The 57,671-nt window shown below is 45.6% G+C and carries 45 protein-coding genes and 3 pseudogenes (1 of these 48 running past the window's edge); 27 read left to right on the top strand and 21 right to left on the bottom strand.

Features of this window, described 5'->3' with window-relative positions:
• Positions 1-171: 171 nt before the first annotated feature.
• Together RIM23_RS03130 and bicA are read right to left on the bottom strand one after the other, a co-directional pair.
• Positions 172-1,560 (bottom strand): cation:proton antiporter, encoded by a 1,389-nt coding sequence (locus tag RIM23_RS03130; protein ID WP_446364367.1) that lies wholly within the window; start codon positions 1,558-1,560, stop codon positions 172-174.
• Positions 1,561-2,048: 488 nt separating this feature from the next.
• Positions 2,049-3,803: a bicarbonate transporter BicA gene (bicA, locus tag RIM23_RS03135; RefSeq protein ID WP_446364369.1), complete on the bottom strand. Its 1,755-nt coding sequence runs from the start codon at positions 3,801-3,803 to the stop codon at positions 2,049-2,051.
• 394 nt (positions 3,804-4,197) lie between these two features.
• Here bicA and folB point away from each other — a divergent pair, with 394 nt between their 5' ends.
• On the top strand, positions 4,198-4,557 hold the full coding sequence (gene folB / locus RIM23_RS03140; RefSeq protein WP_446364371.1) for a dihydroneopterin aldolase: 360 nt from the start codon (positions 4,198-4,200) through the stop codon (positions 4,555-4,557).
• 36 nt (positions 4,558-4,593) lie between these two features.
• On the opposite strand, the gene RIM23_RS03145 is transcribed toward folB, so the two are convergent.
• The 8 genes from RIM23_RS03145 to RIM23_RS03180 all read right to left on the bottom strand — a co-directional run bounded on the left by RIM23_RS03145 (position 4,594) and on the right by RIM23_RS03180 (position 12,463).
• A complete protein-coding gene (locus RIM23_RS03145) occupies positions 4,594-4,845 on the bottom strand; it encodes a hypothetical protein (protein ID WP_446364373.1) in 252 nt (83 codons plus the stop codon).
• 192 nt (positions 4,846-5,037) lie between these two features.
• Entirely contained in the window at positions 5,038-6,735 is a 1,698-nt protein-coding gene (gene ftsY / locus RIM23_RS03150; RefSeq protein WP_446364375.1) for a signal recognition particle-docking protein FtsY, read from the bottom strand.
• Positions 6,736-6,984: 249 nt separating this feature from the next.
• Entirely contained in the window at positions 6,985-7,629 is a 645-nt protein-coding gene (nusB, locus tag RIM23_RS03155; RefSeq protein WP_446364377.1) for a transcription antitermination factor NusB, read from the bottom strand.
• Positions 7,630-7,698: 69 nt separating this feature from the next.
• Positions 7,699-8,433 (bottom strand): DUF502 domain-containing protein, encoded by a 735-nt coding sequence (locus RIM23_RS03160; RefSeq protein ID WP_446354510.1) that lies wholly within the window; start codon positions 8,431-8,433, stop codon positions 7,699-7,701.
• Positions 8,434-8,888: 455 nt separating this feature from the next.
• Positions 8,889-9,710: a glycosyltransferase family 2 protein gene (locus RIM23_RS03165; protein WP_446364379.1), complete on the bottom strand. Its 822-nt coding sequence runs from the start codon at positions 9,708-9,710 to the stop codon at positions 8,889-8,891.
• 283 nt (positions 9,711-9,993) lie between these two features.
• The gene (gene hpsJ-B / locus RIM23_RS03170; protein WP_446364381.1) at positions 9,994-10,737 is read right to left on the bottom strand and encodes a hormogonium polysaccharide biosynthesis protein HpsJ; all 744 of its coding nucleotides are present in this window, start codon (positions 10,735-10,737) and stop codon (positions 9,994-9,996) included.
• A 70-nt stretch (positions 10,738-10,807) separates the two neighbouring features.
• The gene (locus RIM23_RS03175; protein WP_446364382.1) at positions 10,808-11,914 is read right to left on the bottom strand and encodes an RRXRR domain-containing protein; all 1,107 of its coding nucleotides are present in this window, start codon (positions 11,912-11,914) and stop codon (positions 10,808-10,810) included.
• A gap of 381 nt (positions 11,915-12,295) precedes the next feature.
• Positions 12,296-12,463 (bottom strand): zinc ribbon domain-containing protein, encoded by a 168-nt coding sequence (locus tag RIM23_RS03180; RefSeq protein ID WP_446364384.1) that lies wholly within the window; start codon positions 12,461-12,463, stop codon positions 12,296-12,298.
• A 6-nt stretch (positions 12,464-12,469) separates the two neighbouring features.
• On the opposite strand from RIM23_RS03180, the gene pgl reads away from it, so the two are divergent.
• The 9 genes and pseudogenes from pgl (at position 12,470) to RIM23_RS03225 (ending at position 24,178) form a co-directional block, all read left to right on the top strand.
• Complete coding sequence (gene pgl, locus RIM23_RS03185; RefSeq protein ID WP_446364386.1) at positions 12,470-13,201, top strand: 6-phosphogluconolactonase; 732 nt, start codon at positions 12,470-12,472, stop codon at positions 13,199-13,201.
• A 319-nt stretch (positions 13,202-13,520) separates the two neighbouring features.
• Positions 13,521-14,699, top strand: a complete 1,179-nt coding sequence (locus RIM23_RS03190; protein WP_446364388.1) for an RNA-guided endonuclease InsQ/TnpB family protein — start codon at positions 13,521-13,523, stop codon at positions 14,697-14,699.
• Positions 14,700-14,924: 225 nt separating this feature from the next.
• A complete protein-coding gene (locus RIM23_RS03195; RefSeq protein ID WP_446364390.1) occupies positions 14,925-15,701 on the top strand; it encodes an FHA domain-containing protein in 777 nt (258 codons plus the stop codon).
• Positions 15,702-15,943: 242 nt separating this feature from the next.
• Positions 15,944-16,366: an FHA domain-containing protein gene (locus RIM23_RS03200; protein WP_446364479.1), complete on the top strand. Its 423-nt coding sequence runs from the start codon at positions 15,944-15,946 to the stop codon at positions 16,364-16,366.
• A 209-nt stretch (positions 16,367-16,575) separates the two neighbouring features.
• The gene (locus RIM23_RS03205) at positions 16,576-16,899 is read left to right on the top strand and encodes a hypothetical protein (RefSeq protein WP_446336616.1); all 324 of its coding nucleotides are present in this window, start codon (positions 16,576-16,578) and stop codon (positions 16,897-16,899) included.
• A 195-nt stretch (positions 16,900-17,094) separates the two neighbouring features.
• Complete coding sequence (locus RIM23_RS03210; RefSeq protein ID WP_446364392.1) at positions 17,095-19,164, top strand: dynamin family protein; 2,070 nt, start codon at positions 17,095-17,097, stop codon at positions 19,162-19,164.
• Positions 19,165-19,317: 153 nt separating this feature from the next.
• A pseudogene (locus tag RIM23_RS03215) lies at positions 19,318-21,375 on the top strand (dynamin family protein).
• An 84-nt stretch (positions 21,376-21,459) separates the two neighbouring features.
• Positions 21,460-23,538 carry a dynamin family protein gene (locus RIM23_RS03220; RefSeq protein ID WP_446364394.1) on the top strand — a complete coding sequence of 693 codons (2,079 nt, stop codon included), beginning with the start codon at positions 21,460-21,462 and terminating at the stop codon, positions 23,536-23,538.
• Between the two features lie 262 nt (positions 23,539-23,800).
• On the top strand, positions 23,801-24,178 hold the full coding sequence (locus tag RIM23_RS03225; RefSeq protein ID WP_446352775.1) for a Crp/Fnr family transcriptional regulator: 378 nt from the start codon (positions 23,801-23,803) through the stop codon (positions 24,176-24,178).
• Positions 24,179-24,403: 225 nt separating this feature from the next.
• Here the strand turns inward: RIM23_RS03225 and murD are convergent, their stop codons facing one another.
• Entirely contained in the window at positions 24,404-25,801 is a 1,398-nt protein-coding gene (gene murD, locus RIM23_RS03230) for a UDP-N-acetylmuramoyl-L-alanine--D-glutamate ligase (protein ID WP_446364396.1), read from the bottom strand.
• A gap of 729 nt (positions 25,802-26,530) precedes the next feature.
• Between murD and RIM23_RS03235 the strand changes: the two genes are divergently transcribed.
• Positions 26,531-28,663 (top strand): right-handed parallel beta-helix repeat-containing protein, encoded by a 2,133-nt coding sequence (locus tag RIM23_RS03235; RefSeq protein WP_446364398.1) that lies wholly within the window; start codon positions 26,531-26,533, stop codon positions 28,661-28,663.
• A gap of 278 nt (positions 28,664-28,941) precedes the next feature.
• On the top strand, positions 28,942-29,154 hold the full coding sequence (locus RIM23_RS03240) for a hypothetical protein (protein ID WP_446364400.1): 213 nt from the start codon (positions 28,942-28,944) through the stop codon (positions 29,152-29,154).
• A 161-nt stretch (positions 29,155-29,315) separates the two neighbouring features.
• On the opposite strand, the gene glyS is transcribed toward RIM23_RS03240, so the two are convergent.
• Complete coding sequence (gene glyS, locus RIM23_RS03245; protein ID WP_446364402.1) at positions 29,316-31,463, bottom strand: glycine--tRNA ligase subunit beta; 2,148 nt, start codon at positions 31,461-31,463, stop codon at positions 29,316-29,318.
• Between the two features lie 791 nt (positions 31,464-32,254).
• Between glyS and RIM23_RS03250 the strand changes: the two genes are divergently transcribed.
• The 6 genes from RIM23_RS03250 to gor all read left to right on the top strand — a co-directional run bounded on the left by RIM23_RS03250 (position 32,255) and on the right by gor (position 40,050).
• A complete protein-coding gene (locus RIM23_RS03250; RefSeq protein WP_446364404.1) occupies positions 32,255-33,394 on the top strand; it encodes a DegT/DnrJ/EryC1/StrS family aminotransferase in 1,140 nt (379 codons plus the stop codon).
• Positions 33,395-33,498: 104 nt separating this feature from the next.
• On the top strand, positions 33,499-36,324 hold the full coding sequence (locus tag RIM23_RS03255) for a hypothetical protein (RefSeq protein WP_446364406.1): 2,826 nt from the start codon (positions 33,499-33,501) through the stop codon (positions 36,322-36,324).
• A gap of 93 nt (positions 36,325-36,417) precedes the next feature.
• Positions 36,418-36,972 carry a pantetheine-phosphate adenylyltransferase gene (gene coaD / locus RIM23_RS03260; RefSeq protein ID WP_446334935.1) on the top strand — a complete coding sequence of 185 codons (555 nt, stop codon included), beginning with the start codon at positions 36,418-36,420 and terminating at the stop codon, positions 36,970-36,972.
• The gene (locus RIM23_RS03265; RefSeq protein ID WP_446364408.1) at positions 36,879-37,598 is read left to right on the top strand and encodes an ATP synthase F0 subunit B; all 720 of its coding nucleotides are present in this window, start codon (positions 36,879-36,881) and stop codon (positions 37,596-37,598) included. The genes coaD and RIM23_RS03265 overlap by 94 nt, the downstream gene beginning before the upstream one ends.
• Positions 37,599-37,720: 122 nt before the next feature.
• Positions 37,721-38,374, top strand: a complete 654-nt coding sequence (locus RIM23_RS03270) for a hypothetical protein (RefSeq protein WP_446364410.1) — start codon at positions 37,721-37,723, stop codon at positions 38,372-38,374.
• 308 nt (positions 38,375-38,682) lie between these two features.
• Positions 38,683-40,050, top strand: coding sequence for a glutathione-disulfide reductase (gene gor, locus RIM23_RS03275; RefSeq protein WP_446364412.1), 1,368 nt, complete (start codon positions 38,683-38,685; stop codon positions 40,048-40,050).
• Positions 40,051-40,197: 147 nt separating this feature from the next.
• Here gor and RIM23_RS03280 read toward each other — a convergent pair whose 3' ends face one another.
• Complete coding sequence (locus tag RIM23_RS03280; protein ID WP_446364414.1) at positions 40,198-41,100, bottom strand: pentapeptide repeat-containing protein; 903 nt, start codon at positions 41,098-41,100, stop codon at positions 40,198-40,200.
• A 160-nt stretch (positions 41,101-41,260) separates the two neighbouring features.
• Here RIM23_RS03280 and RIM23_RS03285 point away from each other — a divergent pair, with 160 nt between their 5' ends.
• A complete protein-coding gene (locus RIM23_RS03285; protein WP_446364416.1) occupies positions 41,261-42,064 on the top strand; it encodes a hypothetical protein in 804 nt (267 codons plus the stop codon).
• Between the two features lie 253 nt (positions 42,065-42,317).
• Here the strand turns inward: RIM23_RS03285 and RIM23_RS03290 are convergent, their stop codons facing one another.
• Positions 42,318-42,791, bottom strand: coding sequence for a hypothetical protein (locus RIM23_RS03290; protein WP_446364418.1), 474 nt, complete (start codon positions 42,789-42,791; stop codon positions 42,318-42,320).
• Between the two features lie 436 nt (positions 42,792-43,227).
• On the opposite strand from RIM23_RS03290, the gene RIM23_RS03295 reads away from it, so the two are divergent.
• The 5 genes and pseudogenes from RIM23_RS03295 to RIM23_RS03315 all read left to right on the top strand — a co-directional run bounded on the left by RIM23_RS03295 (position 43,228) and on the right by RIM23_RS03315 (position 46,302).
• Positions 43,228-43,440: a hypothetical protein gene (locus tag RIM23_RS03295; RefSeq protein ID WP_446364420.1), complete on the top strand. Its 213-nt coding sequence runs from the start codon at positions 43,228-43,230 to the stop codon at positions 43,438-43,440.
• A gap of 158 nt (positions 43,441-43,598) precedes the next feature.
• Positions 43,599-44,090, top strand: a complete 492-nt coding sequence (locus RIM23_RS03300) for a type IV pilin-like G/H family protein (RefSeq protein WP_446352721.1) — start codon at positions 43,599-43,601, stop codon at positions 44,088-44,090.
• 143 nt (positions 44,091-44,233) lie between these two features.
• A complete protein-coding gene (locus tag RIM23_RS03305; protein WP_446364422.1) occupies positions 44,234-44,413 on the top strand; it encodes a hypothetical protein in 180 nt (59 codons plus the stop codon).
• 230 nt (positions 44,414-44,643) lie between these two features.
• Positions 44,644-44,883 carry a hypothetical protein gene (locus tag RIM23_RS03310; RefSeq protein WP_446364424.1) on the top strand — a complete coding sequence of 80 codons (240 nt, stop codon included), beginning with the start codon at positions 44,644-44,646 and terminating at the stop codon, positions 44,881-44,883.
• A 63-nt stretch (positions 44,884-44,946) separates the two neighbouring features.
• Positions 44,947-46,302: pseudogene (locus tag RIM23_RS03315) on the top strand (serine/threonine protein kinase).
• A 146-nt stretch (positions 46,303-46,448) separates the two neighbouring features.
• On the opposite strand, the gene RIM23_RS03320 reads toward RIM23_RS03315, so the two are convergent.
• A complete protein-coding gene (locus RIM23_RS03320) occupies positions 46,449-47,951 on the bottom strand; it encodes a glycosyltransferase (RefSeq protein WP_446364426.1) in 1,503 nt (500 codons plus the stop codon).
• Positions 47,952-48,074: 123 nt separating this feature from the next.
• Positions 48,075-48,299 (bottom strand): hypothetical protein, encoded by a 225-nt coding sequence (locus tag RIM23_RS03325; RefSeq protein WP_446338845.1) that lies wholly within the window; start codon positions 48,297-48,299, stop codon positions 48,075-48,077.
• Between the two features lie 358 nt (positions 48,300-48,657).
• Here RIM23_RS03325 and RIM23_RS03330 point away from each other — a divergent pair.
• Both RIM23_RS03330 and RIM23_RS03335 read left to right on the top strand, forming a co-directional pair.
• Positions 48,658-49,059, top strand: a pseudogene (locus RIM23_RS03330) (hypothetical protein); the annotation flags it as partial.
• Positions 49,060-49,307: 248 nt separating this feature from the next.
• Complete coding sequence (locus tag RIM23_RS03335) at positions 49,308-50,090, top strand: hypothetical protein (protein ID WP_446364428.1); 783 nt, start codon at positions 49,308-49,310, stop codon at positions 50,088-50,090.
• Positions 50,091-50,365: 275 nt separating this feature from the next.
• On the opposite strand, the gene RIM23_RS03340 is transcribed toward RIM23_RS03335, so the two are convergent.
• From RIM23_RS03340 to RIM23_RS03355, 4 genes are all read right to left on the bottom strand, one after another.
• The gene (locus RIM23_RS03340; protein ID WP_446364430.1) at positions 50,366-50,884 is read right to left on the bottom strand and encodes a helix-turn-helix transcriptional regulator; all 519 of its coding nucleotides are present in this window, start codon (positions 50,882-50,884) and stop codon (positions 50,366-50,368) included.
• Entirely contained in the window at positions 50,881-51,327 is a 447-nt protein-coding gene (locus tag RIM23_RS03345; protein ID WP_446364431.1) for a DUF6932 family protein, read from the bottom strand. Before RIM23_RS03345 ends, RIM23_RS03340 begins: the two co-directional genes overlap by 4 nt.
• A gap of 239 nt (positions 51,328-51,566) precedes the next feature.
• Positions 51,567-54,308, bottom strand: a complete 2,742-nt coding sequence (locus RIM23_RS03350) for a GAF domain-containing protein (RefSeq protein WP_446364433.1) — start codon at positions 54,306-54,308, stop codon at positions 51,567-51,569.
• 904 nt (positions 54,309-55,212) lie between these two features.
• On the bottom strand, positions 55,213-56,085 hold the full coding sequence (locus RIM23_RS03355) for an S-methyl-5'-thioadenosine phosphorylase (protein WP_446364435.1): 873 nt from the start codon (positions 56,083-56,085) through the stop codon (positions 55,213-55,215).
• Between RIM23_RS03355 and RIM23_RS03360 the strand changes: the two genes are divergently transcribed.
• Positions 56,084-56,305, top strand: coding sequence for a hypothetical protein (locus tag RIM23_RS03360; RefSeq protein ID WP_446364437.1), 222 nt, complete (start codon positions 56,084-56,086; stop codon positions 56,303-56,305). The genes RIM23_RS03355 and RIM23_RS03360 overlap by 2 nt on opposite strands.
• A gap of 48 nt (positions 56,306-56,353) precedes the next feature.
• Here the strand turns inward: RIM23_RS03360 and murJ are convergent, their stop codons facing one another.
• On the bottom strand, positions 56,354-57,671 hold the 3' portion of the coding sequence (murJ, locus tag RIM23_RS03365; protein WP_446364439.1) for a murein biosynthesis integral membrane protein MurJ. 281 nt of this gene lie beyond the right edge of the window; 1,318 of the gene's 1,599 nt are visible here — the last part of the coding sequence; the start codon falls outside the window, past its right edge — the gene reads right to left on this strand; the stop codon is at positions 56,354-56,356.

Consider the following 57,671-nt stretch of genomic DNA (forward strand, 5'->3'; position numbering starts at 1 on the left):
ACTTGTATTTACATTACCACAATAGTAGAACGTTATCCGAATTATTTGACTGGCGAATTTATTCGCTACCTAGACGGTTCGCTCGGTTTCATCTCCCAGCTAAAGAGCGTGGGAGCCTTCACCCATCGCTTGAACGGTAAGGGCACGGCACAGAAGAGCCCCTACGGTTCTCTATCCCAACAAATCTGCCTGTTCCAGAGCTTCTTTAGACTCCTCGATTTCCGCAGACTCCGGTGAACCTTTAAATGCTATTCGCAAAAAAGGTGGCGCCAAGAACGTCGTCAGAATCACCATAATGATAATCGCCGCTTCTAAAGGCTTACTCAGAACCCCACTGGCTGAACCAATTCCAGCAAAAACCAATCCCACTTCACCACGAGGAATCATACCAACCCCAATCGCAAAACGGTTAATTTGAGGTTGTCCAATAAATGTCCAACCTGTAATCAATTTCCCGATAATCGCCACCGCAATTAAGAAGACAGCAATCACTAATCCTTCCCGATTTGCCGGAACCGCAGGATTGAGAACCCCTAAATCCGCTTTCGCCCCCACAGTCACAAAGAAAATGGGTACCAAAATATCGGCAATGGGAACAACCTGCTTATCCAGTTCTTTGCGCTTATCTGTTTCATCCAGAACTAATCCCGCCGCAAATGCCCCTAAAATCGCTTCTAATTGGATCACATTCGCTAAAAACGCCATTAAAAAGGCAAAGGTAAACGCGGGAATAACCAATTTGCCTCGCGTTTGTAACTTATCAGCAATCGTGACAAAGGAGTGGTTGAAAAACTTACCGAGGAAAATAGAACCGAGGAGGAAAACAGTCGCACTAATAATCAGATAGATAACGTTGAAAACGTCAACCTCACCAGTTTTAGCGAGACTAGCAACCACGGCTAAAACGATGATACCCAAAACATCATCAATAACAGCCGCCCCGACAATAATTTGACCTTCTTTTGATTTGAGACGCCCTAATTCCGAGAGAACTTTGGATGTAATCCCAATACTAGTTGCCGTTAACGCAGCACCCGCAAAAATCGCCGGAATCGCGGCAACATGAAAGAAAAACATCAAGCCTGCTGTACCCCCTGCAAACGGGGCGACGACTCCCACCACCGCCACAATTGCCGCTTGGTAACCCACTTCTTTGAGTTCCCGTAAGTCCGATTCTAAGCCAATTTCAAATAAGAGGATGATCACCCCAATTTCGGCTAAAACCGAGACTACTTCACTTTGGGTTTCAAAGACACTGATGACAGCCTCTGGGCTTAAATTACCAATCCATTGCAGCAACTTCATTAGTAGCGAATCAGCCGCAACTGCGCCACTTTCAGGAAAAATTAGCAGATGCAACGCTGAAACACCCACCACAACACCGCCGACTAATTCACCTAAAACCGGCGGTAAATCAACTGCTTTAGATAACTCTCCACCTAGTTTACTGGCAAGATAAATGACGACTAAACTAAGCAACACGCCAGCGAGTACAATTGAACCATTTTCTGGTGCTGTTGCTACGATAGGAATCGGTTGGATCAGGTCTGAAAAACTCATGGTTTCCATCTACTGTTTATCTTCAACTCCGTGAGGTTAATTAATGACTTATCCTTGAGGTTTACTAAATCCATTAACATCTGAATTTAAGCAAATTCATAACTAGAGCGTGCTGAGATACAATGAATACCTATCACACAACCCTAACTTGACTAATCTATTATCAGATCGTCTGGATGGCTTTTTGGCACCGACCTATCCTTATCGGTCTGGACACAGGTTTGTTTTTAGTCAATTAGAAAAAGCAAACCTTATTTTACCGCATTTAACTCTTCCTACAATTATAAGTCTTTGTGACAAAATTAAGAAATTTACCGATTCAATATTTATAATAATTATCCCAATTCTTTCTTATGGTCTAGCTTACATATTACATTTGTGTTCCAAATTTCTATTCACGCCCATAAAAAAATTCCCTCCATTGGAGGGAGGGGGGTTATATATCAACGATATCCTATATAATATATAACTAGCCTTATTTGAATCTTTTAGTTGCTGATGGCAACATCATCGGCTTGAGTGGGATAGGCAGTTGAGGATGTACCATTTGCCGGGGTTTCATATCCCTTGACCGCAGCAACGGCTTGGCGCAACGCTTCGGTCCTATCCATGTGCAAATGATGTGCCGGTAAGAGTGACAGAATCCCCAGTTTTTGCAGGCGTCGTTTGATCTGACCCGTAGCACCAACAATGAAGACTTGACGACCTTTATCAATAGCTTCTTGTATAGCGTTTTCAATCGCCAGCGAAGAGGTAACACCTAAATGAGGGACATCACTTAAGTCAACAATCAGGACATCATGATCTGCCATTGCATTATGCTGGCGGGAGATTGCCTTGGACACCCCAAAAATCATCGGTCCACTCAGATGGAACAATAGGATGCGACCATCGGTTTGATCGATCAGTTCTTTCTCTTCAGCACTCATCTGGATGGCATCATCAGCATCCGTAATCGTCTTAACATCATTGGCTTGGACTTTGGAGAGACGTTCAATGGTTAAGAGATTGGCAACAAACACACCAACGCCAACGGCAACAATTAAGTCAACAAAGACGGTAAGGATGATCACGCCATACATAATCATGGCGGCTTTAATCGAAACCTGATGCGCTCGCTTCAGGAAGCCCCAGTCAATAATATCTATACCTACCTTGAGGGCAATTCCTGCCAGAACTGCCATGGGAATCCAAGCGGTTAGATTGGCGGCTCCTAAAATGACAACGAGCAAAATTAAGGCACGAGTTAAACCCGATACGGCAGTTCTAGCACCGGTTTGGATATTGACCACGGTTCCCATGGTTGCACCAGCACCTGCAATACCGCCAAATAACCCGGACATCAAGTTACCTATACCTTGACCAATTAATTCTTTGTTCGAGTCATGCTGAGTACGAGTTAAACTATCGGCAACAACGGAGGTGAGTAGGGCATCAATACAACCAAGCATCCCCAAAACCAAGGCATCAATGAGCATGGTTTGGAACTGATTCGCACTAAAGGTTGGCACTTGTAATGTAGGCAAACCTGTAGGTATCTCACCAATGCGTCGGATATCATCCATCAGGGGGAACGCATACAGGGCTACTACTGTTCCGACGATTAGCGCTACTAACTGCGCCGGCGGGACAAACTTCCTTATATTAGACGGTACAAGTTGTTGCACTAAAATTGGCATCACGACCAGAATAGCCACCGTCAAGACTGCCAAAGCCGTCTCACCGGGCTTGATACCCTGTAACAGCGTACCTATGTTCTGAACTGTACCCAGGATGCCACCCTTAGGACTTGCCTGTCCCAAAAAGGGTCCGAGTTGCAGGATGACTAGGATAAATCCAATCCCAGACATAAATCCGGACACTACGGTGTAGGGCATTAGGGTAACGTATCGACCCAACCGCAATGCACCGAGAATAATTTGGATTATCCCTGCCATCATGACTACGGTAAATGCCATAGCCATACCCTGTTCTGGGCTATCCGCCGTTACTGTGAGCTTGGCAATAACGGCAGTCATGACCACGGTCATCGGACCTGTGGGTTCGGAAATGAGAGTGGGTGTACCGCCAAACAGGGCAGCAAAAAAGCCAACTAAGACAGCACCCCAAAGACCGGCTGCAGCGCCAGCGCCAGAGGCAACCCCGAAAGCCAGTGCCATGGGAAGTGCGATAATCGCAGCGGTGAGCCCTCCAAATATGTCACCCTGTAGATTCCTAAAATGTATGCGATTAGTGATTTGCATTAGACTCGGAGGAGTGAGAGAACGACAGCTTACTCAGAGAGTGTTAAGCATTTGGAAAATCTTCTCATATTTTCCGGGAAGAGTTTAAGCTTTGTAACACTTGAGAACATTTCTTTAGCTAGATTAACTGAATATGAACAATTCTAAACATTTAAATTTTCAATAGAAAGCATAGAGAGATGGGGATGAGGGGATGGAGAAAAGCATCGGCTCATGCCCAGGAAACCCCGTCTAGGCAGGGTGTAGGATGTAGGGTGACTGGGTGTAGAGAACAAGTGAACCCCTCTCGCCCCGCTCAAAAATGATTAAGATAGGCAAAATGCAGGGGACGAGGAAATGAGTTCATTAGGTTAATTTTACAAAAATTCACTCTATCTATAGACAGATATTATCAATGGATTGTATACAGGTCAATAAAATTCGATCTTACGGCTATACGGGTTATCTGCCAGAAGAGCGGGTACTCGGACAATGGTTTGAAGTGGATCTCACGTTATGGCTGGATTTAGCCGCCGCCGGTGAGAGTGATGACATTGCTGATACTTTGGATTACCGCCAAGCCATCGAAACGGTTAAGCAACTGATCACAACCTCTAAGTTTTCCTTAGTGGAAAAATTAGCCAGCGCGATCGCACAGGCTCTGTTACAGCTAGATAGAGTACAGCGAGTACAAGTGCGGCTGAGTAAACCCGCTGCTCCTATCCCTGATTTTGGTGGCAAAATTACAATCGATATCACTAGACCAGTGGTCTAGAAAAATAAGAGCGCGGGGTGATGCGCCCTCTCAACCTTACGCGATCGCTAAATCCGTCTCAGTCTGCTCCCCAAGGTTACCTCCTTGATCTACCCGCATCCATTCCTGAAACACGTCTTCGATGAATGTTCGTTTCTTCATTCCCGTCTCATTCACCACCTGCACTTCAACTTTGAGAGTGGGTAGATACACACTATCTATGAGTTGATGCCCATAAGCTACAACTTTACCCACGTTCCCCGTTGAACGATGACATGCATAGTCCCCAATATTGAGCAAGATATTCATAATTGCCCACAATAATTCGCTAAATGGACAATGCATACCATAGCAATGGAAGCAAGTTATGGCAATATTTCTTAATTTTTTTCGGCTATTGTTACATCGCTACATATTTTTATCATTTGTCTTATGTCATTCGTCCTTTGTCCTTTGGCGTATCCATTATTAAATAACGAATACAAAACGTTTACATGCTTATCATCCACTTAATAACGCTTCAACAAACTCATAACTTGAGAAGGGACGCAAATCTTCAATCCCTTCCCCAGCACCGATAAATCGAATCGGCAGTCCCAGTTGCTGCACGATCGCCAAAGCCACACCCCCCTTAGCCGTACCATCCAACTTAGTCAACACAACACCACTAAGTTTTGCCGCTTCCGAGAACACCTCGGCTTGACGCAAACCATTTTGACCAAGGGTAGCATCCAATACTAGCAAAGATTCCACCTTCGCTTCCGGTGCTTTTTTATCAATAATCCGGCGAATTTTCGCCAATTCCTCCATCAGATTTTTCTTGTTTTGCAAACGCCCTGCAGTGTCTATCAAAAGCAATTCCGTATTTCGGGCTTGAGCGGCTGTGATTGAATCGAATACCACGGCGGCTGGATCAGTATTCTTGCCCGGATTAGCAATCACCTCTGTGCCACTGCGTTCTCCCCAAATCTTCACCTGTTCCACCGCCGCCGCCCGGAAGGTATCAGCAGCGCCAATTAAACATTTGTAACCCGATTTATTGGCTAAGTGAGACAGTTTGCCAATGGTAGTGGTTTTCCCAGCGCCATTCACCCCAGTCATCAACCAGATATTCAGGGTATCTTTTTCCGGGAAAAAGGTGGAACCGTAAGACTCGTGACAGGGTTTATCCAGTAAATCCCGCAGAATTTGTTTCAAATACGCGATCGCGCCTTCAGGAGGTAAGACTTCCTGGCGCATTCTCGCTTGCAGGGTTTCAATAATGTAATCCGTTGCCTCAATCCCCACATCCGCTTGCAACAGCAACGCCTCGATTTCCATCACGGCGTCTTGGTTCAACGGACCCTGACCGACAATCGCCTTGAGTTGATTGACTAAGCTGCGACGAGTTTTGCCGAGTCCAGAGCGGAGTTGTTTGAGCCAGCTAATTTCCTCGGCGGAAACATCGTCAGGGGTACGCCCTTGAGCCGCTAAGACTTTGGCTGACCACAAAAATTCTTCATCAAAGGCTACACCCGCTTCTGCTTCTAGTGGGGCGGTGGGTTGGGTGACGGGTTCCGGTTCTGGCGTCTCAATCGCCGTTGCTTCGAGCCGTTTGAGTCGTTCTTCCCGTTCAGCTTTCCTTGCCCAAATCGGTACAGTCGCTGATTCTTCTGTAGCCGGAGGTTCTGGCTGTACTGCTGGGGTTTCCGCTGCGGCTACGGTGTCTGAAGCAGTCGGAACCTCGATTTGGTCAGGTTCTGGTTGTTCGGTTTCAGCTTCAGTGACAACTGTGGAATCTAGAGATACCGTTGGTGTTGGGGCTTCTGTGACTTCACCCTCTGGCTGCTCAAAGACTGACTCTACAGGTGCCGTCTCTTCTGGAGCCACTTCCACCGTTTCTGAGTCTGGGGAGGTTTCTTTTGATTCTGTCGTCTCTGTTATTTCAGCTTGAGTAGGTTCAGCTATGTCCGGTTGAACCTCTGGCGCTGGGGTTTGAGCTTCTGAGGGTGCTTGCTGCTGCTTTTGCAGGTTTGTATAAGCTGCTTTTGCCCAACTCAGATAGTCTTCATCAACTGTTGATGAGTGCTCCTGAGTGGTAGACTCACTCTCCGGTTGCTGTGATTCAACCTGGGGAGTTGCGGACTGCTGCTCCTGCGTCTGTTCGTCGGAAGCTGTTTCACTTTTACCAATTTGGCGGCGGAACCAATTAAACACCATTGCACCTAACCAGAAATAGTTTTGAGTTTTGACCCTTCGCTGCGATCGAGGGCATGGTTTTGAGTAGGGGCGGGTTTGACGATTAAACTTTGTTTGTTACCCCAATGTGATTAAACCCGCCCCTACCGACATTTTGAGTTGTTAGTTGGAGTTATGAGTATCCTTAGCAATATTTGACATCTTCCCCCACGTTACGATAGTTTTTTAGCGATCGCGCTCAGGGTAGGGCTGATCGGATTGTACCTAGGGTTAAATGGACTTTTGTAGAATGGGGGAGTCTGGCTCACTCATCAGGATAGTGACGCGACGCAACACGCCATTGACAAATCGATGCCCTTCTTCATCGCTGTAGCGTTTAGCCAGTTCTATGGCTTCGTTAATCGCGACGCGATCGGGAATGCCTAAAAAGGCTATTTCTGCCACCGCTATTCGTAAAATATCCCGGTCAATGCGGGGTAAGCGATTAATCTGCCAATCTTTAAGAGATTGAACTAATATTTCATCAATCTCTACTTGCCTGCGACCGATCGCCTGTAGAATTTCTATGGCATAAGCCCGCACCTCTGCTTGATTAGCCAGCTGAATCATTTCCGGCATTTCTACGGCGACACCGATACGGTTAATCGCTTTCTGAGTCAATTCTATGGCGTCAGCGACCATCGTTTTAGCACTTCGCACATCGATCGCGCGGGTTTCACTCCCCAGGAGGCGATCGCTCCCGCGTTTGAGTTCTGCTGCGGCTGTTTCTAATGCTTCGTGAATTTCATCGGTTAGAGTCCTCACGGCGATTAATACCATCTGACTCAGTTGTTTTTCCTCAAGCTGTTCCGGTTCAGTAGGCATCTGAGAGAGGCTTAAAAGCGCCAGTTCACGAGCAATTCTACGGGGTTGCATGGTTTTGTCCTTTGTTCTTTTGTCCTGTGTCTTTTGTGCTTTGTCCCCTTCTTCCCCTATCCCTAATCCCTAGGAACTTTCTTCCGTGGGTAACATCTGCTGCGGGCGCATATCTGGTAGGGGTTGCTCTCGTGTCGTCTTACCGTATGGCATCTTTAGGGGCATACCTATGGAGGATTCAGCCGGTCCAACAATTCCACCGGAGATTAATACCTTAAAGGCATCTTCGATCGACATTGAGAGATTAATCACTTCATTTTCCGGCACAACAGCATACCATCCTGTGGTCGGGTTTGGGGTAGTGGGAATGAAAATATTCAACATGGTGTCGTTGAGTTTGCTTTGAATTTCACCCGTGGCTGTTCCCGTGACGAAGGCTATCGCCCACATTCCCTGACGCGGATACTCCACCAAAATCACCCGCCGAAATTTGCTGCTGGAATCCTTAAGTAGGGTTTCCAATAACTGTTTGAGCGTTTTATAGACTGAGCCAGCCAGGGGAATTGCCTGTAACACTCGTTCTCCTAAATCCAGCAACCACCGCCCCGCAATATTACGTGCCATTAAGCCAATCAGCAGAATACACAGGAGGGGCACCGTTAGCCCCACCAATAAATTCAAGAGATTGACCAAAATGGGGTGGAGGTTATTATAGGGATTGAGTTGCTTGGGGATACGGGTGAGAAAATTGATCACCCAATTGGCGATGGTAATCGTCAGCCAGATTGTGGTAGCGAGGGGAATCACTACCAGTAGACCGGCGATTAGGTCGTTTTTTAAGTCCTGCTTGAAGCGTTGGATCACAGAGTACTGACTCTCCTTACAATGGATCTTAAACGTCTGTCATTGCTCCCTCAATTACTGGTAGCTGTTGAAACCTTGACCCGATGAACGGCAATCGCCGCCAGCTTTCCCAGCCGTTGATGGGGATGAACTCCTGCTCAACCCCGTTTTGCTGCCCCGGTGAAGCAGTACTCTTGGTCGAGGGTTCTCTCTTTAGTTGTAAAGCTTGTTAAGAATTGTTGCAAGTATTGATATCTCTATTAAGGTTTCCGAATTAAGGTTGCCGAGGGGATTGGGGTGTCATTTCTCACGTTGCGTTTGTTTCCTGGCTGACTCTAGGGTAGTGGAGGATGTCGCATCACTGCGGTTGCCGATGAAATATTCCATTATTTTTAAAGGTGTATCAATACAGAACGTATTAATCCATCTCTACCCGTCGGTCTTCAGAAAGAGAGTTAGGAGTCGAGGGTATCAAGTTAGGGCAGTTGTTGCTGCTTGAGTTCCCAAACCTTGAGGGTAATTAGATATTCGTAAAATGCCTGTAAGGTACACCAGGTAAAGCCAGCGCGTCCATCCAGAAAGCCTCCCAGGAAAAGGTACATATAGAAAAAGCGTAACAATGGACGAAAGGGCAACCGTAGAGACAGATCTTTAAGGGCATGACGCCGTTCCACTTCTGATTGCCCCAGCAATAAAGCCCCCCAGTTGACAGTGCCTTGTTCAAGCTGGCTTAAGGTTTCCCGGGCTTCATCGGTGGAATAGCGGTTATGTTTTTCAATCCAGCGCGTAAATCCCTTACTACAGGTATAGTGCGGGTAGGTTTGTTTCAAGAATCCTGTCGCTCCATTACAGACTTCCCGTTCGCTATGACCATAATCGGTAAACCAGACGTGACCTTTTCGCAGTAAACGGAGTTGGTAACGGGGATACTGAGTACAGTGACGAATCCATTGATTCATGAACATGACTCGTTCGGCAACATAATATCCCACGTAATCGTTGTTCTTTATGGCTTCTAGGCATTCAGCAAATAGGGCTGGGGTCATCCGTTCATCCGCTTCTAGGATGTAAGCCCATTCGTACTTGGTAGGGATGTGTTCCAGCATCCAAGTGCGCTGACGCCCGTGACTTTCAAAAGCATGAGGTACAACTCGCACGGGATAGCGTTGGGCAAGTTCTATGGTGCGATCGCTACTACACGAATCCACCACAATTATGTCATCACACAGCAGCGCTGAGTTAATGCACTCTTGAATATCTCGTTCTTCGTTGTAGGTCAGGATATAAATCGAGAACATGTCAAAGGTTGTAAAAACATGAGTCCCACTAAAAAGCTTCTCTCAAATTGAGAACCCCAATCCGCTTTAATGCCAGTCGTCACCGATGGCACACACAAGCCGAACTGGGGATTACCTGTAGCAGTTGGCAATTGGGTCGAATAGAGGTTATTCGTTATTTCCGAAGGGGTGATTAGGGTGTTTCTCTGTATCTTCTATTGAATCGCAAATCTGTATAAACTGACAATTTGGAGACTGTTATCAAACCTTTCCACCTTTTGCTCCCATAGCAATGACTTACAGATTAACTGCCCAAGTTACGCAATCCCATCCAGCCAATAATGCTGTAGCCAATGGCTAGGAGTAAGCTGCTTAAACCGATACGGATACCTGTTTTCAAAGCCTCAGTTCGGGCGCGTTGCTCAAGTTCTTGTTTACGACCCCGGATTTGAGTCTGAGCTTGCTCAGTTCTTTGAGCGATCGCGTCGGGATCTTGTCTAAGAGCCATCAATTGTTCTCGCAGAGCTTGGAGTCGCGCGAGTTGCTCTCCTTGGGCTTGACCGCTTTCAATGGCTTGGTCTAGTCGTTCGAGCTGTTGTGGATCTTGAAGCAGAGTATCAATCTGCTGAACTTGAGTTTCCAGTTGGGTTTCGGCTTGCTGGGCTTGCTGACCAATCTGTTCGATCGCTTGATTACTTTGGATGCGGACATTGTTGAAGTGCAAGGGGACAAGCAACAGAAATAGTAATCCCAATAGGCTGGAGAGTAAAAATGCCCAGAATCTCAAGTCGCTTATCGACGATTTTCGCTCAGGTAATGAGCCACCACTGTTGTTGCTGATCCAATATCCCGCCACCAAAAAAGCAATTCCCACCATCGGGATAACACCCCGATCAACCAGTTGGGTGGTTAAATTCAGCTGCCATGAACTCTCAAGGGGGCTCACCCCAGGAGAGGGAATAATCAGCACCAGATAATCCAACAGGGACGATAGGATCATGATCAGCCCGACTATCTTAAGTGCCAAACCCGCGAACGAAGAATACATCGTACTACTTTTCATCGCTTTACCTCGTGAGACCCCGACCTCAGCGAAGCAGGTCGGGGAGGAATAGAGGTCAAACCGCGCCGCTCAATGCGGTTAGGTTTGACAATCCAACTGTTGATACCAGTCCGGTATTTCGCTGCAACAATTGGACTTTTTTGGCGGTGAACTGTCCCAACCGTTTCCAGTTGGCGTTACTCACCGAAACTTGGGTTTTGGTGTCACCGGAAACGTAACCGTAGTAGGTGATACCCGCTTTTTCCGCCTTGACATAATCGCCCTTCCTAAACCCGTGGCGGGTGACTGTGCCACCGTAGCCGCGCCGCTTTCCTCCCTTGCTAGGAATCATCAGGTGTAATTGGCGGCGGCAGATTGGGGGACGGATGATTACCGCGAATTGGCATGGTGTTACCGCAATTTCACCTAAGAAGGTGCCGCTTCTACCCTTAACCTGTCGATACCGCATAAACTGGGACGCGGCGAGGCAAATCCCATCAACGGCATGGGCGGTGGGTGACTCCTCAGCTTTGTTCTTGGACTTGGGTAAACCTAGGTATTTTCTTAGGTTTGAGGTGTACCATCCCTCTTGAGCGTGGACGGTATAACCTGCCTGTTTGAGTTGCTCGATCTGCCAATGTTGACCAACCATGGCAGGACTAAACCCTTTGTCACCCATGGCTTTAATCACCTCCACCACCACATCGGTAAATGGATAGATCTTGTTCAGCTCTTGTACTACCCGGAAGGCAAGCTGTTTATTAGCCCGGATGCTAGGGGGTATTTTGTGACCCTTGCGGTTATCGAACCTGCATTCACGGTGGTTGCGTTGGTTAAACGGAACCTTCCGGTTAATCCGTCGCCCCCGTCTCCCCCGTCGCATCATTGCCCGTTGGCTCATCCGTTTGGTTACGTTCTTAAACACCAACTTGAGGTGGGCTAAAAATAAGGTCGCACACCTCGACTGGACAGCAACGCCTGTGAACAGCTTACCCGGATCAATTCCGGTCAAAATGTCCTGAGTTTTTTTGCCTGATGGTTCCTCAACTAACTGGACTTGAAATAAGTTCAGGTCGTTGTGTACTACCTTGGCTTTCCCAGCCTTTAACCACCGTCTAACACGGCTGGCTTTGGCTGGCATCAACGGCTCACCATCTGGTGATAATACTGGTACACGAATCATGGGTATAAGCCTCTCGTGTGTAAGTTATCAGTCCCCTCGACCACCACCAACAAAATGTCCTCTCTTAAAGCGCCTAAACAAGTAGGCTTACAGATAGTCCGGACTGGGGAAGTATCCGGAAGTGTGTATCAGTTGATGGCAAGGGTGGTGCTATTCAACTCTTACGTTGCCAGTCCTGTCCCTGGCAATCCCTAACCAAAGAGCGATAGCTAGGTTAGGGTTGTTGAAGCCTCAGACGACTGTTATGGTTCACTTTCTACTTTACTGGGCAAGCTGGTTTCCATGTACTTTTTTGCTTACCCTAGAAGAGAGTGTACCCGATACAGTATGGAAAAATTAGGCTTCACTTAGGTAGAGGGACTTGTCCATAGTGAAATCCTCCTACGGCAAATCAAGTTCCTTTTTGAACTCGACGCGACAGTTGGGACAAGTTTGAGCGGTTTCCCTGTGATCTACTTCATCACTGTAGACACCTCGTTGTTTTCCTACATATTTGAGGATAGTTCTAAACTGACATGGGTATCGCAGTAACCTTTTGAGGAGGATCACAGATTCATGACAAAAATTGTGGAAGTTTTGCCCGATAAGGCGGCGCTGATTGAGCGATCGCTTGATGTTGTCCTGACCAAGATACAGGAGGCAATCCAACGCTCAGGTCGCTGTACTATGGCTTTAGCGGGGGGAGGTACACCCAAGCCGCTCTATGAAGCCCTAGCCACTCAGAATCTACCCTGGGATAAACTGCATATCTTTTGGGGCGATGAACGCTATGTTCCGGCAGATCACCCGGATAGCAATCAAAAGATGGCACGTCAGGCTTGGTTGGATCACGTCGATATTCCACCCACGAATATTCACCCAATACCCACAGATGGTGAGTCTCCCGAAGCAGACGCCTCCAAGCACGATGCTCAATTGGGGGAGTTCTTTGGCTTAGCAGCAGGTGAGTTTCCCGAATTTGATGTGATTTTATTGGGCATTGGTGACGACGCCCATACGGCGTCCCTGTTTCCTCATACCCAAGCCCTACAGGTTTGCGATCGCCGGGTTACTGTGGGCAATAAAGATGGTCAACCTCGGATTAGTTTTACTGTACCCTTGATTAACCAAGCCCATTGTGTCATGTTTCTCGTGGCGGGGGCGGGAAAGCAGCCCGCGCTGGCTCAAATCTTTGCTGATCAGGCTGACCCCTTGACCTATCCGGCGCGGTTCATTCAGCCTCAAGGTGAATTGTGGTGGCTTTTAGATGAGCTTGCGGGTCAAGAGGTGAAACGCAGACAGAGCTAGCGAGCTGATGTAACAAGTTATTAAGGTAGAACGCTTAATTGTGCTTTGATGAAGGAGCATAATTAAATCGCCAAAAACCTGATCAAACCTCTCTATAATTGATTTGTATAGAGAGGTTTAGCCGTTTATGTGGAAGATTGGCGAGTTTGGGAAAATGATCGGGGTTTGAGTCTCAACCCGGCGACGATGGGAGAGGGAGGGACGTTTAGTAACGCGAGCGCACACTAGGAAATCAGAGGATATATATTGTCGATGGAGAAGAACCTTGTTCAGACTGAGCTATACTTATTCATACAAATAGATACAAGTCGGTTTAGCAATGTACGCCATCAAGCGGGAACTCAAACTGAATAATCGAGAGAAAACCCGAATGCGTGGCTGTGCAGGGTTTAAACGGTTTGTCTATAACTATTGCCTCGACCTGATTACCACTAGCTGGTTATTTGAAGACATAAAAGCTGGCGATTCTAAGCGCCTTGCTGCTATCAAAAAGGTCTTCACAACCCTAAGGATGCAGAAACCGGAGAATGGGTGGATGAAACAATATCCATCCACTATTTATCAGTCTGCATTTATGGACATTAAGGATGCGCTTGCCAGATGGCGTAAAGGTCTAGGTGGGTTTCCCAAGAAGAAATCCAAGAAGAAAGGAGACTCCTTTACTGTTTACAAAACCAGCGGAATTTACCCCAAAAAAGGTGAACCTGCGCTTCCTTTTACGAACAGGGCGGTTATTAATCCGGGTAAGCTAATCAAGCCTCCAGGAATGACAACATTCCGTTTAAAAGAACCAATTGATTTCTTTTGTAGCTGCCAAACTTTCACAGTATCAAGAGCAGCGGACAAATGGTTTATCTCTTTTACAGTTGACGCTGAAAAAATACCCCCAAGAGTCCATCCAGTACATCGGATTGGAGTTGACTTGGGAGTGAAATGTTTAGCAACTGTTTCTGATGGAACCAAGTACGAGATGCCAGTTACCACCAAAACAGCGAAAACCAAGCTCGGTAAGATTCAATGGCGTAATCGGAACAAAGTCCTTGGAAACAAGCGGCAAGGAGTAAGAGCATCTAGCAACGCCAAGAAATATTATGTCAAACTGGCGCGTCGGCATTTTATTATTGTCAATATCCGAAAAGATACGACTCAGAAAATGACAACTGATTTAAGTCGTCGTGCTGACAAAATTCGGATAGAGGATCTCAATGTCTCTGGGATGATGGCTAATCAAAAACTCGCCAACGCCCTTAGTGATAAATGCTTTTATGAAATTCGTCGGCAGTTGATTTACAAGCAAGCCCATTACGGAAGCAAAGTAGAACTTGTTGACCGATGGTTTCCCAGTTCTAAAACTTGTTCTCACTGTGGGCATAAGCAGGACATGAAACTGCATCAACGAGTATTTAATTGCATTAAATGTGGGCATTCTCAAGACCGCGATCAAAATGCATCGATTAATCTTGAAAATGCCCCCGATGATAAAGTACGTTCGGCTTGAGCGGAATTTACGCCTGTGGACTGGAAGGAGCCGTCTCCCCAGGTTGAAGCAGGAACTAGACGGATAAGCTCTGACTAGCAATAGTTAACTTTGATCAAGTTTTAGAGAGCAGCAGCAGCAGCAGTAAGGCTCATGCTTACCCAGAGGTTTTCAGCGGTTTTGCCCTCATCTGTTTGTTAAACCGCTTTTGTTGGTAATTTTGAATGCGTAAATTTTGAATGGCTTATGATTGTTTGCCCTAACTGCAATCACCAAAATCCAGACGGTGCGACTCAATGCGAAGCCTGCTATACTCCCTTACCCGCAACCATGAGTTGTCCCAACTGTGGTACAACAGTTCAAACAGACGCTAGCTTCTGCGGTCAATGTGGGTTTAACCTAAAAGCCAGTGGCTCGACGGGAAGCCCCGCAACATCAGCTCCGATGTCGGCTCCCGATGTCCCCGATTTAGACCCCCCTGACCCTCTAATTGAACCCGAACCTCTCTCAATGAGTTCCCAATCACTCACGCCTGACCCGCCACCTGATCCCGGTATTGAGCTACCAGCTACCCTGGTTAGTCAACCCGGGACGACAACAGAAGAAAAGACAACCTTACCGGAAGAGCAAACAGCCCCACCCCCGCCCCCTGTAGCGACTCCAACTCCGGGTAGTGCTAAAACCCAATTACAGGTGCAGTCGGTTTATCTGCTGCACCTACAAACTCAGAGCAAGATTGAATTACCCTCCCATATCCGTGTGATTCATATCGGTAAACCTAACGATCAGATTCCCCCTGACGTTGATGTGTCGGGTTTTCCTAATTCTGAGATTGTAAGCAGAGTTCATGCGGATATTCGTGTCGAGGGAGATATTTATTATCTTGAAGATGTGGGCAGCGCTAATGGGACTTATGTTAACCATACCCCTTTACCGAGTGGCGATCGTCATCGCTTACGCACAGGCGATCGCATTAGCCTAGGCAAAGGCGATCTGGTCACGTTTTTGTTCCAAGTGTCCTAAGTCCCTTGCCTATTCGCTGAAGCTGAGGGAGGATGTCAACCAGTGGTAGCCTGAAATTAAAAGGTGTGATTATGGCAGTCTTTGTTGGTAAACTACTTGCCGAGCATTCCTTTATCCTGTAAGCAAGAGTAAAAACTGTCTCAGCAGAGAATAGCTCTTGCCCAAATCCAGTTCCTAGATTTATGGGAAGCTCTAGAAGTATTCAGTTGTAAGGACCCACGTTTTTGAATGATGTAACACCGGTGATTACTCTGACCCTGCTGCATCCTCTCCAGTCGGTACCTGTTCAAAGTTGGCCGTTTAAGTCGGAATCAGTGATTCGGATTGGGCGGTCTACGGATAATGATGTCATTTTATACAGCGCCGTCGTTTCACGTCACCATGTCGAACTGCGACGAAATGGTTCAATTTGGCGAATTATCAGCTTGGGTGCTAACGGAACCTATATCGATGGGAAACGCTTTACCCAAATGTCGGTTGTGGATGGGATGATTATTCGTCTGGCGAGTTCCGGGCCAAAAATTCAGATTCATCTGCATGACGACATCACTCATCTGGACTCGTCAACTAATGCCAAAAAGCGCACGTCTTCTGGTAAGGGTTTACTCGATCAATCTAAAGAAACTCTGGTTGATGCTCAACATCAGCCAACCCAACACGAATAATGCAGGGGGAGCGGTGTAGAGACGTAGCATGCTACGTCTGGGAGCTGAGGGGGTTTGCCCTAAAGTTTTTTAACGGGATCTAGCAGATGCTGAGGCTCTAAGGTTAAAGTAAGAGAAAATTTATGGTGAAAACGACTCACTAAAGTGCCAAGTTTCTTTAACCTTTCCATAACCTATCATAATTAATTCCCCGACTAGGATGAACTGAGATGACTTCTCCCAATAATGAAGACCGGGAGCTTCAGCGCCGGGAACACGACCTGATCCAACGCGAGCGAGAACTCCGGCTGCGCGAACTGGAAGCGGAAATTAATCCACCTCCTCTCTACCAAACCGTTAAGCATGAGCAACCGGAAGGAAAGCTGCAACGGTGGGGGAGGAAGCTGGTGATGTTCGGTAAGTTCTTAGTCTTTGTCGTGGCGACTGTTCTGATTGTGCGGGTTAGTGCTGCGATCGCGACGATCATGATTGTCGGCGTTATTGGCTTTATTGGGTATAAGCTTTTCCTCGAAGGCGATCGCAAGAAGTCTTAATGTCATTGGTCATTGGTCATTGGTCATTAGTCCCATCCCTGGTGAGGTCAGAAACGATAATAGTCAAAAGAACCCCAACAGACGCGCCATGGCACCTCTGTAGAATCACGCGCCATGCCCTATGCGCGAAGTGAAGCGGTCAAACCTGCCTTCATCTCCCCAAAGCGTTAATTACAAAAAACTAGGAGCTATACCGTGGATAATACCAGCTTACTCAGGGATTTGGAGCGCGTGGTGAGAGTGCGTCATCAAGCGGCGATGCATCTGAGTCAAATTGCCAAACGGCTGGAAAAAGCGGAATTGGATGCTGAGGAAGCCTCCGGAAAATTGGGTCTAGAACGGGAAAGTGAAGATATCCAGATTGCCAGCGATAATTTGCAGAAGGGCTTATTTCGGCTGCTGGTATTAGGAGACTTGAAGCGGGGTAAAAGTACATTTCTCAATGCCTTAATTGGTGAAAACCTATTACCCGCAGATGTGAATCCTTGTACAGCCCTGCTGACGGTTTTGCGCTACGGAACTCAAAAAAAAGTTACGGTTTATTTTAAAGGAGATAAACCACCAGAATCCCTAGATTTTGCCAGTTTCAAGCAAAATTATACCATCGATCCCGCCGAAGCCAAACGCCTCGAAGTCGAGAAAAGCTCGGCATTTCCAGAGGTTGATTATGCTGTTGTCGAATATCCCTTACCCCTCTTAGAAAAAGGTATCGAAATTGTTGATAGTCCAGGGCTTAACGATACCGAAGCCCGGAATGAATTATCACTAAACTATATCAATAACTGCCACGCTATCTTGTTTGTATTCAGGGCAATGCAGCCTTGTACCCTGGAAGAACGGCGTTATCTAGAAAATTATATTAAAGGGCGCGGATTAACGGTTTTCTTTCTGATTAACGCTTGGGATGAAATCAGCAAAGGACTCATTGATCCCGATGATCCCGATGAACTTGAAGTCGCCCAAAATCGGTTACGCACCGTATTCCAAACCTATCTGGCTGACTACTGTCAAAAAGAGGGACACGATTACTATGATGAACGAGTGTTTGAGATTTCCTCCCTCGAAGCATTGCGGCGGCGGGTGAAAACAAGAGATGATTCACTAGCAGGAACAGGATTTCCGGCGTTTTTAGGGGCGCTAAATACCTTTTTGACCCAAGAACGCGCTGTGGCACAATTACGCCAAGCTAGAACTCTGGCGCGTCAAGTTTATAGCCGCACTCACGAAGCCATTGAACGGCGGATTCCTTTACTAGACCAAGATATTCAGGAATTGAAACAACGGATTCAGGGAGTTGAACCGGAGTTTGAGCAACTCACCCAAATCCGAGATCAATTTCAGGATGAAATTCGTACCATGCGGGATACAAAAGGAAAAGGGGTGGCGGATTCATTTCGCACGTATGTACTGAACTTAGAAAAGACATTTGAATCGGATTTCTTGCGCTATCAGCCGACGATTGACTTTCTGGAGTTCTTGCAACAGCAGAGACGGGAGGCGTTTAATGCTGCATTAAAGCAAGCTTTTGAGCAGTATATTCAGGATAAATTAGCGGAGTGGGAACGCACGGCGGAGGATTATTTAAAAGAGGCGTTCTCCCAACTTGCCCAAAGTGCGGCTAACTATGGCGCCACTTATAATCAGATTGTTGATTCTATGACTGAGAAATTAATTGGGCAAAGGATACCGCCGGGAGTGCGGGTTGACTCAGGAGAGGAGTCACCTAGCTGGACAAAATGGGCGATGGGTTTTTTCTCTTTAGCCTCAGGAAATGTGGCGGGTGTCGCCTTAGCCGCCGCTGGGTTTAATTGGCAAAATATCCTGGTTAATTGGTTAGCGGTAATTGGGATTAGCAGCTTTTTATTGATTTTTACTGGATTAACGTTTTGGAATCCCATCGGATTGGCTTTAATGGGGTTGGGCGTGGGCGCACTGCAAGCTGAACAAGCCCGCAAAGAAGTGATGAAAGCGACAAAAAAGGAGTTTGTTAAATATCTACCACAACTCGCCCAGGAACAACAAGAACCCATTCGTCAAGCGGTTAAAGATTGTTTTGATAGTTATGAACGGGAAGTGATTCAACGCCTGAATGATGATATTAAATCTCGCCAAGCTGAGTTAGATAACTTGCTCAAGCAAAAAGAATCTCGTGAGATTAATCGACAAACTGAGTTAAAGCGGTTGAGAGGTTTAGATGCTGATGTATTAGCTGAATGTCAGCAGGTTGAGTCGGTGTATGAGGAGTTATTGTTAGTACCGGGTTAAACTTAAACACATTGTAGGCATTGCCCACCTATTTTATCGGTAGTTGGGGTCAATTTTACGGATAAAGTTTTGCCTAAAACTGATAACTTGACTAAACCCGCCATTCTCGCGATCGCGCTTGGTATTAACTAATGCTTAAGGAATCAATAAACCATGAGTTATACAATAGAAACAGACAGTTTCGTGAATAACTTAGAGCAAGTTGCCAAAGTGCGATCGCAAGTCGCAAAAAGTCGGGGTGAAATCGCCCAAACCTTGGCACAATGGGAAGCCTCGGTAAAGGATACCTCTGGGGGTTTGGGGTTGGAACGGGATATTGAGGATTTAAGCCGAGCTAGCCAAACTTTACAACAAACTGTATTTAGATTATTAGTCTTAGGAGACTTAAAACGGGGAAAAAGTACGTTACTCAATGCCTTAATTGGCGAGAATTTATTACCATCCGATGTCAATCCTTGTACAGCCCTGCTCACAGTTTTACGCTACGGAACTCAAAAAAAAGTCACAGTCTATTTTAAAGGAAATAACTCCTCTCAATCTATGGATTTTGCCCGTTTTAAGCAAACCTATACAATCAAACCCAGCGAAGCCAAACGCCTAGAAGCCGAGAATAGTTTAGCATTTCCTGATGTATCTCATGCCGTTGTCGAATATCCCTTACCCCTCTTAGCAAAGGGAATCGAAATTGTAGATACTCCGGGGCTGAATGATACCGAAGCCCGGAATGAATTATCCCTTAACTATATCCACAATTGCCACGCGATCATGTTTGTATTCAGAGCAATGCAGCCTTGCACGCTGGAGGAACGCCGCTATTTAGAGAATTATATCAAAGGGCGGGGATTAACTGTTTTTTTTCTAATTAACGCTTGGGATGAAATCGGCAAAGGATTGATTAATCCAGATCATCTAGACGAACTTGATAAGGTTCAAAATCGGTTACGTACTGTATTTAAAACCTATTTAGCTGACTACTGTAAAAACGATGGACAGGATTACTATGATAAACGAGTATTTGAGATATCTTCCCTCGAAGCATTGCGGCGGCGGTTAAAAAAAACCCAGGATTCTCTAGAAAGCACAGGATTTCCCCCATTTTTAAGGGCATTGAATACCTTTTTAACTCAAGAACGGGCTGTGGCACAATTACGGCAAGTCAGAACTCTGGCGCGTCAAGTTTATAGCCGCACTCACGCAGCTATTGAACAGCGAATTCCCTTACTGGATCAAGATATTGAGGGATTGAAACAACGGATTCAAGGGGTTGATCCTGACTTTGAACAACTCACCCAAATTCGCGATCAATTCCGTGAGGAAATTCGTACCATACGGGATACAAATGTCAAGGAAATAGTTAATTCATTTCAGACGTATGTGCGGAACTTAGAAACGACGTTTGAATCGGATTTTTTTCCCTATCAGCCGACAATTGACCTTTTATAATTCTTACAACAGCGGAAACGGGAGGCGTTTAATGCGGCATTAAAGCAAGCCTTGGAGCAATATCTTCAGGATAAATTAGCCGCGTGGGAACGCACAGCGGAGGATGCTTTGAAAGAAGCCTTTTCCCAACTTGCCCAAAGTGCGGCTAATTATGGTGCAACCTATAATCAGGTTGTTGATTCTATGAGCAAGAAATTAATTGGGCAAACCCTACCGTCGAGAGTTCCAGTTGACTCAGGGGAGGAGTCACCCACTTGGGCAAAATGGGCAATGGGTTTTTTCTCCTTAGCTTCAGGAAATATCGCTAGTGTCGCCTTAGCTGCTGTTGGTTTTAATTGGCAAAATATTCTGGTTAATTGGTTAGCGGTAATTTTGACTCCTTTAGGGTTTTGGAATCCCCTAGGATTAGTGCTGCTGAGTTTGGGAGTGGGCGCCATGCAAGCTGAACAAGGGCGTCAAGCCGTGATTAAAGCGACGAAAAAGCAGTTTGTTAACTATTTACCCCAATTGGCACAGGAGCAACAAGAACCCATTGGCAAAGCAGTTGGTGACTGTTTTGAACGGTATGAGCAAGACGTAATTCAACGCATTAATGATGATATTCAATCCCGCCAAATTCAATTAGAGAACTTGCTTGAACAAAAAAAAGGTCGCCAAATCAATCACCAAACGGAGTTAAAGCGATTGAGACAGTTAGATAGTGATATTTTAGCCCAATACTGGCAGATTGAATCTATGTATGAGGAGTCAGGGTTAGTACCGGGTTAACCTGAAAGAAAGGAGCGGGTAGACAATACTTAGCTATTTTATCGGTTATGATCACTAAACGCATGGTATAGGGAGAAATCAACAATGAGTTATAAAATAGAAACAGACAGTTTCCTGAATAATTTAGAGCGCGTTGCCAAAGTGCGATCGCAAGTCGCCAGGAGTCTGGGTGAAATCGCCCAAACCCTGACAAAAGGGGAAGCAGTCGGCAAGGATACCTCTGGCGGTTTGGGGTTGGAACGGGATATTGATGATTTAAGCCGAGCCAGTACAAATTTACGACAAGGTGTATTCAGATTGCTGGTTTTGGGCGATATGAAACGGGGCAAAAGTACGTTTCTCAATGCCTTAATTGGCGAGAACCTATTACCCTCAGATGTTAATCCCTGTACAGCTTTATTAACCGTTCTGCGGTATGGATCAGAAAAAAAAGTCACCGTTCATTTTAATGATGGTACACCCCCCGAAGACATTGACTTTAAGAGTTTTAAGCGCCGCTACACCATTGATCCCGCTGAAGCCAAGCAACTGGAACAACAGAAAAAACAGGCGTTTCCCAATGTTAATTATGCTGTCGTAGAATATCCATTAGCGTTATTAGAAAAAGGTATAGAAATTGTCGATAGTCCGGGACTCAATGATACCGAAGCCCGAAACGAGTTATCTCTGGGATATATCAATAATTGCCATGCGATTTTATTTGTACTGCGGGCAACTCAGCCTTGTACCTTAGCCGAACGCCGTTATTTAGAGAATTATATTAAGGATCGGGGATTATCGGTTTTCTTTTTAATTAATGCTTGGGATCAGATTCGCGAAAGTTTGATTGATCCGGATGATCCGGAAGAATTAGCAGAATCGGAAGATAAAGTGCGGCGCGTGTTTCGAGCAAATTTAGCCGATTACTGTCAAGTCGATGGGTATGATATCTATGATGAACGAGTGTTTGAGATTTCCGCAATTAAAGCCCTGAGGTTACGAGTGAAGCAGCCAACATCGTCTCTGGAAGGAACTGGATTTCCTGAATTTATGGGCGCATTAAGTACATTTTTGACCACGGAACGAGCCGTGGCTGAATTTCGCCAAGCCAGAACCTTGGCGCGTCAAGGGTATAGTCATGTGCGGGAAGCGATTGAACGGCGAATTCCTTTGTTAGAACAGGATGTTCAGGAGTTAAAAGAACGGATTAATTCCGTAGAACCTGAATTTAAGAAGCTGAATGATATCTGTCAACAGTTCCAAGCTGAAATCAAATCGGTACGGGATAGTAAGGCAAAAGCTGTGGCGGATTCCTTCCGCAATTATGTTTTAAATTTGGGGAATACCTTTGAAGCTGATTTCATGCAGTATCAGCCGGATTTTCAATTCATGGATTTTTTGAGTCGAGGGAGACGGGAAGCCTTTGAAGCGGGATTGCAACAGGCATTTGAGCGGTATATAAATGATAAATTATCTGCCTGGAGTTTAATGGCTGAAAAAGAGATGGATAGCGCGTTTTTGCAGTTATCGAAAAGTGCCGCCAGTTATGGTGCATCTTATACCAAAGTTACGGAAAAAATTACCGAAAAGTTAACCGGACAACGCATAACTCCAGTGATTGGTACAACCCCAGAAGACAATTCTCCCGCTTGGGCAAAATGGGCAGCGGGACTCTTTTCCTTGGCAAGGGGAAATATTGCTGGGGTAGCCATGGCGGGGGCGGGTTTTGATTGGAAAAATATTGCCCTTAATTTTATTACGGTGATGGGTGTTGGGGCGATGATTACAGCGGTTTCAGGGGTTGTTTTGGGACCTGTGGGATTGGCGTTATTGGGGTTAGGGGTTGGGGTTGTACAAGCAGATCAAGCGCGGAAGGAGTTGGTGAAAGCGGCGAAGAAAGAGTTAGTTAAATATTTACCCCAGGTAGCACGAGAACAATGGCAACCGATTCACGATGCGGTGAAAGAATGCTTTGATGTGTATGAGCGAGAAGTGACGGAACGGATGAATGATGATATTCAGGCGCGGAAGTCAGAGTTGGATAATTTAATTGCACAAAAAGAGTCCCATGAGATTAATAATGGGGCAGAATTAGAGCGGTTGAAGACATTAGAGACAGAGGTATCATCGGAAGTCGAACGGATTGAGGCGGCGTATCAGAATTTATTGGTTGGGGCGAGTTGAGGGATGAAATATCCTTGACAACCTTCGCGGGAACCCGGTGTGTAGGGGCGGGTTTTACTACTATCGTTTCTGACTTAACCCAGATGTGACTAAACCCGCCCCGATTTGATCCGTTTTATCTATCAACGACATCACCGGAGTTGGGCGAAGCATTTGGGTAAAACATTTTGGACAAGTATGATCAGGTAGCCCCCCAAATACTTCGCCCCTACATGAACAAACAAATGACATAAGACAAATGACGAATGACAAATGACAGAACATGGTAGAACCCGCAAACACAGTCAGCATCTTACAAAAACAGTCTGATCCTAAGACATTTTCTGCCGATCAGGTTATTTTCAAAGAAGGTGATCCAGCGAACTACATGTATGGCATCCTGGAAGGAGAAGTGAACATCTCGGTCAATGGTAATATTGTAGAAACCATTGGTAAGGGTGAGGTGTTTGGTACCGGAACATTGATTGGAGTAGGTGACAGAACCTATAGCGCGATCGCGAAAACAGATTGTACCCTAGCATTTCTGGATCAGCAGCGATTTCTGTTTGCGGTTCAGGAAACACCAATTTTTGCTCTAAATGTGATGAAAAGTTATTCGGAACGCCTCAACCGATTAGCGCATAATATCATGTCGGCTTGAATACTGCATCTGTGTTGCAACAATTTCAATCACCCTGGCAAAACGTGCGATCGCATCTTTCCCGAAATGAAATTTCAATCCCAATTAATTAGTTAAAATAATAGGGCACGATAGTATCGTGCCCCTACATCAGGGATAATTGATGGGGTAGGGGCACGGCATTGCCGTGCCCTAATCTCCTAATCTAGTTGTAAATCCTCACTCATGCCATCGCGAAGCGGGGTACTAAGGACTAAAATTTTGCCAACACTGCTGACGGAAATCATCACCCCGATGTTCAAAACTTTGATATTGGTCAAAGCTAGCACAAGCCGGTGAAAGTAAAACCACAGGCGCATTATCCTGTTGCGCTAATTCCGCTGCTCTAGGAACAGCTCGTGCCATTGTTTCCACAATCTCGTAACGATAATAACCCAATTCCTGCAAGCGTTGGGCAAAGGCAGGCGCCGCCTCACCAATCAGTAAAACAGCCGCCGCTTTAGCTTGAATGGCGTTCAACCACTGAGTATCATCCCCCGCTTTGGCTTCACCCCCAGCAATTAAAATAGCGGGACTATCAACCGCCGCTAATCCTACCTGCGCCGCATCATAGTTTGTGGCTTTACTATCATTAATAAAATCGATACCCTGCCAGGTGATAATATGTTCTAGGCGGTGAGGAACACCGGGAAAATTGGTAATTGCCTCACTAATTGCCTGTTTCTCAATCCCAGCTAACCGCGCTACGGCAACTGCCATGAGTAAATTCTGCTGATTGTGATTCCCCACCATCCGCAAGGAATCCACGGGGACAATCGGTTCCGATTCCACCATTACCCAACCATTCTCTATATACACCCAGGGACGAGGCGTCGCGTCAAGTCCCCTGACACTCGTCCAGTAAGCGTTTGACCAATGGGTTGTCCCCAACTGACGCAAATACGGGTCATCACCATTAAAGACTTGATCGTGCGATCGCGACAGTAACTCAGCTTTGATAGTGTAGTAATTTTCCAGCGTCTTGTGGCGGTTCAAGTGATCCGGCGTAAAGGTTGTCCACACCCCAATCCTTGGCGCTAACTCCCGTGACGACTCAATTTGATAACTACTAATTTCTGCAATAACCCAATCAATTGGAGATTGGGGTAGTTTCTCATGTACAGACGCGCCATGGCGCGTCTCTAAGGACTGCGCCAGAGCCAGTTCACAAGCCGCATAGCCGATATTACCGCAGGCGGGCGCATGGAAACCAGCCGCTTGAAAAATAGCCGCAATCAGCGCCGTTGTCGTAGTTTTACCATTCGTCCCTGTGATCCCAACCCAAGGAGAGGACTTGAGATAACGCCAAGCCAGTTCCATCTCGCCAATCGTATCAATCCCGCGATTCCTAGCTTCCATTAAAACCGGGATATGCCAAGGAACACCAGGACTCACCACAATCAGTTCAGGTAAATCCCCATCGCCAAGGGTGAGGGAATAACCCAGTTTAACCGTAATTCCCTGAACCGTCAGCGCTTGTTGTTGCTGTTGCAAAGATTCAGAGGTTTTGCTATCACTGACTGTTACCGTCCACCCTTCCTGTTTCAGGAGTCGTGCGGCTGCCATTCCGGAGCGTCCCAGACCAATGACGTGAGCGTTGGGCATAACCTGATGATGGTTCGTTCGTTTAATTCTAATTACCATGTAGAAACGTTGCCTGCAACGTCTCTACAGTCCAGGCACTAATAATTCTACCAGAAGATAGCTGTGGGATTCTGCCTGAAGTGCGAGATTGAAAGAGACATCCGCACTCCTAAATCGGGAACTACTAGTTATCATGACCTATTTCTGTGACTTTCTTGCCATGTCCGGGTTGTAGTTTACATCGCTACAACAGCAATTATTCCAGCAACAACTACGAGGGCTTTTGGAACTGGACGACTTGTAAAGGTTGTATTTAGCCGCGAAATAAATTGAATTAGGTTCCCTGGAAACAATTATTTTATTTTTTTAGGGAACTTATTTTACTATTTACATCTATTTTTTTAGAGAAAATACTTCAGTTTTATAAGTCTGATAAAATTAATTTTTGTATTCTAAAAAAACAAAAATAAATAGTATTGTTTCATCAATTAAACAAAATAAAACAAATATTAAGTATTATTAATTTGGTTGCCTAATTTGCTAGTAAGGCTCTATTAATGGTACAAAGTAGAGAACATCGTGATAAAAATCTATTCAAAGAGACAGCACGATGTTAAGTTGAAGCCATGCTGTCAGAAAAAATACAGCAAATTCAACGATGACTAAATAAGGGGGGATTGCCCACCATTTCGCCAAAGAATAATATGCTCCAAATTAGCACTTTAGTCAAATAGTATTGGAGAGCAAACAATGTCACAAGTATTCACGGTTCAAAACCAGAAAGACAAAGGACAAGGTTCCTTAAGAGATGCGATCGCGCAAGCCCAGTCAGGAGATACAATTAAATTCGCCTCTCGTCTGAAAAATAAGACCATTAAGCTGACCAGTGGTCAACTCGAAATTGATAAAGACCTAACTATTGATGGGTCTAAGGCATCAGGTTTAACCATCAGTGGTAATAACGCCTCCCGCGTTTTTTTTATTCAAGATGATCCAACAGGGGGAGCTGTAGAGGTTACCCTAAAGAATCTGATCATCGCCAATGGCAAAACGACGGAAAAAGGTGAAGAAGGCGCTGGGGCGGGAATTCGGACAGAAAGTCACACCAAACTAACGGTAGAAGATAGCGAATTTCGGAATAATCATGCTAACGGTGAAGGAGGTGGTGCCATCTTTGCCGGTTGGCGCAGTAAAACTACTGTAATTAACTCTGAGTTTGACAATAATAGCACATCGGGAAATAGTCAGACCGGTAAGAGTGAACGAGGTGGTGGTGCGATCGCAGTTGGTAGTGAAAGTTCTCTCACCGTCAAAGATAGTGAGTTTACGGAAAATACCGGAACCAATGGTGGGGCGATTAACACCGTTTTGGGGGGATTAATCGTCGAAAACTCCACCTTCACCGATAATGACTCCACTCCCGGTGGTCCCTTGGGTCCCCATACAAAGGGTTATGGAGGTGCAATTTTTACCGATGGTGCTTCAGCAACTACTGATAACAGTACCAAGGGCAAAATTGAGATTCGCAATAGTCGGTTTGAGGGTAATAAAGGAGCCGGACAAGGAGGAGGACTGTTTTTATACGCCTATCCGGGCGACGAAGTGATTATTGAAGATAGCACAATCATCGATAATCAGGTGATCAAAGATTCCAAAGGTGATGCTCTTGGCGGTGGAGTGCGGCACGGGAATAGTAAATTGACAGTGCGTAACACCACCTTTGCTGATAATCGGGCGCTGGTGCAAGGCGGTGGTTTGTGGACAGGAGAGAAATCACCTGTCACGATTGAAAACAGTATTTTCTACGGCAACGAAGCAAAATCAACCGATGGAAAGAGTGGTTTGGGAGGAGCGATTCTTTTAGGGAATGGTTCTAATCCAACGAAGATTACTAGCACCACGATTGCCAATAATTATGCGGGATGGCAAGGTGGAGGATTCTGGGGCGGTGGCAATAATGTTACCCTCAAAAAGACCCTAGTTGCTGATAACGTAGCCAACAATGGTGGCAACAATTGGAATATTTACCATCACACCGGTAAGGTATTTAGTGATGGGGGCGGTAACTTTCAGTCAGAAGAGCCCAATCCTAACGATACGAAAATAACAGCTAAAGCCAAGCTGCTTGACCCTCAATTAGGAGACTTCATCGATAATGGGGGTGCTGTACAAACCGCCCCGATACCGGGCAATCCAGAGGTGACAGGGGGTGCTACACTGGCGCCGACAGCAGGCGGCAATAGTTTGAGCAATAATGAACTCCACTTAGTCGCAGCGGTTGCTGATCAAACGACTGAGGTAGACGAACCATTGAGTTTTGATGGCAATAATCAGGATACTACACCTGCCAAAAATGACCCCATCCTAATCACTGACGGGGAACCCGAACTCATCGACTTGCAAGATCAAAACCGTCCAGTATCAGCCCATTTTTTCAATATTGAGAATAATGCTGGCTTTAACAATTCCGTCGGGTTTTACGTCGTTGAAAATGAGCAAGGAGATGTTCAAGATACGGTAACGGGTCAACTGATTAGCCCTGATGAGGCAGGTTATGCTGAAGCGGCTTTAGCCCAACAAGTTGTTGGCGACATGAACCGAAATACAGGAAGTCTCCAAGTCGAGCTAGAAGCAGGAACTATTTTAGCGCCTTACATTATCGCTAATGGCACAACAGAAGAATGGTTGGCAACAAATCCGACAAATCAGCGCCTTGGTTATGCCGATCCCACTGCCTACTTTGCCTATTTAGGCGCTAATCCTGATGGGAAAGACCACGTCCGTCTACTCGGTGAGAACAAGTTTGGCTTTGAGGATGTGTTTGGTGGCGGTGATCTCGATTATGATGATATCACCGTCCAAGTTAATTTAACCGTTGCCTGAATTTTTTAACCAAAGAAAGGCAGAAGGCAGAAGGGCTAGAAAGCAAAAGTACCCAAGGGGGGGGTTACAAAAGCGGATTTGGTATCTGGAGGGGTCAGAATCTCCTTGGAGAGTGGAACCTCTGCCCTACAGCCTTTCATCTTCTGCCTTCTCAACCGATGGGGTGAAGCATTTGGGTCTAACATTGGGGATGATTACTATAGGCTTAATTTTCCAATGCTTCACCTCTACCGTTGGGTGCATCCATCTTTGTAAACTTATAGTGGGAGGATGGGGGTATGAATCAGAAGGAAAGGCGATTACAGCACAAAAGAAAGGCGAGTCTTTCGGAAACTTATACGTTATCAACCCAAGAGGTTCAACAGTGGATTGAAAAAAAATTGGGGATTTCCAATAGAGATATTGAGCAAAAAGGGCGGAACATGAAAGCTATGGAAGAGTTAAATGACCATATTCGCCGGAGACAACAAGAGCGGGATCAGGAATTGTGATACTCAGTCGGTGGAAAAAATTAAAGTTAGCGGCTCTTATAGTCTTATGTCTTATGTCTTATGTCAGGGTTTGAGGAATATTTACAAAACTTAATAGAGTTGGGTTGATTTCCAGCAACTTAAGCATTGGGTTCAATTATTTGCTACACCCTGCCTACTATTTAACTTTTCACGATCGCGCCAAAATCTGCCAGTACCCGGGCGTGGTTTCGCAGTAACCCCAATAGATTCAGCCGATTACGCCGAATCTCTGGATTGTCGTCCATCACCATTACTCCGGCTTCCTTATCATCAAAGAATGTACTTACAATTGGCGTAACATCTGCTAATGCATCAACAATTTGTTGGTAATTGCGCTCTTGTTGTGCAGCTTGGGTACGGGGAACTAACTCAACTAAAGCATCATAAAAAGCCGGTTCACTCGATTTTTCAAATAGATCAGAACGTACAACAGCGTTGGGATCTAACTGTTGAAAATCTAAGTCTCCTTGCATCGATAACCGCGCCGAACGATTCACGGTTTCGTAGATTTCATCCAGCTTGCCATTATTCCGAATCCTTTGCAAGAACAAGGCGCGATCGCGAACATCTAACAAGTCTTTTAATGCCCGTTGTGTATAGTCGCGATCATTCTCACCTAAAACTGCATTCACCAAGTCATAATCAATCGTCTGTTCTTCTTGCAGTAAGGTGCGGATACGTTGTCGGAAAAACTCTTGTAAGGCTTCAACTGGTGATGATTTTCCTGGATAGGCGGCGACAAAATCGGCAGAGATATCCTGCAATAGCTGATCTAAATTAATCGCTAAATTACCATCCCAGGTAATATTAACCACCGCATTCGCTGCACGACGCAAGGCAAAGGGGTCAGAGGAACCTGTGGGAATCATGCCTAATCCAAAGATACTCACCAATGTATCCAAGCGATCAGCCAATCCTACCACTTGACCTGTCAACGTTTCTGGTAACTTGTCCTCAGCACCTCTGGGTAAATAATGTTCAAAAATCGCCGTCGCTACAGCATCTGATTCACCACTCGCTAGAGCATACTTTTGTCCCATTACGCCCTGTAATTCAGGAAACTCATAGACCATTTGGGTGACGAGATCGGCTTTACAAAGCGCAGATGCCCGAATAATATCATCCCATTGTGTCTGTGACACCGCCAATTGCTCAGCAATCCGTGACGCTATTTTTTCGATGCGCCCTACTTTCTGACGCATAGAGCCTAATTCATCTTGAAAGGTTACGGTTTCTAACTTGGGTAAATAACTCTCTAGGGGTGAGGCTAAGTCAGTTTTATAGAAATACTCTCCATCCGCTAAACGGGCGCGAATCACTCGTTCATTTCCGGCAGCGATCATATCTGATTTTGCCGGATCACCATTTGAAAGGGTAATAAAATAGGGGAGTAATTCTGTCGCTGTTTCATCTTTGAACACCGGGAAGTAGCGCTGATGGGTTACCATTACCGTTTTGACCACCTCTGGCGGTAGGATTAAGTATTCTGGATCAAATTGACCCACTATAGCGGTGGGATACTCTACTAAGTCGGTGACTTCATCCCATAACGCCTCATACAGTATGGTGTAACCCTTAAGTTTTTGCGCCGCCGCCTGAACTTGTTCTTGGATGATTTGTTTGCGCCGATCGCGTTCTACAATCACAAAGGCTGATTCTAGGGATTTCACGTAATCCTCAGCGTGGGAAATTGTGACCGATTTGGGGTGTAAAATACGGTGTCCACGGGATGTGCGATCGCTGTTTATCCTTTCTGAACCATTCACTAATTCAATCGGCAACACCGTATCATCCAACAGCGCCACAAACCAGCGAATCGGGCGAGAAAACTTTAAGTCTCCATCCCCCCAGCACATAAACCGCTTCCCTTCTAAGCTAAAAATCCATTGGGGGATGACTTCGGGAAGAATCTCAATCGCCGAACGACCAATTATTTTCTTGACAACAAAGACAAATTCCCCTTTATCCGTCTCTCGGATTTCTAGATCATCAAGGGTAACTCCCTGCTTACGAGCAAACCCTTCGGCGGCTTTAGTTGGTTTCCCGTCTTTAAATGCGGCTTTGACAGGCGGACCTTTGACTTCCTCTTCACGGTTGGGTTGTTGGCTGGGTAATCCTTGAATCAGTACGGCTAGACGACGGGGTGTACCGTACACCTGGATGGCTTCAGGAGCCAGCAGTTGTTCGTCAAGACTTTTTGACAGGCGCGACTGCCATTGTTTAATCGCACTCTCTACGAAATTTGCGGGTAATTCTTCTGTACCGACTTCCAATAAGAATGTAGCCATAGTGGATCGCGCTTCGTGAACAGAGGGGTTTCGTCTGAGTAGGAGAACCTTTGCCAGCAGAGTATAGTTGCTGCCAGTTTTCCCAGTTTAACCTTATTTGTTATTCGTCATTCGTCATTCGTTGATTAGGAAATCTCTTTCTCTCCCCTGCTCCCCCTGCTCCCAGACGTGCCATGGCACGTCTGGAACAGGCTCCCCCTGCTCCTCCTACCTCCCCTACCTCCCCTGCTTCCCTTAAACCCTCCGGATAGAGTAACTGCGATCGTGGGAAATAAATACAAGACCCACATATCGCCTAATTTTTGAATTTAAGCGATAATGTGGGCTTTACTCAGGGTTTTTGCAGGGTGCGTCTGCTGTGGCTGGCAGGGTGCATCTGCTTTTCTTAGTTTGCCTGTTCCAGAGCGGTTTTAGGTATAGCTATGATAAAGATGTTTTGAAGAGTTTGTGAAGCATGGGGGGATGGGGGAAATTACCAAATATATAAGCCAATGGGGGAAACAGCGAAGATGGGGGGTGGGGGAAGCATTTTCATGGATCGTTACTTGCAGCTAGCTTCGTTTAGTGGTTAAGCTGTCGTGGCTTTAAATTGGGTATTAGTCGCGAGCAAGATGCTCGCACTACAAGGATGAGAGCCATTATTGATATTAAGGTTTAAATGCCGAACAGCTTATCACTTTTGCCCACCCCCAGCCTCAAATCGATAGATTGAGGATAGTAAAAAATATGAACAGGATTCCCTTTTGCCCAAAAATTTGATTTATTGAATAAAAACGTCTAGGTGTAAGCGAGTGAATCACATTCCCCCTATTGATCTGGCACGACAGTATCAGCGCATTGAAAAACAAGTTAGTGCAGCTGTTCAGGAGATACTCACCTCCGGACGTTATGTTGGTGGGCTTCCGGTTCAAGGCTTTGAGGAGCAATTTGCGGCGTATATGAATACAAGCGAATGCGTCGCCTGTAACTCTGGCACAGATGCCTTGTATCTGGCACTGCGAGCCCTAGAGATTGGAGCAGGGGATGAGGTGATTACCACGCCCTTCACGTTTATCGCTACGGCGGAAGTGATTACCCGGGTGGGGGCGACACCTATTTTTGTGGATATTGATCCCCACACCTTTAATCTTGACGTTGATCAGATTGCGGCGGCGATTACGCCGAAAACGAAGGCGATTCTGCCCGTTCATTTGTTTGGACAGCCAGTGGATATGACGGCGATTATGGACATCGCCCAGGCGCATGATTTGGCGGTAATTGAAGACTGCGCTCAAGCAACGGGGGCGGAATGGGCGGGACAAAAGGTGGGTAGTATTGGGCATATTGGCTGTTTTAGCTTCTTTCCCACCAAGAATTTAGGGGCTTGTGGGGATGGAGGTGCCGTTATTACCAATGATCCAACCCTAGCGGCTACGATAAGAATGCTGCGAGAACATGGGATGCGCGATCGCTACCACCATGAAGCCACAGGGATTAATAGCCGTTTAGATGCCCTACAAGCGAGCATTTTGCAAATCAAATTACAGTATCTTGACCAGTGGAATCAGGTTCGCTCTCAGATTGCTGATCGGTATTACCAGTTATTACAACCTGTTCCGGGAATCGTTTTACCTCAAGAAACTCCAGGAAGCTATGCTGTCTGGAATCAGTACACGATTCGCTTAAACAAAGACAGCCGCTGCAGTGAATATAGAGATCACGTCCGCCAAAATCTGCAACAGGTGGGCATTATTTCAATGGTTTATTACCCCCTACCGTTGCACTTGCAGTCGGTTTATCAAAGCTTAGGGTATCAAGTGGGTGATTTTCCAGTTGTTGAGCAAGTGTGTCACCAGGTTTTGTCTCTACCTATATTTCCAGAATTGTCCTTTGAGGAACAGCAACAGGTTGTCTATGGTTTAAAAGATTGTTTGAGTAGTGTAGTTTATTAACCGTCGCTATCTCACTCGTAGTCTGGCGTGGCGAATTAGGTCAGGGATTGACCGGATAAAATTAGCTTGGGTGAGTGAAGGCATCCCAATGCCAAATTAAAATTATGGCGTGGGACTTATCGCTCCCCCAAACTCCCTCTAAAGTTAATTTTGTGCGAGTTGTTCTCGTCTACCTCACCCATGTCGGTGGATTGTTGACCATCTGTTTGTTTATTCACAGATGGATACCTACTCTCAGGGAACCCCTCTGGGCGACTCTATTCTTGGCGCTGATGGTGGCAGAATGGAATCTTAGCACAGGGCAAACTGTAGAGCAAAATCCCCAATCCCCTATCGTCAAACAAATTTGGTATCGCAGTTGCTGGCATCTGGGTTTTGTGCTAGCCGCACTCAGTTATGTCTTGCTAGCCGATGAGATTTTTACTGACATATTTTTTGTTCCCGCTTCCACGCCACCATGGGGACTATTATGGCTGTTAACCCCTTTAAGCATAACCGACATTGCCAGCCGAAGTACGCGATCGCGAACAGGGGGCAAAGAGGCTAATTCCTTCCCCAGAGAGTCACTCAGGGATTCCCTGATTAGTCCTTGGTCATCGGTAGAAAACACTGACTTAGGCTCAGATTTTACTCCCAATCTGGGGCTAAACTCAAGGCAAATCCAACTATTTTGGTGGAGTGGGATCGGCTTATTTCTCGTCCAAGGGTTAACCCTATTCCAAGGGGACATCAGACTCATCGGCTTAGGTGTCGCCACGTTTGTGATGTTCATCAATAGCTGTTATTTAAAGCAAACCTTAGCCGCCACGATCACGATTGGATTTGCCCTGAGTTTTGGTGTGGCACGTCTTTCCCAAGGAATTCCGGGATTGTCCTCCCTTTCTCCCGCCGATTGGTATTGGGTTGGCGCGATCGCAATTTTCGGATTATGGCTGCTACGTGCTGGCTTAACGCCCCAGGCTAGCACGCTAGCTCAATTGTACGCTCAAGCCTGCGATCGCTGGGCAATTGCTCTATCTACGACGGAACTCGGACTGCTGACGCTATCGAGCGCCAATATGTATTTAGAATTCATTCCATCCAGTTGGCAGTACCTGAGTGCATCAATGCTCATTAGTGGTGCTATTTTTTATCGGTATTGGCAATCTTTTCCCAAATTTAGTATTTACGGCATTAGCTGGGCAGTAGAATTGACCATAGCCAACGCTATTGTACTCCTTAAGGGTTCATCCTTAATCCTCGGCGCTGCGAACATTATTCTGGCAGTTATGACACTAGTCTTCAATCGTTGGTGGCATACCCGTTTAGGCGGGGCGTCTGGGAGGTGGGGAGAAAATTGGCGGGATGTACTGGACTCTTTACCCTTAGTTTATGCCCTCGTTGGCATTAATTTGCGCTTTTCTTATTTCACTCCCTATACCGGGTTGCTCACCCTAGGTGCAGCTTTAACGGGCATCATCGTAGGGCGTCGCCGTCTTCCAAGAAAAGGCATCACCTATCTTTTCCTGGTAGGTATTTCCCTTGCCTGGTACGAACTGGTTATTTATACCTTGATTGGTATTAGTTTACACTTTTTTTATTTCACCCCCTATACCGGGTTGATTACCCTAGGTGCGGCTTTAATTGGTATCAGCGTAACCTATCACCGTCCTCAAGCCAAAGGGATCATCTATCTTTCCTTGGCAGGTATTTCCCTGGGTTGGTATGAACTGGTGATTTATCAAATACTGCAAGCCGATGGGGTAAATCCTGGGGATAGCTTTATTATTTTAGCGGCGATCGCGGCTGTCATCTGCTGTATTTATCGTTCACTCGCCTGGGTTTTGCGTTGGCAAAGCCTGTTCCGAAGGAACGCATCGCGCGATCGGGCTACACTTTTCCATATCAGCGTCACCCAAATCGAAATGACTGCCCACATTCACTGGGCAATGGGTAGTATCTTGATGGTTCTAGCCGCTGGGATGTCTGTGGGAACCCCACCTAACCTAATGGGATTCCTGGGACTTGTCATCAGTTTGATACTGGCTAGTTATGCGTTTTTCCAAGGAAATTTACGAGTTCAACAACGCCAGTTTTCTTCATTTTCCAGACGCGCCATGGCACGTCTTTACAGGGCTTACTCACCTTATCACTTCTGGATATACGCCGGATTAACTGAGGTTGTCGCCATTGGGATCTATGGGCGTTTGATCTGGACATTGAGCCTACTCGATCCCTGGAGATCTATCATTGCCAGTTTATTCGCGATCGCGGTTTATCAAACTCCCTGGTGGCGGTGGGGATGGAATGGAAAGTCTTGGCAACAATATGCCACGATCTTGCCTCTTGTGAGTGTTTTGCTCAATCCTCAAACCCTCTCTTCTATTAATTTACTGGTTCTTGCATGTTTTTATGCCTGGATCACCAACCGCCAATCTAATTTACGTTGGACATACGTAAGTTTATTTTTCATCGATTGGGCAATCTGGCGCGTTTTGCCAAGCCAACAGGTTACTGAACCCTTAGCGTATGCTGCCGTGATTGGTTATTTTTTCCTCTATGTTGCCCAAGTTGAGCCAGAATTAAGATTACCGCAAAAACGGAACCTGCGTCACTACCTCCGCTTACTGGGTAGCGGCATCATCTGTTTGGTAGCGTTAGGGTTTTATCAAAACATTGGACTTATTCCCGGAATCATTAGTCTCGTGGCTATTTTCGCTGGATTAGGACTGCAAATCCGGGCATTTTTAATAGTGGGAACAGTCACATTTATCTTCACAGTCTTTTACCAGCTAGTTGGGTTGAGTTTGTCCTATCCGCTCTCTAACTGGATTATTGGCATAATTTCTGGCATTATTTTTATCAGCATCGCCGCCAATGTTGCCAAGGGACGTGAGCCAATTCTTGACCGGGTTCAAGACTGGATCGATCAATGGCAAGAATGGGAGTAGGTGACATCATCCCACACCAGAATCTTTAATTTGGTATCGCATTAAATGCATAACAGCTTATAATTCCTCAGTACCTCTCCAGATGTCTCTGTCGTGATTGCAATTTATCCAGGCAGCTTCGATCCGATCACTCTAGGACACCTCGATATCATTGAGCGTAGCTGTAAGCTCTTTGAAACCGTCATTGTTGCCGTACTCCGCAACCCGAGTAAATCGCCATTGTTTACAATACAAGAGCGAGTGCAACAGATTCGCGGCTGTACCCAACATCTATCGAATGTGGAAATCGATAGCTTCACCGGTTTAACGGTGGACTATGCCAAACTCAAGAATGCTCAAGTCTTACTGCGGGGACTACGGGTGCTATCAGACTTTGAGAAGGAACTCCAGATGGCGCATACTAATCAAACCCTCTGGGATGAAATAGAAACCGTTTTTCTCGCCACGTCTAACGAGTACAGTTTTTTAAGTAGTAGCGTAGTGAAAGAGATTGCCAAATTTGGCGGATCTGTTGACCATCTTGTTCCCCCGCAGGTTGCCCTAGATATTTGCCGATGTTACGCCCAGAGTCATCCCGCCTTGAACCCGATAAACTCCCAGAACCCAACCCCCCAGAGAAACGCCTTTCCTCTGGAACCCCCGATTTAGATATCCAGCGAGAACTCACTAAGCTAGAGGATATGCTGTTTGATAGCCCCCACATCCCGTTGACCAAGTACACTTTGATTGATGAAGAGGCGTTTTTGACTCAATTGGATGTGGTGCGGGCAAGTCTACCGGAGGCGTTTGAGGCAGCGAAAAAGATTATCCACCAAGGGGAAGATATTCTCCTGCAAACAGAAGACTATGCCCAAGAAATCCTAGAAGCCGCTGAACGACAGGCTCAACAAATTCTGGATGACATGGGGATTGTGCAACAGGCAGAACTGGAAGCCAAGCAAATCCGGCAACGGGTTCAGCAAGAGTGTGAAACGCTGCAACAACAAACTCGCACTGAAATTGAACAGATGCGCCGACAAGCCCAGCAGGAATTGGTACAACTGCGCCAACTCGCACTCGAAGAATGCGAAGATATTCAAAACGGTGCGGATGACTATGCTGATTCTGTACTTAATAGTATTGAGCAACAGCTTACTGATATGCTGAGGGTGATTCGCAATGGACGTCAACAACTTTACCAAAACGTACAACCCAAACAACCGCAGGAAAAAGATGGGATTGGCGGATCTGAGTCTCGTTCATCCTCAACGTCACCGAAAAAGAAGAGCGGGTAAGGGGTCAACTTAAGCTGAATGGCACGCTCCTTAAAGTTGGTGGGCAATGCCCACCCTACGGTATATCTACGGTGTATCAATCGAAACAATCATTGTTTACAAATTATATAGAGGTGTGCCAAATGTCTTATGAAGAATTTACACTGGAACAAATAACCTCTGATTTTGGGTTGACAATTGAGGAAAATGTTGACCTATTTTCCACGATTAAGGATGTGCCATTAGATGAGTATTTTTTGAGCTATTTACAGAATACTATTCCTTTGGCTGTTGCTATTGCTACGGAAAAAGCCAAGTCAGAAATGATTGTCGCGCCAATGTTAATCGAATTGAGGAGGATGTTAAATAATCAAATCAGTTTATTTTCTGGAGTAAAATTTAATGTGGACAAAACTAAAGGTTTAAATGGGTTTTGTGACTTTATGATTAGTCGCGATCGCCAGCAGTCTTTTATTAAGTCTCCGGTAGTTACTCTGGTGGAGGCAAAGAATGACAATCTCAAAAGTGGTTACGCTCAATGTATGGCAGAAATGGTGGCAGCTAGAATTTTTAATGAACGCAATAATCAGGAAATCGATACTGTATTTGGAGTGGTAACGAATGGAAATCAATGGAAATTTATGAATTTAAATCAGGATTTAATTTATCTGGATTGTAGCGATTATTATATTATTAATCCAGCAAAAATTATGGGCATATTAATGAGTATAGTTAAGCCAGAATCAACAACCAGTATACTTAATAATTCTTCAGAGCATCCCCCGACTGAAGCATAACGATGAACTATCCAGGAACACCTTCTCACACAGGGATTGAGAAAAGGGCGACCCACTTCCAATGGAAGTGCGAAATGGGGGTTCAACGGTAAAACCTGCATAAGTCCTGTAATATCAGAGCAGAAGGTATCAGGATATGACAGGCGGATAGAACAACCGTCTGGATCTGATGGAGGGAAAGAAAAACCTAAACTGGGATGCAAGTCTTAGCTTAGGCATTCCCTTTTGAAGTCGAACGCTGACACTGTACGCTAAGCGTAAGCGTGAGAAGTCGTTCAGATGGTGATCAAACGGGAGTTGAGCCAGTTATGAGTTATGATTTTGATCTGTTTGTTATTGGTGGCGGTTCCGGCGGAATTGCCACAGCACGACGAGCAGCCCAGTATGGGGCAAAGGTAGGAGTAGCCGAATTCAGCCGTTTGGGAGGAACCTGTGTAAATCGCGGCTGTATTCCCAAAAAACTGATGGTTTATGCCTCTCATTTTCCGGAGGTGTTTGAAGAGGCGCAAGGGTATGGCTGGAGTGCTGTACAAAGTACCCTTGACTGGCATAAAATGATCGAGGCGGTGCAAAAGGAACTAGAACGCCTCAATGGGGTTTACCTGCGGATGTTGGATAATTCCCAAGTGCAACTGTTTCGGGGTTATGCCAAGTTTGTTGACCCTCATAGGTTAGAGATTTTTGAGTCGCAAAACCATAGTACCGCGTCGCAAAAAGTGAGTGCGGATAAAATTTTGATTGCTGTGGGTGGAGAGCCGGTTAAACCCAATATCCCCGGTATAGAACATGCCATTATCTCCGATGATATGTTCCTACTCAAGGAGCAACCGCAGCGAGTGGTGATTCTCGGCGGTGGCTACATCGGTGTGGAATTTGCCTGTATTATGCATGGCTTGGGTTCTGAAGTGACCCAGATTATCCGCAAAGATAAGATTTTGCGGGGGTTTGATGATGATATTCGGACTCAAATCCAAGAAGGAATGCAGCAACACGGTATCCGGATTTTAGAGGGTAGCGTACCGACAGCGATTGAAAAGACAGGAGATGGACTGAAGGTTACGGTTTGCGGAAAGCATGAGGAAACCGTAATTGGGGATATCTTTCTCGCCGCCACGGGACGCCAGCCGAATCTCCAGAATCTAGGACTGGAGAAGGCTGGAGTCGATGTATCTCAAGATGCGATCGCGGTGGATGAGTATAGCCGGACTTCTGTCCCCCATATTTATGCCGTTGGGGATTGCACGGATCGGATTAATTTGACGCCAGTTGCGATTAACGAAGGGCGTGCTTTTGCCGATACGGAGTTTGGCGGCAAATCCCGGATTATGAGTTATGAAAATGTCCCCTCTGCGGTATTTAGTACCCCAGAAGCCGCAACGGTGGGGTTAACCGAAGCCCAAGCTAGGGAAAAGTATAGGGATGGGGTTAAAGTCTATCGCGCCCGTTTCCGCCCCTTGTACCATACTCTGACCGGTCGAGAGGAACGGGTCATGGTGAAGTTAGTGGTTGACGAAAGCACCGATAAAGTGCTAGGAGCGCACATGGTTGGAGCATCAGCGGCTGAGATTATTCAGGGCGTTGCGATCGCGCTGAAAATGGGAGCGACAAAAGCCGATTTTGATGCTACCGTTGGCATTCATCCCTCGACCTCTGAGGAGTTTGTTACCTTACGTTGACCGGAAAATAGGGATTCAAGCCCTCTCTTGATTGCCTAAGTTAAACTCAATATTTGGTTGGAACAATAGAACGGGTATTTGGTTTAAATATAATGAGCCAAAAGCACGATATATCAATACTTCGGCTTGCTTGTCACCCCGTGAAGCCTAAAACAATTCGGGACGTGCTTCCAAAGATGGATTGTTATCCGTCATGGCACAATTTGGAGCGGCTACTGTGCCATCAGGAAGCCTTGTTCGACACAACTGCGCTCCCTGCAAATTGACACCTGTTGCTCCCCGCAGATCCGTTTCAATGAGTTTTGCTCCCGTCAAATTAGCGCCACTTAAATTAGCTTCACTGAGATTTGCCCCATTGAAATTAACATTGGTTAAGTCCGCTAATGTCAAATTGGCTCGAAAAAGATTGGTATTGCTTAAATCAGCATTTGTCATTCTTGCCGAGGAAAAATTTCCTAAACTTAGAGTTGATCCACTCAAATTTGCCCCATAGAGAATCACATAAGACGCAAATGTACCGTCCAAGCTAGCACCAACCATTTGAGCGCCACTCAAATTAGTATCGTACAACCGAGCGCCGCGAAAATTGGCATTGACTAAAATAGCACGAGTCAAGTTAGTATAATCTAACTTGGCATCGCTCAAATTTGCCCCAGTGAGATTGGCGGGAACTTCTGTAACAATTGCCCGACTCACCGAGGTTTTAGGACTTAAGTTGGCCGCGCTGAGATCAACACCGCCTAAATTGGCTCCTCTGAGGTCAGCCGATCTCAAATCACAACCGACTAAACTGGGTCGATTTTGTCTTGGCAAAACATAGGATCGTTCGAGACGCCTGTCGTATTGAGTCATTTCACTCAAATTGGCACCAGGAGCTTGTCTGGCTCGCTGGCATTGTTGTTGAAAGTCCTGCTTAAAGTTTTCTCGAAACTGGGCGTTAGCCGGTAGTGCTGCACCACCTAAACCGAGGACTAGGTAAAATCCTAGGAGTTTGATGATTGACCGAAACAGGGGATGTTTATTCACGACTTCTTGAGTCACTATTAACATTTAACTCTAGTTTGAATGATAATGCACTGTTGTAGAGACGCGCCATGGCGCGTCTCTTTAACCAGGACGGGTTTTACTGTCAAAGGATAGATGATATTGGGTCTTTGTTCTTTTAAAGTAGAAATGACAACCACCACAATGTATAAAAATTAACTGAAATATGGCAGCACAGTGGAAAAACCGTTCATTTACAGACCAAATCAGTGACGCGATCGCGACAACCACTCAAGTCGCCACGTTTGCCACTCAGTTGGCGACCAAAGCTACGCAATCGGCGGCTGACACTATTACCAGCACAACCACGGCGGTAGGAAAAGCGGTTCGCCCTGCGGCTGTGCGATTCGTCGAACCGGGAACGGAAACCGTCGGCAAAATCGTGGCACCCATTGCAGAACATCCCCTGACTAAATATGCTGCTAAAGTTCCAGGGATTAACTTGCTCGTTGCTGCACTAGGTCAAGTGGATTTAGAACAAGCTCAAAAAGACGTAGACAAGCTGCGACAGGATTACCCCTTTGACACATCCGAACAGCTTGCTCACCGGCTTATGGTGGATACCGCGATCAAAGGAGGTAGGCTGGGATTAATCACCAACTTTATCCCACCTTTAGCCCTTGCCTTGTTTGGGATTGAGCTAGCCGCGGTGACAGCCCTCCAAGCACAGATGGTTTATCGCATTGCGGCGGCTTATGGCTTTTCGCTCAAAGAACCAACGCGACGTGGTGAAGTTCTAGCGATTTTTGGTTTATCTGTAGGAGGTTCCGGAGTTCTCAAAGGTGGGTTGAGTTTTGTTGAAATTCTGCCGATCATTGGTGCCGCCGTGGGAGCTTCTAGTAACGCGGCGCTCATTTATTCACTCGGATTCATTGCTAGCCAGTTTTATGACGAAAAAAGAAACTCCTTGACCGAAAACTTGGGTCTCAAGCCTCCCCCTGCCATCGGGACTTTTTCGACAAGCCTTTGATGAAGTTTCTAGCCACTTTTAATGTTTTATTCAAGCATGAATAGTGACGTTCTGCTGAGCGCTCTCCTGCAGAATAGTAGTAGCGTGGCACAGCTTATTTGATGGATTAGATTCGGTTTGTAGTAAGGGCTTGATCCATTGATTCCGTTGGGTAACATGCGCCAACCCAACCTGCAATCTATACCACCATTTTAGCTGTACATGTAATCACCAATATTCAAGAGAAAATAAACCAAGCGCTTACTACAAACACTTAATTTAGGTCAAGGTAGGCTTTGTTCGTCAACCAACTCTCTCCATGGTTTTGATTTTCCCAGTACGCTGACTCTTCAATTGTGAGTAACTCGTCTTCGGAAGACTCTTGCCTATTTCTCTGTCTTAGATTGTCGATTTGTTCCTCAAACTTTTCATGTCCCTCCTCAAAAAAATCGGGCTGTTCGTAGAGAGCCGGGATTGGTGCAGGTCGAAAAGGCTCTACTTGTAGATCACGCCCGGGCAATCTAGGAGAGGGTAAAGGTTGGAAGGTTGGTGGGTTGATATTGCTATTTCCAGGAACTTGAGCTTGAGCTAAGGTGAATTCCAAATTTGTTAACACAACGGCAATGGTTAGTGTTACTACTTTGGTTAACCTTGAGCTTGCTAATCGTTTTGCCCCTGTCCTCTGAAGCGAAAAAGAGCGATGGAGGAAACGAGGCAACCCTGAAAAGTTCTCGTTTCTAAATTGCATGATTACACCTATGTATCTTTTTAATTCTATTTTATTTTGCAGAACAATAAATATGGCTTTAAATTAATAAATTGATACAATTACAATTATTATTTGATTATTTATACAATATTTTCAAGTAAAAAAATACACCCGACTGGGTGAAAAGGATATTCAATGGGGTGAAGACGGTTATCAAGAGCAGAAGCCGCTAAAGATATACTAGAGCATATAAATGTGGCATGCATTGCATAAGCCTCCTGAACTAGAGAGATATAGTCCAGTAACCCCGTCTAAACTAAGTCGATGAGAAGTCGATGGGTTTTCAAAGACGTGACTGATTAGATGGGACATAACACGAGTTGCTGGAGAATACCGATGACACAGAAGCCAACCCTGGAGCTGACTCTGCTCCCTCTGACACCTGGGCTTTGCGACGTTATTCTTGATTAGTGCTATGGATAGTTCCGCAAACATAGCTTTTCTATATGGTGTGACAGCCGGATTACTGCTGATTAGCTTTGTCTTGGGCTTTGTCACTAAGGGGTTTGCGATCGCAGGTTTATTAAAGCAGAAGCATCTTAATCTGGCAATGACAGTTATGTCGATGCATGTGGGTTCCTTTGGAATTATTCCCATAGCTTATTATTTGATGCAGCTTCAAAGATAAGTAGGCGTTGGTTTAAGGGGTTAATTTTTTTGAAACGCAGAGGACGCAGAGGTTAGCGCAGAGGTTCGCAGAGGGAGAGAGAGGTGAAAGGGGCAATGATTAATTTTTGGCTTGAATTTGGGGGGTTTTGTACGGTTTACTTCGTAGGAGAGAGTTAAATGACTGCTGATACAAATAGTGGCTATGGTTGTGGCTGCTTGGCTTTGCTAGGAATAATTGGCTTGTTGGGACTATATAGTCTAGCAGCTAATCGTCTGAGTTGCGCTGTTGGTGCCAAGCAGTCAGAAGCAAAACAATATGTTGGTTCAATGAATCGCGCCCAGCAAGCTTATTTTTTAGAAAAAGGTAATTTTACTGATAATATTCCTGAACTGAGACTCGGTATTAGAACGGAAACCGAAAACTATATCTATTCAATTTATACCACTCCCTTGGGTGTTGTTAATTATAGCATTTCTCGAAAATTTGATCTGAAAAGCTATGTGGGCGGTGTTTTTTCTTTTTCTGGTCAAGTTGAACCCTGGAATGACGAATCAGGATTATCCGTGATTCTGTGTGAGGCAAAATCTCCCGGTACTCATCGCCCCCCAGCACCAATTTTAGAAGATGGTATACTTCAATGCGCTCCGGGTACAGAAAGTCTTGATTGAGGGAATGAGCAGGGAATTTTTATCGAGTAAGATTGGACGTTGGTAGATGTTTCAGCTAATTACGCAAGTGCTGGTGAGTATAATCAAGCCATGCGATCGCACCTTATTTAACCACAGCGACTGAGCAGGAGCAAGCGCTTCAGGTGGCTAAAACGATTACAGACTACGAACAAAAAGCCAAAGCCTTGGATGCGATTGTGCGTCGGTTAGCGGCTACAGGTGAGCATGAGCGAGCGGTTCAGATCGCCCAAACTATCCAATCGTACTATGGCGGTAAAGAAAAAGCCATGGCTGCGATCGCGCGTTATCAAAATTCACTTTGATCGGCAATTTACAAAACCTGGTAGAGGTATTCCGGCGCCAATCTTGACAACCTGAAACTATACCCAGGAAACAGGATAGGGCAGTATTATCAAAAAAAGGAAATAGGGGAGATGAGATAATTGTCAGTCAGGGCGGGTTTAGTCATACCTGGGTTAAGGTGAAATGATAACAGTAAAACCCGCCCCTACACAAGCGCCAGATGCCGTAAACCTTTATCAGAGGTAATCTCGTGTTCAATCCCAATCAATGCTTAAAAGAACGTTACCAACTGCAACAAAAATTAGGACGCACGGCGGCAGGGCGGCAAACCTGGTTAGCAAAGGATTTACAGTCAAATGAACAAGTGACTGTTAAGCTATTAGCCTTTAGCCCCGAAATGCAGTGGGAGGAACTTAAACTCTTTTTCCATCAACCCAGGGGACTTATAAACTGGGTGGCGCTTTGGGTGAACATGAAAGCACCTGGTTAATCCAAGAACTATTAGACTGGCTGAATTTTAAATAAGCTTATTGTTATCTTATAGGGAAATATTATGTTCAACCCAGAGCAACAGTTAAAGGAACGTTACCAACTGAAACAACGATTAGGACGCACAGCCGCAGGGCGACAAACTTGGTTGGCAATGGATGTACAGTCAAATGAATAAGTGACTGTTAAGCTATTAGCCTTTAGCCCCGAAATGCAGTGGGACGAACTTAAACTCTTTGAACGTGAGGCACAAGTTTTGCAATCACTGGAGCATCGTCGGATTCCGCGCTATCGGGATTATTTTTCGTTAGATCGGGAAATGGGTTCGGGAATTCCTTGGTTTGGGCTAGTGCAAGACTATATTCCGGGTGCTTCCCTTCAGGAATTATTAGATAACGGCAAACATTTTAGTGAGAAATAGGTTCGTGGGATTGCTAATCAAGTTCTTGATATTCTGATTTATTTACATGAACTGAGTCCGCCCGTATTACACCGAGACATTAAACCGAGTAATCTAATTTTAGGTGAAGATAAGCAAGTTTATCTAGTGGATTTTGGTGCAGTACAAGCCCAAGCTGCTGTTACTGGAGTCACGTTTACGGTTGTAGGTACGAGTGGTTATGCGCCCTTAGAACAGTTTTGGGGACGTGCGGTTGCGGCTTCTGATTTATATGCGTTGGGCGCTACTTTAATTCACCTGCTAACGGGTATAGCCCCGGCTGATTTACCCCAGAAAGAAGGGCGGATTTATTTTCGCGATTCCCTTCGGGATAGCTTCGCTTCACGCCTTAGTCTCGATTCTCACTTTATCGCTTGGATTGAGCAGATGACCGAAATAGTATTAGAAAAGCGCTTTAGTACAGCAAAAGAAGCGATGGAATCACTCCGATATGGGCTGATTCAACAGTCTAGTTCTACCTCACTTCCTGTTCGTGGCAGACTATCTAAACCTTCAGGTAGCTTAATTCAGCTTAAAGCAAATAAGGACAAATTAGGAATTACTATCCCGTCTCCTGGCTTAAGAAAACTCACACAATATAACTGGCTTCTCGCTTTGATCGTTGTCTCTTTTAATCTGGGCTCGGTTTGGACGCTAATTAATTTATTGTTTATTTCTAAAGAACTATTAATAAATGGACTGCCCATATTACTGGCTTTAATAGGTATAACTAGCTTGTGGATACATCACCTAGGCACAAAAACTCATGTTTTCTTTGATCGCAACCGTAACAGTTTAGAAATAGAACGCCAATTGTTGTTTTTAAAATATGGTTATCAGCGGCTAGATATTACAGATATTGGTAATGCTTTTTTAATGGGTCGAGGTTCAACTTACGAAATTAGAATTCCATCGGCTAATTATATTTATAAACTGGGTGGGGCTTTGGGCGAAAAAGAAAGTACATGGTTATTACAATAAATATTGACTTGGCTATATTTTAAATAATTTTTTAACTCAACTTTAACGAATACTAGCAGTAATCATGTCTAATTTTACTTACCAAATTGGTAGTCAATCCCTGGAGCAATAGTATGGTGGTATAGCCTATCAGTTATTGAATAGCTTTATGTTTGGAAATAGAGTTCCTTCAACTCGTCCAAAGATACATCATTTTCAGGTCGCGGATCAAGGAAATAGGGATGAATCGGCAACAATTCATCAGCACGACGAGCATTAGGTGAGGCGACAATCTCCTCGATTAACTTCAGATAATCTATCGCTGCTCTCTCCCAAGTATAATACTTTAATACATGTTGGCGACAGTCTTGGTGCAACCTCTCCCACTGTTGATAATCACTGAGAACTTCTTCTAAACCTTTAGCAATGGCTTCTGGATTCTCTGGATCAATGAGAATACCATAAACCTGATCTCCCTCTCGTAAACTCTCCATTAAACCACTGTTTTGGGTAACCACTAATGGTAACCCAGCTAACGCGGCTTCTATCGGACCTAATCCAAAAGGTTCATGGTGGGAAGTGAGGGCAAATACAGAATGACGTTGGGCAAAAAATCGATAAGCGGCGGCGAGGGCGGGTTGATCGGGGACGCCAAAAGCGCTAATCTTACTCCATAAGTTATTTGTGTTGACAACATCGCGTAGGGGAATAAGTACCTCCTGTTCGGCTGTCTCATCGCTAACAGGTTCCCGCAGTGGGTTGTCTTCCCCCTGAGTAAAAATAACTAGGTTGGCTTGTTCTTGCAAGGTTTTACTCTCAGCAAAAGCTTGGACTAAACCCAGGTGATTCTTTTTCGGCGCTAATCGACTCGCCGCAATAATTGCAGGCAAATTTTGCCGCCTTTCATCAATGTCTCGCCCTAATCGTTCTTGAATCAATTGATAGGTTTCCTCTTCATTTGGCGAACGGGTTTCAATATCGAACAATGAAGGGTCAACTCCCGGTGGAATTTCGGCAAAACGAGCATCATTGTTAACATCAACTGCCCAGTGATAGGCTGGATGAGCGTACTGTTTAAACCGTTCCTGAGCCGTTGTACTGGTAATATTGACAGCCGAGCGATTCATACTCAAGCGTTCAGCCATAAGGCGGCGTCCGAAGTGATAATACTCATCCATTTCTGAGATATTTTCGGGCGTGATTTCGAGTTTATCCATCTTCAACGCCCCCAGAGAATGAGCGGTAAATGTGAAAGGAACACCCACTTTGGCTTCAATTAAAATCCCAGATATGCCACCATCAGCATAATGACCTGTCATCACATCCGGGAAATTACCTTCTTCTTGATAAAATTCCAGGATATTGGGTATCCAGTCTCTGACTAAATGCGACCAGAGTAATTCTTTGCGGAGAAATTCTTTAGGTCCAGCAGGTAGGCGGATAATCCGAACATTAGGCGCATCGGGATATCCATCAAATTTCTCGGAAAATTCAGACCATTCTGGGTCATTAATCTGGCGAGTGATAATGTCTACTTTGTGACCGTGCTTTGCCATCTCCACCGCCACATTTTTCACATAGATTAGCTGACCCCCAAAATCCGGATGCTCTGTCCAGTAACTATCATGGCGATCAAAGTTACCTTGTGGGTTAAGAAATCCTATATGCATAATCAAAATTTTCTCAAATTAAATGAATTTGATGGATATAAGAGGGAAAATAGTTATCCAAAAAGCTTCCTTTCACGCAGAAAGGAAGCTTAACTTGTGGATTACGATAACGCTAGTTGGCGACTATTTTACTCGCTGCGCCAGTAACTCTTGGGCTTTATGGGCGCACTCTGTACTCTGCTTTTTGACATTTTGGAAAAACTGAGCCAGTTCCTGATCGCCAGATTGCTGTGCATCCTGGATATACTGATCGTAACTAGCGACACCATTGAGCATGTGATACAATACGCTGACTAGGTTATAGTTTGTGTTCTGTATTCCTGTGGATTGTTCGGTTTGAGTCGGCATTTTGATTCTCCTTATTTTTTATGGTTCAATTTCATGGGCTGATTAATGCAAGTCTTTTAACTTAAATCAGACTTGCACCACCGAAGCCTTCACTAGGCTAAAACTCCTCAGCGAGGATATTCGTCACTCCTAAGATAGATAAAATATCAACGCCATTTTTATGCCATAAGGCAGACGTAAAGCAGAGTTCAAATTTATTAAGGTTATGGTTGCCCTAGTCAGGACTGATACCGAGTTGCGCTCAAACATAGTAGATGGGAAAAGCAGGGGAGGCAGGGGAGGCAGGGGGAGAGAAAGTTATATCTTTGAATGCAACTTGGTATGAAATATTAGAACTTGGCTCAATAGCAATTCCTTCTATAGTTTGGATAATCTGATTCTGATTATTGATGTGAATCGTTTAGGTCAACGGGGTCAGAGGGAAATTGGCGGGAATACTCAAGCCTATGCTACCAGGGCGAGGGCATTTGGTTGGCACGCGATTGAAATCGATGGTCATGATTTTAAGGAAATAGGACTTACGCTTTCTTGACGGCACAGGCGCTACCTGTAGGGGCACGGCACTGCCGTGCCCCTACCATAAATGGCGTTTGTGCGTAAGTCCTGGGAAATTGAGCAAGCTTATGGTGAAGCGCTCTCCATTCATAACCAACCTGTTGTGATTATCGCCCGAACGGTTAAAGGAAAGGGTGCCTCTATGGTAGAAAATCAGAATGGTTGGCATGGTAAGAATTTAGATGAAGATCAGGCAAAATATGCCCGGTTCTGGTAAACCCCAAGAACTGATGCATGAGGCAAAAATTGACGCTGATGCCATAGTTGCAGCCGCGCGATCGCTAGTTAAGCAACCCGTTGGCGCTTAAGCCCAATAATCCCCCCTAGACTGGATCTAGGGCATCGGTTAATAGCCGTTGACAGTTAAAATCTGTAGAGACGTCCTGTTGGGGCGTCTTTACCGATGAAAAGGTGGGTGTCAAATTGTAGTATAATTGTAATGTATCCTAGTTCATGACATTTATGCCAGTTTTAAATGACGACCCTTTTGAACGCTACTTTTATAGACGCGCAGAACTTGCTAATAAGATGGCAGATCAGGGCTTTGAGGTTGATGCGTATACATTAGCTACAGCTTCTCTTGACGCACTTGCAGAGATTTGGCTCCATGATTTCCCGGATGTTAAACAAGATCTTCAACGTGAATTAGGCGGTGGTATTCCATCTTCTATTCGGTTAGCCCGACTGCTGAAGAAATTTGTACCAAATGACTCTGATGTCAAAAAAGTTGCTGTTGTATGCTTTGCAGAGGATTGGAAGCGTTACCGCCCACAAGACACTCACATGGCTGATCAACTTCTTAGCAAGCGCTTGAGCAACGATCCTGATCCTTTTCTTAGGGCGTATGAATCGCCCAAATCCTATCTAGACATATCGCGTGATAAGCTTGCTCAAGAGTGTCCAGAACTCACAACTCGTCCAGAGCTTTTGGCTTTAGCAGAAGAGTATGAGTATGGGGCACTTCTCTACAGTTTTTATCGTTGTCCTCTAGTTCATCTTGCTACTGGCTCAAGGCGTACACATGGATTCGCAAGAGAAGAAGAGATTATGTACTATCATGGAAAGGAGAGAATTGCGATCGGCTTTGGACTTAATCTTGTTACTCGCTGGTTACGTAATGTAGTTAGTGGTTATGTTCAATTTTGTCAGCAATCAGGCATTGTTCCTGCTAAGAATATTGATGCTGGAACTAACCAAGAAGAACGCTTGGCAAAACGCTGGAATAAACTCACCTAACTCCAGTAAAAGCTGCGTTAAAAAGCCGCTGTACTTTTGTGTGATTATCCTGACAGTTGAGTACACTAAGTACGGAAGACCCAAATTTAACAAACCACTCCAGGTACTCCAGAACGCTCCAGAACGCTCCAGTGGTAGGGTGGGCAACGCCCACCCTACTTGGTTTCGCGAACCACGACAGATTACCTCTTTGACTGCAACTTAGTACGAGACAGGGAGGTGAAACTGTTGCCTGTTGCCTACCCTCACCCCAGCACTTATTCAGCCAGCCCTATTTATGACGTTTTAGTTGCCATATTCATTTTTTTCTCTCGCCATTTTGCTACACTTTTTTTAACCGCTTCTATTTCCTCAAAATCTACCTGCATCACAGCCGTCTCAAATTCCACACCCAACGCTGTGCTAACTTCCAGGATTTCTACAAAACTGGCACATTGATAATCGGTGTCTTCATACTGCTTAACTCGTTGCTGCTCAATTCCTAACAAATCAGCCAGTTCTTCTTGACTCATTTTGGCAGCTATCCTGGCTTTAATCAAAGCATCGGGCAGCTTATTCAAACTCTCAACTTTAATTTTTATCGGCTGGCTCTTGTCACAATTAGTCAGTCTTTCATATTCAGCAATTTCAGCTTGTAAAGCCCTGAGATGCGATTGTTTTACATCACGAGAAAGCTGCCAACCATCCGGGTCTTTATTCTTGAGTGCTTCATCTTGATCTAACATCTTGATGGAATATTCAAATTTTCTGGCACATTCTTGGCTGTATTCATACTGATTTTCATTTTTAATCATGATTCCCACCTAAATAAATCTATAGCAATAATACCTTTAGGATTGAACTGTCTATCTCGCTGAAAAAATTCTAGAGAAGCTAAACCATAATCTCCTACGAGTTGATCTGAACGAAAAAGTTCACCTTTATACGTTGATTTTTGGGAGCTACGATCTAAATGATTTAGTAATCTAGGGGCATTTTTGCGGAGATAATCGTAATCCATATCTTCCGGCTCCCAACAGGCATCAAAATCACCCGGATTGGGTTTACTGGTGACAAAACTACCATCAATATAAATAGTTCGACAACCTGCGGCTTTTAATTGGGTCATTGCCAATTCCAAACCATCTATCATGTTCTGTCTCTTCAAGGTTGTACCAAATCTTTCCTGAAACTCCTCCCACTCGCAAAAATGAACTCCTGGTGGTAGATTGCCGTTTTCATCGAATTTTGGGATCACATCCTCACATCCACGTCACAAATTGAGTGTCTGGCTTTTAAGGGTAACATAATTATCTTTATACCTCAGACACGCTCCTAAATGGGTATAACCCAACAACCTTTTCAACCAGAGATAATAAATAGGGTACGGCAATGTTCCCTACTTAGGGATAATTGATTGGGTATGGACACGATACTATCGTGCCTTGGTCTAGCTTTTTCCTGAAAACCTTCTGCATTCTGCCTTGTCTGCGGTAGTTAACCCGGATTTGGTATGATTTGCTGAATCGGAATCTCGATCCAAAATTCAGTTCCTTTCCCTGGTGTCGAGGTACAATGAAGAACGCCATGATGATGTTCGACCACAATTTGATAACAAATCGTCAATCCTAAACCAACCCCTTGTCCAACCGCTTTGGTGGAAAAGAACGGATCGAATAGCCGTGCTTTTACCTCATCCGTCATTCCCGGTCCATTATCGGCAATTTGAATCACGATCCTGGGACAGTTCGGTAATGACTGTTTCCCGTCTTCTGTCTGAGTATCCGGCTGAGATGCTGGCTGGTGAGAGGAATCCGTGGAGCGTTCCAATAACCTTGTGCGAATGGCAATAATCGGTGCCGGATTATCGGGATTATCTTTAAAAGACTGCTCTAAAACATCGATCGCGTTGTTGAGAATGTTCAGAAACACCTGGTTTAGCTGCCCAGGATAACATTCCACCTGAGGTAACTCACCATACTCGGTGAGCACTTTAATCTCCGGTTGGTTCCCTTTGGGTTTGAGGCGATGTTGCAAAATCAGTAAGGTACTCTCAATTCCCTGATTTAAGTCAGCATGTTTCATTTCGGCTTCATCGAGGCGGGAGAAGTTGCGTAAGCTGAGGACAATCGAACTAATCCGATCCGTTCCCCGTTGCATTGAGCGCAGCAATTTGGGTAAGTCCTCGGCGATAAAATCAACATCAATAAGTTCCGCTTGCTCTGCAATCAGAGCCGCCGGATTGGGATAATTATCTTGATAAAGACGTACCAGACTCAAGAGGTCATAAAAATAGGCACTGGCGTAGGTCAGGTTATTATGAATAAAATTAACTGGATTATTTAGTTCATGTGCCACACCTGCCACTAATTGTCCCAAACTGGACATTTTTTCACTTTGTACGAGTTTGGCTTGGGTGGCTTGAAGCTGGTTTAGGGTTTGTTCAAGTTCTTGGGTTTGGGCTTGGGCAATCTCAGCGCTTTCACGGGCTTGGGTGTAGAGGGAGGCTTGATCGAGTGCGATTGTTAGTTGAGCGACAACGGCTTGCAACAGTTCCACCTCACTATTATCCCAGGGACGTTGTTCTGTTCCATGAATACAGCTAATCGCGCCAATGTCTCCCGCCCGGGTTTTAATCGGTAGGGACAAGATTGAGGTATACCCCTGTTGGGTTAAAAACTGTTTTAAGATCAGGTCATCACAGGTTTCCACATCATCAACCTGAACCACCTCGCGCTTAATAATCCGCTGGGCGAGGGGGGCGATTTGCTCAGTTGAATGTTGACCGATAGAGCTGGGTAAATGAGGCGTTCTGGCTTCTTTGACGACATCCCAATGGGGGGTTTGGGCTTTGAGTCGATACCAGAGAAATTGACAGCGATCGATTTTGAGCAGGGTGCGAATCGATTCTACCGCTGTTTCCAGGATAGTATGGAGTTCTAGGGAGTTGCGAATTTGATTGGCAAGCCCAAAGAGCAAGGATTCGCGGCGGCTGAGTAGTTCCGATCGCGCCCAATATTGGTCAATGGCAACGGCAATGGCATTGGCAACCCAGCTAAAGGTGCGGCGAGATTCTGAGTTGAGGGATTGATTCCCTAATAACATCATGCCACTCATCAGCCGATCTTCTACCACTGCCGCCAGTGCGGAAATCCGGCTGTGGCTGGGTGGGGCGGGGGTTGTGGGCATCGCCGGGGGATGGGTAAGTCGGGAAAGGCGAGATCTCAAGCCCAAGGGTTTAAATGGGTTTGCCTGTTTTGCCACGGCTAAGGGGTTCATCTTCAAGGTGTCAGGTGTGGCTTTGGGGCGTGATTCGGCGGTGGGCTGGGGTTGGCTCATCTCCCGCGAGACAACCACAAGTTCGGTTACTTGATTGGTTTGAGGATGGCGTATCGGGTTGATCGTGCTTTCTAGCCACCGATAATCGCCGCTTTGATGAAGGATGCGGTAGCGAATTGGTTGTTGTTGTTGGCAATCAATCGGGTTTGAGAAAATCGGTTTAATCGTGGTTACATCTTGAGGATGCACAAACTCATAAATGACATGTCCCACCAACTCATCGGGTTCATATCCTAAGAGAGTGCGACTAGCAGGAGAAGCATATAAATAGACTCCATCTGTTCGATGTTGAGAAATTAGATCCGCCGATGTCTCAACCAGTATTCGGTAACGGCTTTCTCCTGAGTTCAACTCCTGCATTGCCTGTTGGTGATGCCATTGATCCAGTCGCAGGGCAATTAAATTCGCGATCGCGCTGGCAAAGGTTTTATCTTGGGGTGTCCACTCCCTCAGACTGGATACCCTTTGTTCGTAGCTCAGAATACCGATAATCTGTTCGTTCTGCCAGATCGGTACATCCAATCGCCCCAGGGATAGGGGATTGGTGAGACAACAACACTTCTCTGGTAATACTGGTGGGCTGATGTCCTCTCCCTGGCTTTGCCCTGTGGTTTCGTCCCAGCCATGATCGTGTTTTCCCTCATAGTACCGTTCCACACAATTAAGCTGGGAACCTGCATCATTGTACAACCATACGCTGACTCGCTCAACGTCTAATGCATCGGCGGCGGCTTTTGTCAAGTCGCGGATTACGGTGGTCAAATCTCCTGCGTTGAGTCTCTCAGATTGAGTCAACTCGAACAACGCCATCGTTTGGTTTTGCCAACGTTTGATGCTGTTAATTTGAGCATCGTTTACCAATTCTTTTGAACCCCTACTCTGCTTTCTAGTTGCGATCACTTCACCTATCTTGTACTAGCAGTAGCGTGCGTTATGAGTAATCCTTTTGCTGATCTGGGAGTTGATTTCAGTGAGATAGCCACGTTCCCTCAAAAAATTGGCTAGCTCCGAACCTACTCTTTGTCGGATTTTCAGCCGCCGTTTTTTGGTATTCACGCATAGATATTCTCTCTCCCATGTTGGGCGGGAGCTGCGTGTTTTACTCATTAGAACTCCTCCGTTGTGGGAAACCCCGTGTCTTGAACACTTGCCGATAACGTAGTCAGTTAAGACTTAAGCTTAAGCTGGTCAGAATGGCTTGTTAGATTTCTCTTTCAAGCCTCATGCCTTTAGGCTGAGGTTCCTGACTAGGACTCAACTGCTATTGCCTACACCCTGGCTGTGGTTTTTTCCCATCCTCTATTAATATTACAGCAGTTGGCGACTCTCTTAATATACAACCCTAACCCAAACTGCTAAGAACGTCAGCTTTTGTGTGAGTGATTTTTTTTATGCTTATCATATTAATTAATTAAATCTCCCAGAATCTGATATACTCAGACTTTGGATCTGGGAGATTGCCCTCACTCCAGCCAATGTATTACCAAAAATTTATTTTATATTACAAAACTTTGACATAAAATATCTAAAAGGGAACCACCATAGCCTGAGTCTGAATAGTAGATGCACCCTGTTTACCCAACCTCTGTTAACCATCTCTCAACCAGGATCGGAACCTGTAGCTAACAGAGGCTTTCTGTAACAACGGCGATTTGAGAAAATCTTTTGATTTTGATGCCGCTGTAATACAGTTGGGTCATACAAACCATCATACACAGTTTGAAACGTAAATATGGGTATAAGTTTACGTTTGTTCATATTACGTTGTATTACGCAAACTTTCTCAGTCTGGCACAACTAAAGATTACAAGTATTTCTGTAAAAAGAGGCTTAACTTCTGCTTCGTCGCCTCTGGCACTTTGTCGAGGGGGGTCAAAATCGCGTACTTTAACGCCGAGTGTGCCTCGGATGGGGGCGGATTTTGGGCGATACGCCGCACGGTTTCTTGAATCACCTGTTGAGCATTCGTCGCATTGCGCTGTAAATTGCCAATTACCATTTCTACGGTTACGCTGTCATGATCGGGATGCCAGCAATCATAATCGGTGACGAGGGCTAATGTGGCGTAGGCGATTTCCGCTTCTCGTGCCAGTTTTGCCTCAGGTAAATTGGTCATCCCAATCACCGTTGCGCCCCAACTACGGTAGAGATGGGATTCCGCTTGGGTAGAAAAAGCGGGTCCTTCCATACAGACGTATGTGCCACCGCGATGGAGGGTGACATCGGTTAATTGCAAGCTAGCCACCGCTTCGCCTAAAACCCCGGCTAGTTGGTTACAAACGGGTTCCGCAAAGCCAATATGCGCCACAATTCCATCACCGAAAAAGGTAGAGACGCGATTTTTGGTGCGGTCAATAAATTGATCGGGTATCACCATATCTAAGGGTTTTGCCGCTTCCTGGAGGGAACCTACGGCGGAGGCGGAAATCAGATATTTGACGCCTAACTGCTTCATCGCGTGGATATTGGCACGGAAGGGTAATTCCGTGGGCATGAGATGATGGTTACGCCCATGACGGGCGAGAAAGGCGACGGGGGTTCCTTCGAGAGTCCCCACAATTAAGGCATCAGACGGTTTACCAAAGGGGGTATCGAGTTGTACCTCTTGCACATCTTTGAGGGCATCCATTTTGTAAAGTCCGCTACCGCCAATAATGCCAATCGTTGCTTGTGCCATGATGCCTACCTTTTGCTGCTACAATGCCCAGATATTGTATCGGGAAATGGAGCGCGATCGCATCAATTTGATTGGTATTGGCGTGCTGCATTTTCTGATATCAGATTGTATTGCGATCGCGCCGGGGGCAAGATGCTCTCTTCTAGATGAAGACAGCATTCGCTTCTATTTCCTTTGTGGCTGTTACTTAGGGAAGGTTAAGTCTGTTCAAACCGAGTAAGGGCACGGCAATGAAAGAGCCCCTAAAAATCTCCTACCCTCCTACCCTTCATTTCCCCAACTTCTGACGCAAACGACTCACTAAAATATCCACTTCTGGTAACTTCAACCGAGTCACCAAAACCGCAAAAATCCCCAACGCCACCGACATCGCCAAACTAAGCTGTAAAACTTGCAGTAGTAAATTCCCACTCCCAAAAACCTCTTGCCAACCCCAGTTAACCGCCCAACTGCCCAACCCCGCTAAAACACTACTCCCCGCCAACGCCACCAGCGCCATTCCCCATTCCCCTAAGGGTAAGCCATGTAGCCGACGATTCAGCACCCACAACAGCCAGCCCATAGAAATAATATTGACGCCAATCGTGGCAAAAATTAAACCCGGTGTCGCAAAAGCATTCACCAACAAATAATCCAGCAGGGCATTAATAAAGATATTGGCAATACTAATCCGAAACGGCGTCTCCCCATCCCCCAAGGCATAAAATACCCGCACCAAAACATCTCGTGCTAAATAAAAGAACATGCCGAATCCATAAGCCATCAGTACCGGGGCGACAATCTGGGAAGCCTCCGCACCAAAGGCATAGCGTTCATAAATCACCCGAACAATCGGCACTGATAGGGAGATAAAAATAGCCGTCAAGGGTAACATCGTCAAAGCCGTAAGCAGTAATCCCTGACGAATCCGCACTTTCAACTCCGCCCAATTCTCCGGCGCCGCTAACCGGGAAAATACAGGCAGCATCGGCACCAATATCATATTAGAAATAATCCCCAGAGGCGTCAGTACAATAAAGTTGGAGTAGCGCATCGCCGCCGCCGCATTGGGGATAAATGAGGCAAAAAATAGATCTGTATAAACATTGATATGTAACATCCCAGAGGATAGCGTCGCCGGTGCCATAACGCGCATCACCTGCTTTACCCCTGGAAGCTGCCAATTAAACCGTAACCGTAACCGCCCCATTCCCGATCGCGACTGGGCAATCAGTTGCATCACCCACTGCCAAATCGCCCCCGCCAGAGTGCCAACGGCTAAAACAATACTACCCAAGCGGATATACTCAGGCTGATTAACTTGTCCGCCAGAATAAAGTGCCAATATCCCTAAACCCCCAATCACCGCCACACTGGAAAATAAAGGGCTAACACTGGGTAACCAATATTGATCCGAAGCATTCAGCGTACCGAAACCAATGCCAATCAACCCCGCCAGAACCGCCAACGGTGCCATAATTTGCAACTGTTGAACCGCCAGCGATCGCGCGGGTTCCTCTAATCCTGGGGCGAGGATATCGATAAAGGTGGGCGCAAATAGAATTAAGATAATCGTAACCAGCAATAATATGCCACTTACCAAGGTG

Source organism: Coleofasciculus sp. G3-WIS-01 (genome assembly GCF_040223135.1).
Classification (GTDB): Bacteria; Cyanobacteriota; Cyanobacteriia; order Cyanobacteriales; family Coleofasciculaceae; genus Coleofasciculus.

Coding starts and splice junctions, on each gene's coding strand:
- glyS (WP_446364402.1), bottom strand. CDS start 31,463: ATGGCTACATTCTTATTGGAAGTCGGTACAGAAGAATTACCCGCAAAT.
- RIM23_RS03360 (WP_446364437.1), top strand. CDS start 56,084: ATGATGCCTACCTTTTGCTGCTACAATGCCCAGATATTGTATCGGGAA.
- RIM23_RS03225 (WP_446352775.1), top strand. CDS start 23,801: ATGGTAGAACCCGCAAACACAGTCAGCATCTTACAAAAACAGTCTGAT.
- folB (WP_446364371.1), top strand. CDS start 4,198: ATGGATTGTATACAGGTCAATAAAATTCGATCTTACGGCTATACGGGT.
- ftsY (WP_446364375.1), bottom strand. CDS start 6,735: ATGGTGTTTAATTGGTTCCGCCGCCAAATTGGTAAAAGTGAAACAGCT.
- RIM23_RS03145 (WP_446364373.1), bottom strand. CDS start 4,845: ATGAATATCTTGCTCAATATTGGGGACTATGCATGTCATCGTTCAACG.
- RIM23_RS03325 (WP_446338845.1), bottom strand. CDS start 48,299: ATGCCGACTCAAACCGAACAATCCACAGGAATACAGAACACAAACTAT.
- RIM23_RS03355 (WP_446364435.1), bottom strand. CDS start 56,085: ATGGCACAAGCAACGATTGGCATTATTGGCGGTAGCGGACTTTACAAA.
- RIM23_RS03265 (WP_446364408.1), top strand. CDS start 36,879: ATGTTACGCCCAGAGTCATCCCGCCTTGAACCCGATAAACTCCCAGAA.
- RIM23_RS03320 (WP_446364426.1), bottom strand. CDS start 47,951: ATGCATATAGGATTTCTTAACCCACAAGGTAACTTTGATCGCCATGAT.
- RIM23_RS03295 (WP_446364420.1), top strand. CDS start 43,228: ATGGATAGTTCCGCAAACATAGCTTTTCTATATGGTGTGACAGCCGGA.
- murD (WP_446364396.1), bottom strand. CDS start 25,801: ATGCCCAACGCTCACGTCATTGGTCTGGGACGCTCCGGAATGGCAGCC.
- RIM23_RS03240 (WP_446364400.1), top strand. CDS start 28,942: ATGAATCAGAAGGAAAGGCGATTACAGCACAAAAGAAAGGCGAGTCTT.
- RIM23_RS03335 (WP_446364428.1), top strand. CDS start 49,308: ATGACATTTATGCCAGTTTTAAATGACGACCCTTTTGAACGCTACTTT.
- bicA (WP_446364369.1), bottom strand. CDS start 3,803: ATGCAAATCACTAATCGCATACATTTTAGGAATCTACAGGGTGACATA.
- RIM23_RS03195 (WP_446364390.1), top strand. CDS start 14,925: ATGATTGTTTGCCCTAACTGCAATCACCAAAATCCAGACGGTGCGACT.
- RIM23_RS03130 (WP_446364367.1), bottom strand. CDS start 1,560: ATGAGTTTTTCAGACCTGATCCAACCGATTCCTATCGTAGCAACAGCA.
- RIM23_RS03285 (WP_446364416.1), top strand. CDS start 41,261: ATGGCAGCACAGTGGAAAAACCGTTCATTTACAGACCAAATCAGTGAC.
- RIM23_RS03220 (WP_446364394.1), top strand. CDS start 21,460: ATGAGTTATAAAATAGAAACAGACAGTTTCCTGAATAATTTAGAGCGC.
- RIM23_RS03290 (WP_446364418.1), bottom strand. CDS start 42,791: ATGCAATTTAGAAACGAGAACTTTTCAGGGTTGCCTCGTTTCCTCCAT.
- RIM23_RS03165 (WP_446364379.1), bottom strand. CDS start 9,710: ATGTTCTCGATTTATATCCTGACCTACAACGAAGAACGAGATATTCAA.
- RIM23_RS03280 (WP_446364414.1), bottom strand. CDS start 41,100: ATGTTAATAGTGACTCAAGAAGTCGTGAATAAACATCCCCTGTTTCGG.
- pgl (WP_446364386.1), top strand. CDS start 12,470: ATGACAAAAATTGTGGAAGTTTTGCCCGATAAGGCGGCGCTGATTGAG.
- RIM23_RS03300 (WP_446352721.1), top strand. CDS start 43,599: ATGACTGCTGATACAAATAGTGGCTATGGTTGTGGCTGCTTGGCTTTG.
- RIM23_RS03190 (WP_446364388.1), top strand. CDS start 13,521: ATGTACGCCATCAAGCGGGAACTCAAACTGAATAATCGAGAGAAAACC.
- RIM23_RS03205 (WP_446336616.1), top strand. CDS start 16,576: ATGACTTCTCCCAATAATGAAGACCGGGAGCTTCAGCGCCGGGAACAC.
- RIM23_RS03340 (WP_446364430.1), bottom strand. CDS start 50,884: ATGATTAAAAATGAAAATCAGTATGAATACAGCCAAGAATGTGCCAGA.
- hpsJ-B (WP_446364381.1), bottom strand. CDS start 10,737: ATGTATTCTTCGTTCGCGGGTTTGGCACTTAAGATAGTCGGGCTGATC.
- nusB (WP_446364377.1), bottom strand. CDS start 7,629: ATGCAACCCCGTAGAATTGCTCGTGAACTGGCGCTTTTAAGCCTCTCT.
- RIM23_RS03255 (WP_446364406.1), top strand. CDS start 33,499: ATGGCGTGGGACTTATCGCTCCCCCAAACTCCCTCTAAAGTTAATTTT.
- gor (WP_446364412.1), top strand. CDS start 38,683: ATGAGTTATGATTTTGATCTGTTTGTTATTGGTGGCGGTTCCGGCGGA.
- RIM23_RS03235 (WP_446364398.1), top strand. CDS start 26,531: ATGTCACAAGTATTCACGGTTCAAAACCAGAAAGACAAAGGACAAGGT.
- RIM23_RS03270 (WP_446364410.1), top strand. CDS start 37,721: ATGTCTTATGAAGAATTTACACTGGAACAAATAACCTCTGATTTTGGG.
- RIM23_RS03175 (WP_446364382.1), bottom strand. CDS start 11,914: ATGATTCGTGTACCAGTATTATCACCAGATGGTGAGCCGTTGATGCCA.